The sequence below is a fragment of the Telluria sp. PB2R4 genome (assembly GCF_059685695.1).
Genome location: NZ_JCASIC010000022.1, coordinates 1 through 40,589, shown reverse-complemented (window position 1 = coordinate 40,589; position 40,589 = coordinate 1). Strand labels below are relative to the sequence as shown.

Here is a 40,589-nt window from a genome sequence, read left to right as displayed (position 1 = left end):
GTGGTGTTCTGCAGTCGACGACTAGGTGAGATCGACCTTCGGATGAAGCGGTAGAATGGCTTGGCATGTGTAACCTATGTCCCTAGACATGTGTAACCCATGTCCCTGTGCCATACAGACCCGCCCACCCTACGTTCTCGCGGCTCTTCTGGCGTGCAGCGCCGCATGCACCCGGTCCAGCAAATCCTGGTGCTGGTAGGGCTTGGCCAGCACCTCCAGCGACTTGTCGCGCACCCCGCGCGCCGGTAGTTCGTCCATGTAGCCGGTGGTCACCAGCACCGGCATCCCCGGCCGCGTGGCGTGCACCTGCTCGACCAGCTGCAGTCCGTTCATCCCGCCCGGCATGATCACGTCGGTGAACAGCAGATCCACCGGTTCCCGGGCCAGGAGCTCGAGCGCGCGCTCGCCGCTCGGCGCCGACAGCACGTCGTAGTCGGCTGCCGCCAGCATGGCCTCGGCCAGCTCGCGCACGTCCTCGTTGTCTTCCACCACCAGGATGCGGCACTTGCGGCCCGCCGCGCGCGCCTCGCTGTCGGCGTCGCTGCCGTCTTCGCCTTCCTGGTGCAGCGATTGCCGCGCCACCGGGAAAATCATCCGCACCTGCGTACCTTGTGCGGGTTCACTGTCGATGTCGAGCCGGCCCTGCGACTGCTGCACGAAGCCGTGCACCATGGCCAGGCCGAGGCCGGTGCCCATGCCCTTGGTGGTGAAGAAGGGTTCGGTGGCGCGCTTGAGCACCTCGGGCGGCATGCCGTCGCCCTCGTCCATGACGCAGATGGCCACGTACTCGCCCGGCGGCAGGCGGTTGGCCAGGCGCCGTGATTCGTCGACCACCGACGTGCCCACCGTGACGGTGCCGCCGCGCGGCATGGCGTCGCGCGCGTTGATGACGACGTTGAGCAGCGCCATTTCCAGGTAGGTCGGATCGATCGAGCAGGAAGGCAGTCCGGGCCGCAGGTCGAGCCGCAGCTCGACCTTGTCGCCGAGCGTGCGCACCAGCATGTCGGAAAACTCGACCACCAGCGCATTCAGGCTGACGCGCTTATGCTCGAGGCGCTGCTTGCGCGCAAAGCTGAGCAGTTGCTGGGTGAGCTTGCCGGCTTGCATGGTTGCGCGCTGGGCGCGGCGGATCGGCTCGGCCGCCGCCGGCGTCTTGCCGGCCGTCAGCAGGGCCAGTTCGAGGTTGCCGTTGATCACCTGCAGCAGGTTGTTGAAGTCGTGCGCCATCCCGGCCGACAGCTGCCCGATCGCCTCCATCTTCTGCGCCTGCAGGTTCGACTCGAGCATGCTGCGGCGCTGGGTGATGTCCATCTGCGACGCGAAGAAATACAGCAGCTTGCCATCCTGGTCGAAGATCGGGCCGATGAACAGCGCATTCCAGAACGCTTCGCCGTTGGCCTTGTAGTTGAGCAGGTCGACCGCTACCGCGCGCGCTTCTTGCAGGGCATGGCGCACCTCGGCGACGGTGGCGCGGTCGGTGTCGGGGCCCTGCAGGAAGCGGCAGTTGCGGCCCAGCACGTCATCCTCTGCATAACCGGTGAGGTCGAAGAAGGCGCCGTTGGCGAACACGATGGGATTGTCTTCGAGGTTGGGGTCGGTGACGACCATGGGCATGCGCGTCATTTCGACGGCGGCGAAGAAGATATTGCCGCGCTCGTCCAGGCCGCCGCGCGCGATATAGCTGGCCTGCCAATGGTTCACCCCGGGCCCGCCGGTGGGCGAGACGGCATTGCCCTCGACCTCGCCGACGGCCTGCACGCCCATGCTTTGTCCACCACCTTGAACATCCAGTGGTTTGCTCAGGCGATCTTCATTGTCCGATCCAGTTGCCATGGTATCCCGGTGCTGCAGTGCGGCAGTGCCATCGTTCACGCCGGTGCAGGAGTGCGCCCGGCTTTGGTTCACTGTAGCCGGGGTAGGGGCCGCCATTCCGTACGTGACTTCACACAGCCAGCCGGGACACGCGCAGGTTTGCGCCTGATCAACGAGCTGCCTGGACCGGGCGTGCGCCTGCGGCGCCGTCGGTGATGATGATCTCGCCGATGCCGATGCCGAGCTTGCGCGAATCGCCCGGGTAGCCGAGCTCTTCCGGCGAGACCGGCTGCGGCACCTCGATCACCAGTGAGCGGGCGGTGCCGTCGGTGTCGAAGTGCAGGCCGATTTCCTGCTGGTGCCAGCCGACCTTGAATTCCTTGGTCTGGCCGCCGACGTGGATCTTGAACGGCAGCGTGGCATTCACGTCGTAGGCGCGGGCGGCCAGCACCACGCCGGCGCGGAGCGGCAGGGGCTGGGCGAAATGGATCACCACGCGCTTCGCATCCGACCAGCGGCCCCATTGCTCGATAAACGACAGGCCTTCGATGCCGGTGACGACCCGTGGATCCGGCGGGGCCGACAGTTTCACGTGGCTGAGCGTGCGCTCGGGTTCCGGCAGGCGCACCACTGTATACCAGGGCGTGCGCAGCACGGTGGTGGCGATGTGGCCGGGCACTTCGTATTCGCCCAGCATCAGCATCCACTTCTTGTTCAGCGGCAGCTGGTATTCGGCGACCTTGCCGAACTCGAGCACCATCGTGCTCGTGTCCGGGTGGTCGATATGGAATTGCGCCCGGATCATCATGCTCAGGTCGACGCCCGCGATCACTACCTGGCTGCGGTCGGCCGGCGGGACATGCTGGTGGACGAAGCGGGCCGCGTCGTCGGTCTTGGTCGGCGGGCGCAGCGAGGCCAGGTGCTTGTACACGCCCTGGTTGCTGGCCGCGTAGGCCGCCGGCAGCGCGAGGCACAGGAACAGCAGCGGCGCGACGCGCACCCGTGCCGCCCAGGCCAGGAGCACCAGCAGCTGGAGGCCCACCACGATGGGAAAGGCCTTGCCCTGCAGGTTGATGCCGTAGATGTCGGGACCGTCGACCACATTCATGGTGTAGTCGGGCAGCCCCCGGAACGACAGCAGCAGGAACGCGCCCAGCACCAGCGCCGGTACCCAGCGCAGCCAGGGCGTCTCGCGCGTTCCGCGCTCCTGGTCGCGCTGTGGCGCCACCGCCGCCGCGGCCACCACGGCCAGCAGCGGGAACACGAAGCTGTAATAGCGCAGGTGCAGGCGCAGGCCTTCGCGGCTGCCCTCGACGTGCAGGCCGGCGGTGTAGACGATGGTCAGTCCGGCGGCAGCGCCCAGCATCAAGAGCACGTACAGGTGCAGCAGGGTGCGTTCCCGCGCCGCCGGTTCGGCGCGCGTCCATGCCTCGCGCCGGCACAGCGCCCAGACCAGGATGGCCAGCGGCAGGGCATACATCAGTGCCAGCGTCATCAGGTGGCCGCGCGCGCTGACCAGCGCCGCTCCCAGCAGCACGAGCTTGTCGCTTCCCACCCTGGTCGATTCGTAGAAGTAGCCGAACAGGCTCAGGCCCGCCTTGCCGGCGAATACCCAGCCGAGCCCGTACTTGATGGCGAAGGCGCACGCGGTCGCCGCGGCCGCCATGGCCAGGCCGCGCAGGAACCAGGCGCCGCCGCGCTGCCAGCTTGCCGCCAGCAGGAACGGGACCAGGGCCGGCAGCAGGAAGACCGCATGCACCTTGACCAGACTCATCAGGCCAAGGACTGCGCCGGTCGCCAGCGCCTGCGATGCCGGGCGCCAGTCGCTGCCCTTCAAGGCCACATAGCTCAGCACACAGAAACCGAAGTAGTAGGTCGACTCCGGCATGAAGTAGGCGGTGAAGCTGTTCAGCGGCGCCAGCGCGCTCAGCACCGCGACACCGCACGCCACCGGGCCGCTCGCGTAGCGGCGCGCGAGCAGGTAGACGAAGGGGGCGCCGGCCAGGAAGAAGGCCAGGTTGCCGATCCGGACGCACTCGAGGAAGCCGTCGCCGCAGGCGCTGCTGGCGCTGAACATCCACAGGTAGAGCCAGGACGGCAGCATCGAATCGGCCAGCGGCGTCAGGCGTGCCATCTTACTGTAATACCACTCGTCGGCGAAGACGCTGGGTTGCAGGCCGGCGTTGCGCCCGTACAGGAGCCAGGCGATGCAGGCGAGGACGATGGTCAGGGCCAGTGGCCAGATGGGACGGCTGGTCTTGCTAGTCGTTGCAATCATGTCTCGTCTTTATTGTAGGGTGGGCGGGTCTCCCGCCCACGCGGTCAAATCACGGTACTGAGGCCTGCTCGGCTGTTCCATTGCTGCTCGAACGCGTGGGCGGCGAAGCCGCCCACCCTACGGGCCGGCTCTTTCCTCGATCCGCAGCCGGGTCAGCGAAATCCCCAGCAGGCGGGTATCCGTCGAATTCCCTTGCTCGCTCGGCCGCTGCGGATGCGGCACCTCGATGACCAGGGTCTGCTGGCGGCCGTCGGTATCCAGGTCGAGCACCACTTCGCGCGCTTCCCAGGGCAGGCGGAACTCGGTACTGGCATCCCCCACGCGCAGTACGAAGGGGGCCCCGATGTTGGCGCCGAAGGCGCCGGCCTTCAGGATCACCGTCAGGCGCGCCGGCAACGGCTGCGCAAAACCCAGCTCGACGCGCGGGCCTTCCGACCAGCGCCCCCAGGCTTCCACACCCGCCAGGCCGGTGCCCGTCACCACCGGCTGGCCCGCACCCGGCGCCACGTTGAACGCGAATTCGCTGACCAGGCTGCGCTGCGAACGCGGCAGCTTGACGATCGTGAACGCCTCGTTGCTCACCGTCGGGACCAGCTCCGGCGGCAGCGGATGGCGGCCCACCGCAACCAGCCAGCGCGCCTGCGAAGGCAGGCGGTAGGCCTCGACCGGGGCGCCGTCCGGCAGGTCGAGGAACAGCATGTCGGGATGGTCGATGTGGAACTGGGTGCGGAACAGGTCGGCCCCGTTGGCGACGATCATGGTGGCGCCGCGCTCGGCGCGCGGAATCAGGTCGCGCGCGGCGATGCCGGCGCGGTCCGCCGGCGTCGGCTGTTCGAGGTGGACCAGGTAGCTGCGTACCTCGAGGTCGGTGGCGTACAGGGCCAGCGGCAGCGCCAGCAGCAGCGCGCCCCGGGCCGCGATGTGCCGGTAGCGCAGCCACAATGCCAGCAGCAGCGCCTGCACGACAAACAGGACGGTGGCCGCCTTGCCGTGCCTGACCAGTGTCGTGAATTCCGGGCTGTCCGTCACCCGCGGGTCGAAGCCAGGCAGCAGGAACCATGCCGCCGCCAGCAGGCCGGCCAGCGCCAGGGCGACCAATGCCGGCGCCATCGGGACACGACGGGCGCCGGCGCGTTCCGGGTCCTTGCGTGTTGCAGCGGCGGCAGCGACGACCAGCAGCAGGGGCAGCGCGAAACTGTAATAGCGCGAGTGCAGGCGCAGGCCTTCGAGCGGTCCCTCGTGGGCAATCGAGGCGGTATACAGGACGGCAAGGCCGAGCGCCGAGCCGAGCATGAGCACGGTGAAGGCAAGCAGTGGTCCGAGCGGATTGCCATCGCGCCAGGTATCGCGGCGCAAGAGGGCGTGCAGCAGCGCCGCCAGTGGAATCGCCAGCAGCGCCGCCAGCGCCATCGCATGGCCGCCCGCGCTGACCGAAGCGGGAGCGAGGCGCGCCAGCAGGCTGTGCTGCGAGGCCGAGCTGGCGCCGGCCCCGTAGAAGGCGCCGAACAGGGTCAGGCCGGCCTCGCCCGCCAGCAGCCAGCCGAGCAGCAGCTTGACCACGGCGGCGCTGACGGCGGCCAGTGCCGCGGCGCCCAGTCCGCGCGCCAGCCAGGCGCCACCCGAAGCGCCGCCGGCGGCACGCACATGGCTGGCGTACAGCAGATACAGGCACAGCGCCGGCAGCAGGAAGACCGCGTGCACTTTCACCAGGCTCATCAGGCCGAGGGTGGCGCCGGCGGCCAGCGCATGCGTCCACTCGCGCCACGCCAGCCCGGCCAGGGCCACCCAGGCCAGTACCGCGAAGCCGAAGAAGTACATCGACTCCGGCATGAAGAAGCTGGTGTACAGGTTCAGTGGCAGCAGCAGGGCCAGCAGCGCCACCGCGCAGGCCAGCGGCGCCGTCGTCACGCGCCGCGCGACCAGGTAAAGGAAAGGGGCGGCGCCGACGTGGAACACGACGTTGCCGATGCGGGCGCAATCGAGGAAGCCGGGGCCGCAGCTGCTGCTGGCGCCGAATACCAGCAGGTAGAGCCAGGACGGCAGCACCGCTTCCGACAGCGGGACCAGGCGCGCCAGTTTGCTGTAGTACCACTCGTCGGCGAAGACGCCGGGCCGCAGGCCTAGGCTGCGCTGGAGCAGGTACCAGCCGACCAGGGCCATGCCGAGCCCGAGGAGGAGGGCGGGAATGCGCCCCTTGGCAATGCGTGCGCCAGTGTTCACTTGAAGATCCAGTATTTACCGAGCAGGAAGCCGTTCACCGCCACCAGCGGCAGCGACAGGATCTTTCCGAGCAGGGGATTGCCGAGGGTGGACTGGGCCAGCGCCACGCAGCCCAGGGTGAGTGCATAGTTGAGGGCCACCAGGCACAGGTAGCGCGCGAAACTGGCGGGGTTGGCGGCCCTGTTGAAGGTGACGCCGCTGTGGAAAGCGAAGTTGACCAGCAGCCCGGCCGCGAAGCCGGCGCTGGCGGCCGCCGTGTGGTGGAACCCGGCCTCCAGCAGCAGCTGCATCAGGCCGATGTCGACCAGCGCGCACAGCAGGCCCCCGGCCACATAGACGGCGAACTGGCGCGAGGCGAGCTTGGAAGCAAGCTTGGCCGGGCTCATGGCTTGCTGCGGTACAGCGTCTTCTTGTGCAGTGGACGGCGCGGCACCGAGGCGACGTCGTGCGCCAGGAAGGCAAGGATCAGCTGCACCCCCATGATCACGGGCAGCGCGGCCAGCATCACGGTGCCGGCCGGGGTCTCGACCCCGGTGCGCGCCGAGGAGATCCAGTGCGACAGGCCGTAGACGGTGCCGAACAGGCTCAAGAGGATCCCCAGCGGCAGCTCGATCGAGGCCACCGACATGTTGCGCAGGTAGTAGTTATAGAAGATGCGCTTGCCGAAGTTGCGCAGGTGCTTGCCGAAGAATTCGGTGGCGACCTTCGAGATCTTGAGGTTGCTGACCTCGTCGCCGTAGACCGCGTCCATCGGCACGTCGGTCACCACCCCGCCCAGGATGTTCAGGCGGAACAGCATGTCCGACTCGAAGAAGTAGCGCTTGCTGATCTTCTCGAAAGGCAGGAAGCGCGCGCAGTCGGCGTGGATCGCGGTATAGCCGTTGGTCGGGTCGAACAGGTCCCAGTAGCCCGAGGACAGCTTGGTGATCAGGGACAGCACCGCATTGCCGAACAGGCGCATCGGCGGCATCGCGCCCAGGCGCTCCAGGTTGAAGAAGCGGTTGCCCTTGGTGTAGTCGGCTTCGCCGGCCAGGATTGGCGCCACGAAATTCGGGATCAGGGCGCCGTCCATCTGGCCGTCGCCGTCGATCTTGACCATCACCTTGGCGCCGTCCGCGATCGCGGCGCGGTAACCGGTCATGACGGCGCCGCCGACGCCCTGGTTCTCGGCGTGCTCGAGCACCACCACGCGCGGGTCGCTGCAGTGTTCGCGCACGAATGCGCCGCTGCCGTCCGGGCATTTGTCGTCGACCACGTAGATGCGCGCGACTTCGGGGCCGATGCCGGCGATCACACCCAGGATGTGGCGGGTGACCTTGTAGCTGGGGATCACGACCGCCACCGCGTCGGGCACGCCGATGGGCGAGGTGGCGAAAGGAAGATTCACGGTAGTGGCGTCTGGAGCGTTCATGGCTTGCTGGGGGATTGTCGTACGCTGATCTCGCGCAGGAAGAAGGCGAGAGGGCGCGGGTCGCCCGGACCGGGAGCGGTGGGCGAGGCGTGTTCGAATTCGATGTCGAGGGTGGCGGCGCGCGCTGCTTGCGACACCGGCGCAGGAAGCGCCAGCGGACCGGTCTGGTCGAGCGCATGCCAGCCGAGATCGATCCCGTTCACGAGGACGCGGGTCTGGCGGTTCGGCGCCAGGTAGTTGCCGGTGATGAGCAGGGCCTGGATCGCGCCGCCGTCCACCTTCACGCGCACGCGCGAACGTGCGCCGACTGACCAGGCGCCGTCCCATCCGGGACCGTTCGCTTCCAGATGGCTCCATCCCGATCCCAGGGTGACGGCCTGGCCGGCGCGCAGGGCGTCGAACCGGAAGCTGCGCTGCACGTGGCCGCCGGCGACGCAGCGCAGCGGCCCATCGATGTAGCGCCAGCCGCGTGCGCTCTGCACCGCCGGCAGGCTGGGGTCGAGGCTGGCGCCGCGGCCGCACAGCTGCTCGTCCAGGTGGGCGTTGGATGTATGGACAAGGGTTTTCAGTTCCTTGCCATCGGGGCCACGCAGGACGTAGTACTTGTCTGACTGGATGTAGTCGTCGTGGTGGCCGGCGCGCTCGGCGAAGATCTCGGGCTCCGGATGGTAGAACTGCGGTGCGCGCTCCAGCACCCACTCGGCGGCCGGACTGAAATGGACGTAGTTGTATTCGGATGCATGGTCCACGGCCGCTGCCTGGCTGGCCGCCAGCAGCACGACCGCCAGCTGAGGCCAGCGCGGCATGCCGCGCAGCCGCACCAGCAACGCGAACACCAGCGGCATCGCGGCCCAGAAGGCGTAGCGCATCGGGCCGGTCGCGCCGGAGTTCCAGTTCAGCACGGCTAGCGCGGGCAGGGCGAGCGCCAGCGTGAGCAGTGCGGACAGCAGCAGCACGCCGCGCGCGCGGACGTCCATGCGCGGCAGCAGCAGGAGCAGCACTAGCAGCAGGCCGGGCACGCCAACGATCATGCCCTGGTTCAGGTCGAAGTAGAACGAGGCCAGGCGCGTGGCGCCGATCAGGCCCGGGTCGGAGAACAGCTTGGCGATGATGTTCGGGACGCCGAACTGCCACAGGTTGAACAGCGGCGGCAGCGCGAACACTGCCACGCCGGCCGCCAGGCCGAGGATGGTGCGGCGGGTCAGCTGGGCGCGCAGGTTGGAAACAAAGCCTTGCTGGCGGTCGTAGTCGAGCCACACCTTGAACAGGGGCGCGAAGGCGAAGAAGAACACGATGGTCGGATTCTGCTGCCCGGCCAGGCCGGCCAGTACGCTGCCGGCGATCGGCGAGCCGCTGGTGTAGAACAGCAGGCCCGCCAGCAGCAGGGCGGCGCTGACGCATTCCGGGCTGCTCCAGTGCAGGTAGAGGGCGCCGCCGCACAGCATGAACAGCCCGAGGCCGAGCCAGGCCTTGGCCTCGGAGCCGAAGAAGCAGCGCAGCGCCAGCCCCAGCACGAACACGGCCGCCAGGTTGACCGCCTGGAAGGCCTTGAATGGCTGCATCCCGAGTGCCTCGAACAGCTTGAACGGCGCGGCGGCCAGCAGCGAATAACCGAAGTAGTGGACCGGGAACACGTCGCCCTCGCGCCCGCGCACGAAGGCCGCGTACAGCTGCTGCTCTCCCGCGCGCATGCCGCGCTCCAACAGGTCGTAGGGGCCTGCGAACATGCCGGGCAGCAGGGTGCGTACGCGCGCGATATCTTCCAGGCGGATGTCGGGCGAGCCGTGGTCGGCGATCGCCACGGTGGCCACCGTGTATTCGACCACGTCGCCGCCGAAATACGGCTCGTACATGGCCAGCAAGGCGCACAGCGCCAGCGCCACCAGCACCGGGAAGCGCCAGCGTTCAAGCACGGCCGTTATCCGTACCGGGAAGGCTGCGATACCACTGCTGGCGCACCAGGCCGTCGAGCACCTGCCGGGCGCTCCCGTCCCAGGTCAGCCATGGCATGCCGGTCGATTGCGGCGCCTTGCCTTCGCCCAGCAGGCCAAGCCAGGCGTGGATCGCATCGGCCAGGTCGGCCGGGGCCAGGCCGTCGAAGTAATAGGCGTGCTCGCCCGCCACTTCGCGGAACACCGGCAGGCTGCGCGCGATGATCGGAATGCCGTGCTGGGCCGCCTCGATCAGCGGCAGGCCGAAGCCTTCGCCTTCGGACGGCGACAGCAGGGCCGAGGAGGCGGCGTACAGCTTGAGCAGCATCTCGTCCGAGATGCCGTTCATCCAGAACAGGCGTTTCGATTTCTCCGGGTGGTTGGCCATGCGCTCGCACAGCTTTTCCATCATCCAGCCCTGCTTGCCGACCACGACCAGGTTGACGTCTTCGCCGCGTTCCCACAGCAGCTCGAAGGCGTCCAGGGTCTGGGTGTGGCCCTTGCGCGGCTCGACCGTGCCGACCATGATGAAGCTCGGGCGCTGCTTGAGGGCCGACAGAACATGGTCGGCGTCCGGCGGCAGGCCGAAGCTCGGCGCGCTGGCGTCGATGTCGGCGCCCAGGTGGAAGTGGCCGAGTTTCAAAGGCGCGCGCCGTTCCAGGCCCTGGGCCGCGATCCAGCCGGCCAGCTCGTCGGCCACCGCGCGCGAGATGCACAGCACGCCGTCCGACACCTTGTGCACGGTGCGCAGGAAGTCGCCGAAGTACTGTTCGGTCCCGAAGGGGAAGACGTCCGGGCGCAGCATCGGCAGGATGTCGAACACCACGAAGTAGATGCCGACGCCGCGGTCGCGCATCGATTGCAGCAGGTTTTCGTTTTGCGAGGTGCCGTTGGTGAACAGGTCGAGGCCGAAGAAGATGTCGCCCGGGCGCAGGTCGACCGGCGCGTCTTCCATGGTCAAGCCGGTCTCGCCCACCATGTTCAGGCCGAACTGGCGCGCGTACTGGTAGCTGCGGTTGCCGCCGTGCGAGTAAACCGGCTCGATCCGGAAGCCCGGCGGCGGGTCGGCGACCAGGGACAGCAGGATGCTGCGCACCACGCGCTGGATGCCGGTCTTCAGGTCGGACTGCACCACGGCGGACACGTCCACCAGCAGCTGGCGAGGCGCGGTGGCCGGGCGGTTGAAGGCGATCGCCGCCGCCAGCTGCGGCAGCTCGGCGTCGCTTGCCTGCGGCGCGGTGGCGCGCACCACCTTGCGGTAGGCGGCCTGTGGGCTGCGCGCGGCGTAGCCCTCGATGGCGTCGAAGTACAGCTTGCCGACATGGGCCGGCGCATGCTCGCGTTCCATGTGAGCGAGTGCTCGCTGCGACAGGCCGGCGCGCAGGCCGGCATCGCTGCGCAGGCGTTCCAGCGCATCGGCCAGCTCCGGCGTCGTGAAACCATCCCGCAGCTTCACCAGCAGCGCGTCGCTGATGGAGGCGGTCGAGCCGTGGGCGTTGACGACCGTCGGGATGCCGTACAGCAGGCAGTCGAGCACCGAGGCCGAGGTTTCGCCGCGGGTCGCCGCGCGCAGCTGCACCGCGCAATCGCTGGCGGCAAGATAGTCGGCATAGGTGGCGGCATCGACGAAGCCGGCGATGCGGATGCGGCCGGCGGCTGCGCTGGCGGCGATTTTCTTCAGCAGGCCGGCTCCGTACAGGCCGGGGTCGTTCTCGCCGACGAATACCAGGCGGCACTGGCTGTCCGCCGCCAGCGGCGAAGCCTGGTAGGCGTCGAGCAGTTCTTCATTGAGCTTGGTGCGGCCCAGCATGCCAAAGCTGGTGACGAGGAATTCGTCGTCGCCGATGTCCAGGCGCTTGCGGGCGGCCGCGCGCGCATCAGGCGTGGCCGAACCCTCGGGACGGCCGCGCAGCAGCGGGATGGTCTGCCAGCCATCGGCGGCGCCCGGTCCGTACCATTCGGTCGCCAGTTCCTTCGAGAAGTCGGCGTGGACGATTACACCGGCGGCATTGTCGAGTACACCCTTGTTGACCGGGTACTTCCAGATCGACGGATTGCGGCCTTCCTTGCGGTGGCTGAGCAGGCCGGTGTAGCCGTGCGATTCGTACAGCGCCTTCAGGAAGCCCTGCGGCAGGTATTCCTCGCGCTCGAGGTTGTCGAGCACGCCCGAGAAATAAAAATCGTGCAGCACCACGATGCCGGGCACCTCGCGGATCAGCGCGAACATGTGCTGGTGCGCGTGCGAATTGCCGACGTGGTAGACCACGCGTTCGAATTCGTGCGCATGGTGGCGCAGCCAGTCGGGGGCGCGCAGCGGCAGGCCGTCCAGGCGCGCGTCCTCGACGCGTTCCTGGTCCACGACCAGCGTGATGTCATAGAACTTCGCCAGCTCCGGCACCAGCTCGGCGCTGTAGTCGGCGATCCCGGATTTGACCGGCGGCAGCGGAGAGACGTAGGCCAGCTTCGGACGCGTGGCTTGCGGATGCGCGACGCGCTCGGCGGCGGTGGCATCCAGCTCGGCCAGCAGGGCGGCGGCGTCCTTGTCCAGGTCGTTTGGTGCCAGCACCACGTCGGGCGACAGGCTGGCCAGCGCGTGTTCGCGCAATGCCGGGTGCAGGCGCGGGTTGCCGGTCAAATCGACCGCGCGGACGCGGCCGGGGAAGGCAATGCGCAGGTCTTCCAGCAGGCTGGCGTTGGACAGGGGAGCAGCAATCCACAGTTCGCGGCTACCGGCGGCGGCCGCGAATGCCTTTGCACGATTCAGCGAGGGCGCGATGCCGTCCTGCGCGTGAAGAAAGTCGATGACGATACGCATTGTTAGTTTCCAGCCTGGCCGCCGCGGGCGCGCTGCAGGTCGCCCAGCACCGCGCGCACCGAGACCGGCAGGCCCTTGAGTTCTTCGGGAACCGCCACCGCGCCCGCATGCTCCACCGGGTCCGGCACGGCCTGCTTGATGGCGGCGAGCGAGCTGCTGACCTTGTTGCCCAGCGCGGGGTAGCGCAGCAGAACAGGGATCAGCAGGCGGCGCAGGCGCTCGTTGGAAGTGACACGGGTGACCAGGCGCCTGGCCAGGCCCGGCCGGCGCAGGACCCGCAGCACGCTGCCTGCGCCACGCAGCGGGCGCGTGATCCTCCACGAGGTGCTGGCATGCGTGGCGACCAGCTGTTGTTCGAGACCGCGCGCCCATTCGGTGAGATGGTGGCCGCTCGCCTGCGATGCGGCCAGAGCACCGCTCACCGCACCCAGCTCGTGCTGGGCCACGAGCAGCGATTTCTCGGCTTCCAGGCGGCCTTGCTCCGACTGCGCCAGCCCGAGTTCGGCGGTGCGGCGGTCGTGTTCGGCCTGGCGCCGCGCCAGATCGGCTTCGCGCCGCTCCTGCTCGGCCATGCGGCGCTCTTGTTCGGCAGCGTCGGCGCGCACCAGGGCGTAATCGAGTTCCCTGCGCAGCGTCTCTGCCTGGCGCGCCTTCTCGTTCACTGCGGCCGATAGTTCGGCCGCATGGCGTTCGGAGTCATCCAGCGCGCGGCCGAGCTTCCTGGTGGAGGCCCAGGCCTTGTCGAGGTGGTGCGAGATGTAGTCGTCGAACACGTTCGGCTGGATGCCGAAATGCGGCAGCAGCTCGGGGTGTTCGTCGGCCACGTAATAGCGGTTCAGGCCATCGAACCACACGAAGCGGTAGCGCTGGCCCGTGACCAGGGCGTCCCAGGCCTCGTGCCTGGTTTCCCGGCTGTTGGGCAGCGTCGCCTCGATCACCAGGATCCACGGGCGCCAGCGCGCGAAGTCCATCCCCTTGATTACTTCGCCTTCGAAGCCTTCGACGTCGATCTTCAGGAAGTGAATGTCGCCTTTCACGTGCTCCGCGCACACCGAGGCCAGGGTGCGCACCGGCACCTTCATCTCGACGACTTCATGGCCTTCGGAACGGTGCAGCTCGGCGACGGACTGCTCCGGCGAAGCCCAGCCGCGTACCTGCGGGGTGTCGTACAGCGTCAGTTCGCCATTGGTGGCGCCGGCGGCGATCGCCAGGTTGACGTCGCGCGGGCGCTGCTCGGTGAAGGCCTGGTGGAACGAGGGCAGCGGCTCGATGCTGATGCCGCGCCAGCCGGCGTCGTAGAAGGCCTTGGTGACCGAATGCTCTTCCGGGTCGTTGGCGCCGACGTCGATGTAGAAGCCGTTCCTGACGTGGCCGAGCGCGCGCCACAGCAGCACGTCTTCGGAGTTCTGCGAATAGGAGATAAATGTCATGAGCGTTGGATGTCGATGGCCGGGTCGAGCCAGGCCGAGCCCTCGAAATGGGGGCGGCGCATGTTCATCACGGTGAACACCAGCGCCAGGTCGCGCCATTCGTAGTTGTTCACCAGGTGGGTCTCGGTGCTGACGATCGCCGTCGCGACCGAATAGGTGCCGGGGCCGAGGTTCATCGGGAAGGCGAAGCGGTACACCACTTCCTCGCCGGCCGCGACGTTATCGAGCGGCAGCTGCTTCAGGTGGGTATTGGTGCCGTACATTGGCTGGCCCAGGCGGTCCTTGATCATGTAGCCGAGCACCATGCGCGGGATCGGCGCATTGACCTTCACCTTCACTTCCAGAGTGACGGCGGCGCCCACGTCGACCACTTCGGCGCGCTGGCCGGTTTCGTCGAGCAGGGCGATGTCGCTGACCTTGGCTTCGCCGGTGCCGGAGATGGTCTGCACCTTGCCGTCGTCGAGCGCGTTGATGCGCACCGTTTCATTTTCGCGTTCCGCGATCATGGCGTTGTAGTAGTCCATGATCTCTTCCGGCCTGCCTTCTTTCGCCAGGCGGCCGCCGTCGAGCAAAATCGCGCGGTCGCACACCGACTGGATCGCCTGCTTGTCGTGCGAGACCAGCAGCAGGGTGGTGCCCTCCTTGCGGAACTGGCGGATGCGGTCGAAACTCTTGTGCTGGAAGTAGGCGTCGCCCACCGACAGCGCTTCGTCGACGATCAGGATGTCCGGCCGGCGCGCGGTGGCGACCGAGAAGGCCACGCGCATCTGCATGCCGCTCGAGTACACGCGCACCGGCTGGTCCATGTATTCGCCGATGCCGGCGAAGTCTTCGATCTGCGGCATCAGGGCGCTGATCTCGTCCACCGTCATGCCCAGCAACTGGCCGGCCATGTAGACGTTCTGGCGTCCGGTGAAGTCCGGATGGAAACCCATGCCCAGCTCGAGCAGGGCGGCCACGCGCCCCTCCATCCAGACCGCGCCCGTGGTCGGCTGGGTGGTGCCGGTGATGAGTTTCAGCAGCGTGCTTTTACCGGCGCCATTGATGCCGATCAGGCCCACGGCCTCGCCCGGCGCGACCTGGAAGCTGATGTCAGTGAGCACCCACTTGAGCTTGTGGCGCGGCCCGCGCAGCGGCAGCAGCCACTCGCCCAGGCGCGACCAGCGCGTCGGATATTGTTTGTAGGCCTTGCCCAGCTTGGAAACGACAATGCTGCCCATCAGAGTTCATCCACCATTTCGCCGGAGCGCTTGCGGAACAGGCGCAGGCCCAGGATGCACAGCAGCAACGCCAGCAAGGTCGCCGGGATCAGCGAATTCCAGTCGGGCAGGCGGCCTTCGACCAGGATCGCCTGGTGCGCCCGCACCACGGCCGCCATCGGGTTGTAGTCGAGGATGGGACGCGCTTCGAGCGGCAGGATCGAGGCCGGATAGACGATCGGCGTCAGCCAGAACCAGAACTGCATCGCGATGGTCACGAACTGGCCGACATCGCGGAAGAACACATTCAGGATGCCGCTCACCATGCCCAGGCCGATGGCCAGCAGGATCTGCAGCAGCAGCACCGGGATAATGGCGACGAACACCGCGCCCGGGAAGTTGCCCGAGGCGACCAGGTACACCAGGAACAGGCCGAAGATGACGCCAAAGTTGACCAGTGCGTTCATCACGACGATGATCGGCAGGCAAATGCGCGGGAAACTGATCTTCTTGATCAGGTTGGCCTGCTCGAGAAACATGTTCTGGCCGCGGGCGACGATCTCGGCGAACAGGCCCCAGGTCAGGATGCCGGCGCACAGGTAGATCGAATAGGCGGCGCCCGAATCGTTGCCGGGCAGCTTGGCACGCATGACCTCGGAAAAGATCACGGTGTACACGAGGATCATGGCGAGCGGGCTGAGCACCGACCAGACGGCGCCCAGCATCGCGTTCACGTATTTCGACTGGAATTCGCGCTTGACGCTGCCCAGCACGAAACCGCGGTAGGCCCACAGGCCGCGCAGCATCAGTGGCGAGATCATGGGGCGGCCTGCGCTGGCAGCGTCCCGGTGGGGTACGTCAATGTGATATGCATAAGGATGGGCAAAGCCGGATGAGCCGAAAATTATACTTCATCCAACTGCCCATCCGTTGTTACAGATGTAACATCTTGTCGCGAATCAACGAGGAATTGTAAGCTCGCTGCTCAGCTGCCAATGTTGGTGAAGATCCCGACCGCCATCTCTGCCCAGCAATACAGGAAACCCAGGCCGATCAGGCCGGCGGCGAGCAGGCGGCTTCGCGTGGTGCGGAACTTGCGCAGGGCGAAGGTCAGGACCAGGCCGGTGAACGCCAGCAGGATGCCGGCGGCGACGAAGTCGCTGAAGGTCCAGTTGACTTCCGAAGTGAACTGCATGGCGACGAGCGGGATCATCAGGATGGCGGCCGTCACCAGCGCCACGATGCGCAGGCTCTTGCCCAGGCCGGGTTTGACATCCATGCCACCATTGCCGGTCATCGTGCTCATGTCGTCTCCTTGAACAAAAAGTGTCATGACATGAATGTAGCACGCGGCTCGTGGGGTGGGCGGCTCCACCCGGCAATATGATGCGCTGACATGCTCTTGCCGCCCGCGCGTTCAATCGGCGGATGAACAAGCGCACGGGCGGCATCGCCCGGGTTTGAACGCGTGGGCGGCGTTTGTGGAAGGCGGATCACATTGTGCGGTGGAGCCGCCCACCCTACGACCCCTGCACCAGCTTTTGCAGCGCTTCCGGCTTCACGATGATCAGGCGGTGCGCATCCTTCTGCACGATCCCCTGCTGCGCCAGCGCCGTCAGGGCGCGCGTCACGGTCTCGCGGCTGGTGTTGATCATGTTGGCGATGTCCTGGTGGGTCGGCAGGTTCTCGACCACGGCCGGGGCACCCGGTTCGCCCTCCTTGTTCTTCTGCATTAGCACCAGGTAGGTGTAGATGCGCTTGGCAGTATTGTTGATGCTCAGCAGCGAACGGAATTCCGAGTCGCGCTGGATCTTTTGCGCCAGGTGCTTGAGCATGTGGGTCGCCACCGAAGGCGCGTGCGCGAACAGGTGCATCGCGGTCGCCGCCGGCAGGAAGGCCACCAGCGCTTCCGACATCGCCACCACCGAAGCCGAGCGGGTCGAATTGTTGATCAGCGCGATTTCGCCGAAGAAGTCGCCCGGCGCCAGCATGCGCAGGCCGATCGCGCGGCCGTCTTCGGTCACGTCGATCACCTGCAACTGGCCCGACAGCAGGAACATCAGGCCGTCGCCATGGCCGCCTTTTTGCAGCACGATGTCGCGCTTGCCGTACTGCCGGATCCGCAGGTCCTGCTTGACCCGGATGATCTCCTCGTCCGACAGCTCCGCCAGCAGTGGAATCTTGCGCAGGTGAATTTGCAACTGACGCTCTTCCGGCGCCGGTGCGGCATCGTTCACGGCGGCAGCCCTGCGGGCGGTGGCGGTCTTGGCGGGGACGGTCATGGGCTTCAGAAGAAAGTCACGTAGAGTTGGGCGCCGACGGCCGCGAAGGCGATGCCGCCCGCATTGGCCGCAATGTCGCGCCAGCAGAAGCGTCGATCCGGTACCAGTGACTGCAGGCACTCGATCAGCCAGCCTGCAACCAGCAGGCCCAGCAGCCAAAGCAGCGCCTCGGTACGGCCCTGGGCGACGCGCAGCGCCAGCGCCGCCAGCACGGCAAAACTGGCAAAGTGAAGAAATTTGTCGTTTGGCAATGGCGGTAGCCAGCGGTTCGGTACCAGGCATCCAACGCAAACGGCGGTCGCGGCCGTGCCCAGCAATACCATGTCTCCCACCACGATCAAATGTCCATTCCAATATTTCTGACAGCCGTGATTGTATACGGTCGAGCCTGCCAGCGGTGCGTTTGGGAGCGCCGTGTCACTCCTCTGGGGCGCGCCTGCAACGGAGCGTGGTCAGGCTGGCAAGCATTTATTTTGGCGGGTTGTGACTCATACCAGGGCTTGCTTGATTTGTATCTACTCTGTAGATACTTGTTGTCCTTCGAATTGGCTTGGGTATACAATGTATCTACATTGGAGGCATTGATATGGAACTTGCAATTCAAAAATGGGGCAATAGTGCGGCTGTTCGATTACCGGCTGCCCTGCTGGCGCAACTTGGCGTTGCCCCTGGAAATAAGCTGAGCGCTGAAATGCAGGAGGGGGCATTGGTGCTGCGCCCCGCCCGCAAGCAGTATTCACTGGCGGACCTGATGGCGCAGTGCGATATGAACGCGCCCGCTCCCGCTGGAGCGGCCGAGTGGGAAGGTGCCAAAGCGGTTGGTCAAGAAGTATGGTGAGGCGCACGACCTTCAATCGTGGGGACATCGTTCGTGTCAACCTCAACCCGACTGCGGGCCGTGAGCAGCAAGGGGATTTCCGTCCTGCCCTGGTGCTTTCTCCAGCCGCATTCAATCTCATGGGGGTAGCGCTGGTAGCCCCGATTACCCAGGGTGGCGACTTCGCACGGTATGCAGGTTTTGCGGTGCCCCTCAGCGGGGCGGGCACGGAAACGCAAGGGGTCGCACTCGTGAACATGGTCCGCACCCTGGATCTGGTGGCCCGGGGCGCGAAAAAGGTCGAGACGGCTCCCGACTTCGTCGTCGAAGACGCTCTTGCGAGGCTGCGCGCTATTCTGGAGTGACAGCATGCGTCACGCCGCTGGCCTATTTATCTTGTAGTCTGCTCCGTCACCGCTTGCGGCTGACCAAGCGGACGCCGTAACCACTTGCGCGCAGCCCGCAGCGCAGGCTGCTCCACCAGGTGCCAGCTGAGCATGGCCAGCGGCAGCACCACGGCCAGCGTCGCCAGGCTCAAGCCCACTGGTCCCACCGGCGGCAAGACCTCGCGCAGCATGATGATGACCGGCCAGTGCCAGATATAGATGCCATACGAGTAGTCGTGGCGCTGCACGTGCGCCGCCCATGGCAGGGTGTGCGACCCGACGCACATGGCCAGCGTCACCGCCACCAGCGCGATGCCGAACCAGGTCAGCGGGCTCGGGGTGAGGGCGCTCGAGCGGGTCCAGTTGAGCAGCAGCAGGGCCAGCGCGCAGGCGACGTGGCGCCAGCCGATGCGCAGGTCGGGCGCCCAGGTCTGCAGCAGCATCCCGACCAGGAACAGCGACCACATCCGCACTTCCCACACGTAGCCGCTGGCCACCTGCGGGAACAGGTTGGCGCCCAGCAGCAGGAACAGCGCGGCGCCGCGCATCCAGCTGCGCAGGGGAGTAGCGGCGGCCAGGCCGACCAGCGCCACCATCACGTACATGCGGCCTTCCCAGTACAGGGTCCACAGGGGGCCGTTCAGGTCCTGGCCGCCGAGCACGCCGGCGATGCGCAGTTCCTCGGCCGGGATGTTGTACACCAGCCCGTGCAGCACGGTGTTGCCGAAGATGAAGCGCCATGGTGCGGGATCGAGCAGGCCGCGCCAGCCGGGAGCGGAGAAGAACACCACCGCAATCAAGGTAGAGAGCAGCAGGCAGGCGAACAGGCCGGGCACGATGCGCGCCACCCGGCGCAGGGCGAAGCGGCCCAGGTGCGGGTCGCCCATCCAGCTGCGCGCGATGAACATGCCGCTGATGACGAAGAACACGCCAACCGCGAGCGCCCCGAGGTCGGTGTTCGGCGCCAGCAGCCGGGTCAGGGGATCGGCGTGCGGCGCGGCCCGGTTCATCATCCAGGTGTGGTAAACCACCACCAGCAGGGCGCATACCAGGCGTACCAGGTTAAAACCGTTGTCGTGCGAGCCGATCGCCGCCTCGAGCGAGCGTTGTTGTTTTTGATAAGCCATGTGTTGCGGGTTCACGGCAGCTGCCATTGCCAGCTGAGCTGCAACTGGCGGTTGTTGTACTGGAAAATCGAGATGTTTTCGCGGTTGCGCACTGCGCGCGCTTCGAGCACCACCGAGTGGCGCTTGTTGACCGCATAGCTGACGCTGCCGCGCAGCACTTGGGTGGCCTGTTCGCGCACCTCGTCGATGACGCCGGGCGAATAGGCCTGCTTGTTGTTCCAGGTCTGGCGCGAGTAGCCCAGTTCCGTGCCGATGCCGTACCCCAGGTGGCGGCGCAGCAACAGGTTGGCGAACGAGCCCTTGCGGTCGCCGCCCGGACGCTGGGCCAGCGCGTGGTCGTTCAGGTAGCCGAGCGTGGCGCTGGCGTAGGTGTCTGCGCCGCGCCACGACAGGTGGCCGCGCAGCTCCTGCGTGGTCGACTCGAAATTGGTCAGCGCCGGGAAGCTGTTGCGGGTAATGGCGCCCACCAGGTTGAACTGCACGCCCTGGGGCAGGCGCAGCGGCGGCACCACGCGCGCCTGCAGCTGGGCCTGGCGCTGGTAGAGCTGCCCGCCCAGTGTCACCAGGCCGAGGGTGCCGGTGGCGCGCAGGCGCCAGCGTCCCCAGCGGTAGGGCGCTTCCAGGCCCGTGAACAGCGAGCTGGTGTTGTACTGGTGCAGGCTGTCGTTGTGGCGCAGCTGGTATTGCACGAAACCGAGCACGCCGTTGGGCGTGACTTCGCGCATGGTTTCGCCCGCGAGCTGGGTGTACCCGTCGCTGCGCGGCTTGAAGTCGCCCGACAGTTCGTATTCCACCTGGCCATCGGGGGCGTCCACCACGTAGCGCGTGGTGCGGGCGCCCTGGTTGACGTTCTGGTCGAAGCCGCGGCTGGCCGTCACTACCGTACTGGAAAACACGTCCCAGCGCGAGCAGCCCTGCTCGCGCGTCTGCGCGATCAGTTCCAGCAGCGCCGGCGACGGATTGAAGCGTGTCTCGATGATCGCGAACAGGCGCTCGGCCTCGTCCGAATTGCCGAGCGCGCAGTGGGTGAGTGCCAGCTCGAGCCAGGCGCCGGCGTGGCTGGGCGATTGCTCGATCGCGCGGCGCAGTTCAGCCGTCGCGTCGCTGCGGCGGCCTTCCGCGATCGACTGCAGCGCCTGCAGGTACAGGTCTTCGCCGGGCGTGGCCTGGGCGCCGGTTTGGTCGCCAGCATGCGCGGCCGTGGCCAGAAGCAGGAAGGAAAGCGCGCACCAGGCGCGCAGCGATGCCAGTGTCATGAACTGCCTTTGACTGCAACCGGGCTCGCCGCCGCGCCCATGGCGCTGCGCGAGCGCGGGATGTCCGCCGGCGTGAACAGCGCGGTCGGCTTGCCCTTGCCGCGCAGGCGCCGCTCGCCCAGCGCGATGAATTCGTGGCGCAGCGCGCGTTCGACGGTGCCGGCCCCGACGATCACGTCGTGCGGGAAGTCGCGCGCCGCCTGCTCCAGGCGCGAGGCCGTGTTCACGCTGTCGCCGACCGCGGTGTAGATGCTGCGGAAGGAGGTGCCGAAGTCGCCGGCCACCGCCGGGCCGCTTTCGATGCCGATGCGCACCCGCAGCGGCGGGTGCCCGAGCGCCTCGCGCAGGCGCGACAGCGCGTCGACGCGCTCGACGATGGCGCGGGCCGCATCCAGCGCCAGGTCGGCATGCTGCTCGATCGGCAGCGGCGCGCCCCAGAACGCCACCAGCCCGTCGCCGGTGTACTTGTCGAGGGTGCCGCCGCCATTGATCACCGGTTCGGTCAGGCAGTCGAGGAAGTCGCGCGTCAGGCGCGCCGATTCTTCCATCGACAGCGACTCGACCTGGGTGGTGTAGCCCTCCATGTCGGCGATCAGGGTGGTGACGTCGAGCAGGCGCGGCGCCAGCGGGTCGGCCAGGTCGCTGCGCAGCAGTTCGCGCACCACCGAGGGCGCCACGTACTGTTGCAGGGTCCCGAGCAGGTGGCGCGAGCGGCGCTGCGCCAGCTGCCACTGGTAGGGCACGGCCACCGCCAGCAGGAACAGGTTGGTGGCGAGCGGCGCGGTGGTCGAGAACAGCGGGTCGTGCGGCGCAATGGCATAGGCGGCGCCAAGCCACAGCAGCGACACCACGCCCAGCAGCGCCACGCAGGCCCAGGCCGGCAGGCGCGGGAAGGCGAAGGTCGCGAGCAGTGCCGACAGCAGGGCGAAGGCGCAGGCGGCAAGGCGGCCCGGCCACGGGGATGGCGTGCTGCCTTCCTGGCGGTCGAGCAGGGCGGACAGGATCTCGGCCTGGACGCCCAGGCCCGGGCGCTTCGCCGCATGCGGCGTGGTGACACGGTCGCCCAGCCCGAGCGAGGACGAGCCGACCAGCACCAGCCGGCCTTTCGCGCTGGCCGGGTCGATGACTTCGTCCAGGATGTCGGCGGCGCTCACCAGGGTGAAAGCGTTCCAGTCGCGCTTGAACGGAATCCGCATGTGGTCGGCGTCCGGCATCGCCGGCGCGCGGCCGCCGCTGCAGCAATTCACCAGCGCCAGGGCGAGGGCCGGATAATCGCGTCCATCGAAGCGGGTAATCAGCGGCACGTGGCGCAGCACGCCGTCCTTGCCGGGCACGAAGCCCATGTTGCCGACGTGGCGGGCGCCGGCAAAACCGGCGTGGTTGGCGATGTAGCCGTCGGCCTCGCGGGCGCGCGGCGCCAGTTGCGGCAGCGCGCCGGCCGGCACGCCTTCGTGCAGGGGCTGGGGACGTTTTTTTTCGTAGTCGAAGTCGAAGACCTGCCCCAGTACCAGCGGTCCATGGGTGGCCAGCGCCTCGAGCCGCAGGTCGCCTTCGGCATCGCCCGCCTTCTCACGCACGATATCGAGCGCCACGCCGCGGGCCTCATAGCGGCCGAGCAGGATTTCCACCAGGTCGGCAATGCGGCTGCTCGACCATGGCCAGGGGCCGACTGCCGACAGGCTGGCTTCATCGATATCGACCACCAGGATCCGCGGCTCCGGTGCGGTCGAGGCGCGCCAGCGGATGAACTGGTCGCGCAGGATCTCGCTTCCGAAAGAGACGTTGCCGAAATGCGACACCTCTTGCGAGGGACCCCATTGCACCAGCACGGTCAGCAGCACCGCCACCGTGGCGATGACCGCGCGTGCGAACGCTGCATGTCCGCGTGGCGCCAGCCTGCGGTTGCTCATGGTGGAGGGGGAGTCTGCCACGCCTTGACGAATAATATATTAATCGGGGGAAACGAACAGTATAGCGCTAACGAGTTGCCGCGAGGGCAAGTGATACAAATTGTAAGCAGGGCGAATAGCGCATGAGTTTGCTCTAAAATGTGACGGTCATCACGGTAGGGAAACGCGCGGCTCCGGATAATAGCGCGAAAAGGGGAAATCCCGGGAGAAACTATGTTGCGTCAAATACTCATCATCAGCTCGTTTGCATGCGCCGCCGCCGCACACGGCGCCGAAGCCGGCAAGGTCATTTTCGCCGCCGGCGCGGCCCAGGTCGCCGACAAGGCCGGCGCCGAGGGCACGCCGGTGCAGGAAGGCGAGCTCCTGGTGACGGGCAAGGACGGCTTCATGTATGTGAAAACGATCGACAACGGCCTGTTCATCCTGCGCCCGAACACGAAGGCGAAGATCGTCTCCTACCGCGTCGACCAGAAGAATCCGGCCAACACCCGCATCAAGCTCGAACTCATCAGCGGCGTTGCGCGCAGCAAGTCGGGCGACGCCGTCAAGCTGGCGCGTCAGAATTTCCGCTTTAATACCCCAGTGGCGGCGATCGGCGTGCGCGGCACCGACTTTACTGTCTACACGGACCAGGAAACCTCGCGCGTCGCCGTGCTGACCGGCGGCGTGGTGGTGAGCGGTTTTGCCGGCGGCTGCAGCCCGGACGGCGTCGGCCCTTGCGAAGGCGCCGCCAGCCGCGAACTGTTCGCCGGCCAGCGGGGCCAGTTGCTGCAGGTCAAGCGCGGCGATACCGCGCCCCAGCTGCTGCAGTCTGGCACGACGGGTCCGGACCAGGTCTCGCCGCCGCGTACGGACGAGCCGGTGGCGGTCAAAACCGGCGGCAGCAGCGGCAGTAGCGCTGCTGCGCCGATCCTCGATGCGCGCAGGAGCGATGCGATCGACAAGCTGGTGAGCCAGTTGCCTGCCCAGCAGCCGCAACAGCCGCAGCCCCAGAATCCGCAGCCGCAGCCGCAGCCGCCGGTCGATCCGATCACGACGCCGCCGTTGCCGCCGCCGGTGGTGATCGGTCCGCAGCCGGAGCCGCAGCCGATCGATCCGCCGGTGGTGGTGGTGGAGCCGCCGCCCCTGCCCGAGCGTGCAATCCATTGGGGGCGTTGGGTAGCACTGGCAGGACAGCCGGCCAGCATCAGCCTGTCGGTGCCAAATGGTGCGAATGTCCTGCAAGGCGGGGACTATGCAGTCGTCCGCACGCCAGGCCGCGAATACCTGACGCCGGAACGTGGCAGTGCCAGTTTCGTCCTGAAAGACGGAGCAGCAACCATTCGCAACGACAATCAGATCGACGTGGTAACGACGGCGGCACTCAAGAATGGTCTGCTGACGTTTGATTTTGGAAAAGCCAGTTTTACGACCAGTTTCGATGTGGTCAATGGCAGTGAGGTCTTCAATATGATGGCGGACGGGCTCGTCGCGCGTGATGGCCGTTTCGGAAACTCGTCGAGCGACCGCTTTACGCGTGCGCAGACGAACAACATGGTTGTCAATGGCGTCTTGGGGAGCGAGAACGGTGGCACCGCTGCGTATCTGTTCGAGCGCCGCCTGGACGAGCAGCGCACGGTCAATGGCGTGACATGGTGGGGCGCGGCAAATAAGTAACAGGCTGGTAAGCTGCCGGCCGCGTTCTGACAGGAAGAGCCTCGGTAATCCGAGGCTCTTTTTTTTATCGCGTCATTTTAACGACAGCAGATTGTTTCAAGATGTAAGGCGAGCGCGGCAGTAAAAATCCCTGCATCGAGTCACTCCGCTATGCGTTCTGCATGGAAACGAAGTGAACACTAATTGGTGATCCGTCCTTTCCAAGCATACGATTATCGCCCGTGCATACGAATCACAATACGATCTTGCGCAAGATGGGCGCTTCTCTGATAATGACCGGCCACCAAAAGCGCGTGAAAAGCTACAACTTTGGGACAAAATTGTTAGTTCGTGTGATGACCATCACATCGGCAGCAGCGTTCCCTCTGTCATCATTCGCCCCGTTGGATTGCAGAAGTCCATAGCGCGACTGCAAATTTAAACCTTGACCGAAACTTAGGAGCATTACATGGGTATCTATACCGAAGCAGTACAAAAGCTGTACGTCGCCTACTTCAGCCGTCCTGCCGATTTCGGTGGTCTCGACTACTGGGAAAAAATCGTCACCGCCGCTAATGGCAACACCGCTGCAGTGTCGGCCGCTTTTGCTGCCTCGCAAGAATACAAGGACACTTACGCAGGTAAGTCGGCCTTCCAGATCATCAACACGATTTACAACAACTTGTTCAGCCGCGACGCTGAGCCGGCAGCTCTGCTGTTCTGGGGCAACGCCCTGAACACCAACGCTGTCACCATCGACAACGCTGTCACCACCATCGCTGCTGCCGCTCAGAACGCTGACGCGACCGCATACAAGAACAAGGTTGCTGCCGCTACCGCCTTCAGCGCCTCGCTGGACACCACCCCGGAAATCCTGGGCTACACCGGCACCAAAGCAAACGACGCCGCCAAAGTCTGGCTGTCGGGCGTGAGCACCGATGCAAGCCTGGCTGCTGCTACCGCACCGGCTGCCCTGGCAACCACCGTCAGCGCCGTGTCGCAGACCGGCCTGGCTGAAACCGGCACCACCCAGAACCTGACCGTCGGTATCGATACCCTGACCGGCACCGCCGGCAACGACACCTTCGTCGGCCTGGTCAACAAGTCGCTGGTTCCAGGCGTCGCTGACCTGACCACCCTGACCTCGCTGGACACCGTCAACGGCGGCACCGGCGCTGACACCCTGGTCATCAACGCGCTGACCGAGATCACTTCGGCACCGACTGTCACCCTGAACAGCATCGAAGCCGTCACCATCCGCGCAGCCGGCGCCGTCAATGCCGACATCAGCTCGTGGGCCGGCGTCGAGCAATTCAGCGTCACCGAAGCCACTGGCAATGTGAGCCTGGGTGCGAGCGCAACCACCAGCATCAGCGCCAGCCTGAAGGCCAACGGCACCTCGACCACCACCATTAACGGCGGCAAGGACGTGGTCGTCAAGGCAACCGACGTCAACGCTGCTACTCAGACCATCAGCGTCGGCGCCACCACCGCTGCCAAGGGCACCGTGAGCGTGGAATCGACCGGTGTCGCAGCTGTTGCTGCTGCCCCGATCACCATGGGCAACATCAGCGTCAAGGGCGGCACCACCATCAACGTGACCCAGAACGCCACGAGCAGCGTCGCTGGCCTGACCGTGGGCACCACCACCCATACCCAGGGCAACATCGCCATCACCGGCGATGCATCGACCACCACCGTCAACGTCAAGCAAACCGCCGCTGCCACCGCAGTTGCCGGTGTCGCAACCGTTGCAGCCGTGACCGAAACCGCAAGCGTGAAGTTCGCCGCTCTGGCCGCTGGCCAATCGTTCACCGCCGCCGGCCTGACCTTCACCGCCGCCAAAGCACTGACGGCAGCGGAAGTCGCCACCGCATTCTCGAACCTGATCAATGGTGTCCTGCCAGTCGCTGGCGATACCCAGGGCGCGGGCGTTGCCGCCAACGGCATCTACACCGGCGTGTTCACCGGCTGGACCAGCGGCGCCGCTTCCGGCGACACCGTGGTGTTCACCTCGACCGGCGAAGGCAACGTCGCTGACCTGGCCTTTACCGCCGGCTTCGTTGCTCCGGCTACCGCCGTAGCGACCGCAGCACCGACCGTCACGACCACCAACGGCGTTGCCGAAGCTGGCAAAGCTGCCGTGGCAGGCGTGGTCGCTGGTGTTGTGACCGTGGCTGACGCTGCTAGCTCGATCAAGACCGTGACCGTCGACTCCTACGGCACCGGTTCGGCCATCACCGGCGCATCGACCGTGCTGGAAACCCTGAACCTGTCGAATTCGAACGGCAGCTTCACCGTGGCTGACAGCGCCGCTACCCTGGCACTGAACCTGAGCAAGGTCGGTACCTCGACCGCAGCCGCAGCAATCACGATCACCACCGCTCCGACGACCCTGAACGTGAAGAGCACCGGCGCTAACGTCACCACCCTGACCGCTAGCACCACCGAGACCCTGAACGTCTCGGGCACCGGCACCCTGAGCACTGGTTCGGCTGGCCTGGGCGGTCTGAAGACCATCGCTGTCACCGAAACCGCTGGCCTGAACACCGGCACCGGCGTGCTGGCTGCAGTGACCTCGGTCACCACCACCGGCACCACCGGCACCGTTACCGTCGCTATCGACGGCGACATCGCTAGCTACACCGGCGGCGCCGGCGTCGACAGCCTGACCATCGACAACACCGCAACCACCGCCATCAGCAAGGCGATCAGCCTCGGCGCCGGCAACGACCGCCTGAACCTGAGCGGTCTCGACGCAGCCAAGCTGGGCGCTACCGGTGAAGTCGTGATGCAAGGCGGCGAAGGTACCGACACCATCGTGCTGAACGCTGCTGCTGCTGCTACCGCATCGCTGACCGCCGCATTCGAAGGCAAGTTCGAAGGCTTCGATCGCGTGGAAATCGGTGCCCTGAGCGCCAATGCAACCGTCAACCTGGACAACCTGGACTCGATCAACTATGTGATCTCGAAGGGTTCGGTTGCAGGCGTCGGTGCAGCTCCTGGCGTGCCAGCTACCGTTGTCACTCAAGGTGCCGCAGCAACCGCAGGTACCCAGGAAGCCGCAGCATTCACCTTCGCTGATCTCGCCGACACCACCGGCCTCACCATCGCTGGCATCACCGTGACTGCTACCGGCGGCGTTGCAACCGCAGCCGACATCGCAGCTGCATTCCGTACCGGCGTGACCGTTGGTAACGCAGCAGTTACCGGTACCCTGAACGCAGCCTACACCACGAGCGGCACCGGCACCGGTGCGACCTTCACCAGCGTTGCCGTCGGTAACCCGGGTGACCTGTCGGCAGCCGCAGTCGGCGCCGCAGCTGTCCCAGCTCCGGTCGTGACCCAAGGTACCGCAGCGACTCCGGCAGTCACCGAGTCGGCAAGCGTGACCTTCGCGGCACTGACCGCTGGCCAGAGCGTCACCGTGGCTGGCCGCACCGTGACCGCAGGCGCAGCAGGCGCTACCGCTGCTGACGTTGCAACTGCTTTCGCTGGCGGCACCACCACCGGCGGCGCAACCGTGTCGGGCACCCTGGCTGGCTACACCGCAGCTGCCGGCGCTGGCACCGCAGTGACGTTCACGAGCGGCACCGCTGCTACCAACGTGGCTGACCTGGTCCCAACCGTTGCCGGCCCGGCAGTGGCAGGTACCAACGTCCTGACCCTGGACAAGATGCTTGCTAACGCCACCGTCCAGCTGGACGCAGCAGGCGACGTCATCGTCAAGCTGGCTGATGTCACCGGCACCGCCGATGTCGTCAACCTGGTTGCCAATGCAAGCAGCGGCGTGAGCATCGGCAAGGCCACCGTGGCCGGCGTCGAGACCATCAACGTTACCGCGAACGACACCATCTCGACCGCACCTGTGTCGACCAACTCGCTGGCCCTGGCTGCTGACGCTGCCAAGACCATCAACGTGACCGGTGCTGGTAACCTGAATCTGACCCTGGACGCAGTCACCAAGGTGGTTACCCTGGTGGACGGCAGCGCCGCGACCGGCAAACTGTCGATCGCATCGTCGACCGCTGCTGACGCAGTTGCTGTCACCATCAAGGGCGGCGCAGCTGCCGACATGCTGACCGCGTCGGGCAACAAAGCCGACGTGCTGGAAGGCGGCGCAGGCGGCGACACCCTGGTTGCAGGCTCGGGCCTGGCAACGCTGACCGGCGGCGCTGGTAACGATCTGTTCCAGATCGGTACCGCTTCGGGCAACGTCAACAGCTACGCGACCGTCACCGACTTCGCAGCTGGCGACCTGGTGCAGTTCGTGGGCGCCAATGCCTTCACCTCGGCTAAGGTTTCGCTGGGTGAAACCGCGGTGTTCCAGGATTACGCCAACGCAGCAGTCAACGCGCTGAACGCTGGCCAGATCGGCTGGTTCACCTTCGGCGGCAACACCTACGTCGTCGCCGACATGGGTGTGGACAGTGCTAGCGGCTTCATCAACGGCCAAGACTTCATCGTCAAGCTGACCGGTACCGTTGACCTGACCAACGCATCGTTCAACGCCACCTACGGCACCATTGGCCTGGTCTAATCAATCAGGTAAAAGCCCTGCCTTCGGGCAGGTGCTTTAATTGAGCACTCAGCATCATTGTTGGATAAGGGGCGGGCGCAAGCCTGTCCCCCTATCGCCACGTTGGCGAGCTCGTGTAAATACGAGTCATTCTGCAGCACTGTCGAAAGCGACCGATTGGTTGCAGAGTTTCAGCGCAAATGGAATCGCTTCGTTTACATCACCGTCACATCGACAATGTTTGCTAAAAAGGCCGGGCGGCAAGCCCGGCCTTTTCTTTTTGGGTGCGCCCAGCATGGACGCACTCCCGCTGTCGCAGTCCTTCCGCGAACCGACCTGATCAGCAAGCACTGCTGCGGGTGCTGCAATCGATCCTCGACCCACTTTCAGAGAACACTGCTGTGCTTTCCATCCAGATGGAAGCCTCTACAACATTCACGGACGACCTGCTAGGATGCTTCCCATCTATTTACGCGAGGAGAACGTATGTCGAACTGGACTGATGGCTACGTAGCCGATATTGCCTACACCCATGGCTATTACACGGAACTCAATCCGCAGCGCCTGAAGCTGGCCTTCCTCGCGGCCGGCCATGCCTTTCCTGAAAGCGGAAACGCCTGCGAACTGGGATTCGGCCAGGGCGTCAGCACCAACGTGCATGCTGCCGCCTCAGTTACGCAATGGTATGGCACCGATTTCAACCCCTCGCAAGCCAGCTATGCGCAGGAATTGGCGGCGGCATCCGGCGCCAACGCCCGGCTGTTCGACCAGTCATTCGAGGAGTTCTGCTGCCGCGCAGACCTGCCGGACTTCGATTTCATTGGCCTGCACGGCATCTGGAGCTGGATCTCGGACGCCAACCGCCAGGTCATCGCCGACTTTATCCGCCGCAAACTGAAAGTCGGCGGCGTCGTTTATATCAGCTATAACACCCAGCCGGGATGGGCCCCTATCGCGCCGCTGCGCGACCTGCTGACCGAGCATGCGCAGGTGATGGGAGCGCCGGGCGCGGGGATCGTGCCACGCATTGACGCGGCCTTGGATTTCGCAGATAAACTGGTCGGAACAGGGGCGAGGTACATGCGCGCCAATCCTCAGGTGGCCGAGCGACTGGCTGCGCTCAAGACGCAGAACCGCAGCTACCTGGCGCACGAATACTTCAACCAGGATTGGGTCCCGATGTCGTTCGCGAAATTGTGCTCCTGGCTCGGCGACGCGAAACTGAGTTTCGCAGGTTCGGCCAGCTACATTGATCACGTCCCCGTCGTTAACCTCACTTCCGAGCAACAGGCGCTGCTAAGCGAAGTGCCGGACCGGATGTTCCGCGAAACCGTGCGCGATTTCATGGTCAACCAGCAGTTCCGCAAGGACTACTGGGTGCGCGGCCCGCGCCCGCTCAGCAACATCGAGCAGGCCGAGCTGCTGCGCCGGCAGCGCTTCGTGCTGGTCACCCCGGCCGCCAAGGTGACCATGAAGGTCAACGGGGTGCTCGGCGAGGCAGCGATGCAGGAAGACGTCTACCAGCCTATCCTGAAACTACTGGCGGATCACCAGCCGCATTCTATCCAGGAGATGGAAGAAGTGCTGAAGGAGAGCGGCACCTTGCTCAGCGGCGTGGTGCAGGCGGTACTGATCCTGGTCGCCAAGTCGGCGCTCGAACCTGTACAGGACGACGCCGTCATCGAAGCTGCAGCCCCCGCAGTGTCGCGCCTGAACCGCCGGCTCTGCGAGGAAGCGCGTTACGCAAATGCAGTTACCGTACTCGCTTCGCCGGTGACCGGCGGCGCGATTGGCATCGGCCAGATTGAGAAGCTCTACTTGCTATCGCGCGCGCAACAGGGCGAGGGATCCGAGGCGGCGGCCCGCTTCATCCTCGACAGTTTGCGCCAGGCCGGTCAGCGCATTCTCAAGGATGGTAAGGAACTGGCGACGCCAGAAGCCGAATTCGACGAGGCGATGCATTTGGTGCATAAGATGGAAAGAGATCTGCTGCCGATGCTTGAAGCACTGCGCATGACGTGGTAAGCGCTCCGAGCGGTCTTCGCTGTCGCTCCGTACCTGATAACCGCGATTAGGTTTGCGCCCACTCAGAAGGGCCGGTATGGTCCTCTGTAGTTGCCACGCCACGCACCTGCCACCACAGGTGGGGGAAACGCTTGTCGAAGTGTTTAAAAATGTGACGTGCATCACATTTCCCGCAGGATTTGAGCGATAATGTGTTGCTCCCTCCTGTCGAGTTCGCTTGGCGTGCAGGGTGCTCCCCTTAGCGTTCTCACGGACCCAATGAATACCAAACTCTTCAACAAGAAAAACGAAATCGAGCAGGCGCTGCTCGCTTTCAAGAGCACGTTCTGGACCATTGGCACCTTCAGTGCCATCTCCAACCTGCTCATGCTCGTGCCGTCCTTGTACATGCTGCAGGTCTACGACCGCGTGCTGGCCAGCCGCAACGAGTTGACGCTGCTGATGCTGACCGTGCTGATGCTGGGCGCCTACCTGTTGATGGTCGGTCTCGAACTGGTGCGCTCCTACGTGCTGGTGCGCGTGGGCGCCAAGTTCGACATGAACATGAACAAGCGCGTGTATACCGCCGCCTTCGAGCAGAACCTGAAGTCGGCCGGCGGCAATGCCGGCCAGGCCCTGAGCGACCTGACCAACCTGCGCCAGTTCCTGACCGGTAACGCATTGTTTGCTTTCTTCGACGCGCCCTGGTTCCCGATCTACCTGATCGTGATCTTCTTCTTCTCGCCGGCGCTGGGCTGGTTCGCGCTGGGCGGTACGATCGTCCTGATCATTCTTGCACTGGTCAACGAGCGCGTGACCAAGGCGCCGCTGAGCGAGGCCAACGGCATGGCGATCGCTTCGACCACGATGGCGACCAATAACCTGCGCAATGCCGAAGTCATCGAGTCGATGGGCATGTTGCCGAACCTGATCCAGCGCTGGTACAAGACCCATGGGCGCTTCCTGCATCTGCAGGCGGAAGCGAGCGAGAAGGCCGCACAGATCGCATCGGCCACCAAGTTCGTGCAGGTCTCGCTGCAATCGCTGGTGCTCGGCTTCGGCGCGCTGCTGGTCCTGGAAAACAAGATGACGCCAGGGATGATGATCGCCGCGTCGATCCTGGTCGGCCGCGCCCTCGCACCGGTCCAGCAAGTGATCGCAGTGTGGAAATCCTGGGCCAGCACCCGCAGTGCTTTCGAACGCCTGAGCAAGCTGCTGGAAGCGAACCCGGCGCGCGAGGCAGGCATGCAGCTTCCCAAGCCACTGGGCGCGCTGACGGTGGAAGGCGTCACCGCCGGGCCTCCAGGAGCACGCAACCCGATCGTCAAGGGCCTGAGCTTCGGCATCAACCCGGGCGACGTGCTGGGCGTGATCGGACCGAGCGGTTCGGGCAAGTCGACCCTGGCGCGCCTGCTGGTCGGTGTCTGGCCGTCCGCCATGGGCAAGGTGCGCCTCGACGGCGCCGACATCTACCAATGGAACAAGGGCGAACTCGGTCCCTACGTCGGGTACCTGCCGCAGGACATCGAACTGTTCAGCGGCACCGTGAGCGAGAACATCGCACGCTTCGGCGAGATCGATTCGGACAAGGTGGTGCAGGCTGCCAAGCGCGCCGGCGTGCACGACATGATCCTGCACATGGCGGAAGGCTACGATACCAAGCTGGGCGACGGCGGAGCCGGCCTGTCCGGCGGCCAGAAACAGCGCATCGGACTGGCGCGCGCCATGTATGGCGATCCTTCCCTGATCGTGCTCGACGAGCCGAATTCGAACCTGGATGACATCGGCGAACAGGCGCTGGTGCAAGCCGTGCTGGACCTGCGCCAGCGCGGCAAGACCATTGTCCTGATCACCCACCGGACGACAGTGCTGGGCGTGACCAACAAGCTGCTCCTGTTGCGCGACGGCTCGGCCCAGGCATTCGGCCCGACCAATGAAGTGCTGGCAGCTTTGCAGGAAGCCAACAAGAAGGCAATGCTGGCGCAACAGCAGGCGGCGGCCCAGCAGCAGGCAGCCCAGCAGCAGGCCCGGGTGCAGCAGCAGGCTCCTGAGCAGCAGGCAACCGCCAGCGCGACGACCGGAGAAAACAACTGATGAAACTACTCAAGAGTCAAACCTCGGATGTCGTCACGCACGACGTCACCCCGGTGGAAGTGAATACCGACGCGCGCCGTTTCGCACGTATCGGCTGGATCGTGGTCATTGTGGGCTTCTGCGGCTTCCTGCTGTGGGCACTGACAGCGCCGCTCGACAAGGGTGTTCCGCTGTCGGGTACGGTAGCGAAGGAATCGAACCGTCAGACGGTGCAACACCAGGGCGGCGGTACGGTTGCGGACATCCTGGTCAAGGATGGCGACACGGTCAAGAAGGGGCAAGTGCTGGTGCGCATGAACCCGATCATGGCCAGGTCCGCGTTTGAGATGACCGAAGGCCAGTACCTGACTGCGCGCGCCACCGAGGCGCGCCTGGAAGCCGAGATGGCCAACCGCCGCAGTATCGATTTCCCGGCCGAGCTCAAGGAGCGCCGCGGCGAGCCGCGGGTGGCGGAAATGATGCGCCTGCAGGAGCAATTGCTGCTCTCGCGCCAGATGTCGCTGCAGAGCGAGCTGTCGAGCATCGACGAAAGCACCGCCGGCCTCAAGCTGCAGATCCGCGGCCTGGAAGAATCGCGCGACAGCAAGAAAGAACAACTCGTCTTCCTCAAGGAGCAGCTGGGCGGCATGCGCGACCTGGCCAAGGAAGGCTATGTCGCCCGCAACCGCCTGCTCGACCTGGAGCGCACCTATGCCCAGCTCGGCGGCGCAATTTCTGAAGATATCGGCAACATCGGCCGGTCCCAGCGCCAGGTACTCGAGCTGGGACTGCGCCGTTCGCAGCGCAGCGCCGACTACCAGAAGGAAGTGCGTACCATGCTGAACGATACCCAGAACGAAGCGGTAGCGCTGGCCGCGCGCCTGGACGCCCAGAAATTCGAGCTGCAGAGCGTGGACGTGAAGTCGCCGGCGGATGGCACCGTGGTCGGCCTGGCCGTCTTCACGAATGGTGGAGTGGTCCCGGCCGGCTTCAAGCTGATGGACATCGTGCCGAGCGACGATCCGCTGGTGGTCGAAGGCCAGCTTCCGGTCAACCTGGTCGACAAGGTGCATGCGGGCCTGCCGGTGGAGCTGATGTTCTCCGCGTTTAACGCCAACAAGACCCCGCACATCGAAGGCGAAGTGGTCACCGTGTCCGCCGACCGCTCGGTGGAAGAGCGTACCGGCATGCCGTACTACACGCTGCGCGTGAAAGTAACGCCGGAAGGCGCCAAGAAAGTGGCGCAACACAAGTTGAACATCATTCCCGGGATGCCGGTGGAACTGTTCGTCAAGACCGGCGAGCGCACGATGATGAATTACCTCCTCAAGCCGGTGTTCGACCGCGCCCAGTCATCGATGAGCGAGGACTAAGCGTGAACCACATGTTCAAACGCCCAATCGGAACTTTGCGCACCTGCGCGCTGGCGGTGGCTGCGGTGTTCGCCGCCGGCAACGCCGGCGCGGTCAGCCTGCAGCAAGCGTATGAAGCCGCCCTGAAGAACGATCCGACCTACCGCGTCGGTTTCTATGCGAACGAGGCGGCCAAGGAAAACCGTATCCTTGGCCGCTCCCAACTGCTGCCGACGGTCTCTGCCAGCTTCAACGGCAGCAAGAACGTGGTGGACCGCGAAATCACCCAGGATTTCATGGGCACGCCCCGCACCACGACGCAGCATCCGAAGTACATCAGCCGTTCGTCGGTCGTGCAGATGCGCCAGCCATTGTTCAACATGGACGCGATCCAGCGCTACCGCCAGGGCAAGGTGCAGACCGCCCAGGGCGCCGAGCAGTTCGAGGCCGATACCAACGAGGTCGCGTTGCGGGTGATCAGCGCCTATATGGACACGCTGTTTGCCGACGATCAGGTAGCGCTTGCCCGCGTGCAGCGCGACACCTATGCCGAGAACCAGAAGGTCAACCAGCGCCTGTTCGAGAAGGGCGAGGGTACCCGCACCGACATGCTCGAGACCCAGGCCCGGCTCGACCTGGCCGAGGCCATGCTGATCGAAGCCCAGGACAATGCCAAGGCCCAGCGCGAGGTGCTGGAAGGCGTGATCGGCGGGCCAGCCGGCACGCTCGACCGGCTCGATGAAGCTTTCCGTCCTTCGCCCCTGGCGCCGGCCTCGTTCGAGGAATGGCAAAAACTGGCGCTGGCGAACAACAACGAGCTGGCTGCAGCCCGTCTTGGCGTCGAGAACGCGCGCCTGGAGATTGGCCGAATCAAGGCCGGGCATCTGCCGCGCGTGGACTTCGTCGGCACCTACAGCAAGGGCAATAACGAGACCATCAACACACTGGGCGAAGAGAGCACCAATCGCGCCCTTGGCGTGCAGGTGAATATCCCGCTGTATCAGGGGGGCGCGATCAATGCACAGACGCGCCAGATGGCGGCCAACTACGAGCGCGCCCGAGCCGACCTGGACGCGCGCACCGACAAGGTGACGGTCGAGCTGCGCCGCGCCCACAGCCTGGCGCTGAGCAGCGTGCGTAAGATCGATGCGCTGATCAAGGCGACGGATTCGGCCAAGCTGCTCATGACCGCCACCGAGCAGAGCATCAAGGGCGGGGTGCGCATCAATCTCGACTTGCTCGACGCCCAGCAGCAGTTGTTCACCAGCCAGCGCGATCTGGCCCAGGCACGCTACGCCTATCTGGTCGCCATGCTGCGCCTGCGCGGACTGGCCGGCAACATTGGCAGCCAGGATATCCGCGAGATCGCGGCGCACTTCCGCTGATCCTGATCGCGGGCCGGTGCAATGCCGGTCCGCGTTGTTCCACTGTCACCACATCTTGCGCGTTTGGAATAAATCAAGCGTTCGGCGGTGGCCTCTCGTTTCTTTCAATTAAGCATTATTTTCCGCCGCGCCAGCGCTCTGGAACTGATGAGTTGGCAACGTGCGCGAGCCCGCATGGGCAGGTGGTTTCGACCTTTTTGACGCCCCTCGAAATGTGTCGGATACGCGAATAAAATCTATTCTCTAATGAAATAAATTTCTGTATGTAATTGATTTTCTTGAAGAAATTAGGTGCGCACGGATGAGTAATTTGCGCCCTTGTTCTTTTTATTACGGTATATTTTCTTCACCATTTTGATGAGGAGGCCGTGATGGCAACTGATTACATTAACGAAGTGCAGAAACTGTATGTGGCGTATTTCAGCCGTCCTGCGGACCCGGCCGGGCTGGCCTTCTGGGCCAACCAGCTGCAGACCGATCCCAACGGCTACCAAAACATTGCCCAGGCGTTTTCGACGTCAGCCGAATACCGGGCGACCTATGGGAACATGGACAACCGCGCCGTCGTGGCCGAGGTGTACGAAAACCTGTTCAGCCGTCCAGGTGAAACAGCAGGTATCGACTTCTGGACAAACGCGCTGAACAATGGCTCGCTGAATATCGGTAACGTGGTCACCGGTGTGGCTGCGGGCGCCCAGGGCGCCGACCGCACCGCCTTCAATGCGAAAGTGGGTGTCTCCACCAATTTCACCAACCGTATCGATACCGATGCCGAGAAAACGGCCTACACCGGCACGAAACTCCAGGTCGCTATCGATTACATCGCCAACGTCAAGAGCCTGGAGACCGGCGCGATGTATTCGGATCCGGGCCAGATCGATCTGGCGATTGCGAAAATCGTCGGGACGCCAACCGGCATGTTCTACGACGGCGAGATGTATGCCTGAAATAATATTTCAAATTCAGCTTGATTTTGAAATATTATGAAAGAACGACGGATCGTCTGGCGATGCCGTTGGTGGTAATGCAAGTAATGAAATGAAGCGATCTCGCGCAGGTAGCGCACGATCGCAATGACGGTAATTGGCTGACTATCTGCCGGCTGGATGCGCGGCCGGCAGAGCCAGCCACTGGTCGTTACAGCGCAGCCGGCTCTTGCCCGGCAACGGCCGCATCAATGCGGCCATCGTTTTTGGCGCAATGCGGACACGACACGCCCTGCACGTACTCGGGAGACAGCTGCTGGCGCGGCGTCACCACCGCGCGGCAGGCGAAGCACTGCTTTGTTTCGGTCGGCTCCAGTTTCGGATTGAGCGCGGTGCGGTAGTCGAACACGAAGCAGTCGCCCTGGTAGTGCTCACCGCCGACTTCCTCGAAATACTTCAGGATGCCGCCATCGAGCTGGTAAACGCGGTCGTAACCGATGTTCTTCATGTGGATCGCCGCTTTCTCGCAGCGGATGCCGCCGGTGCAGAAGGTCACGACCGTCTTGCCGGCCAGCGCATCCTTGTTTTGCGCGGCCACTTCGGGGAACTCGGTGAACTTCTCGATGCGGTAGTCCACCGTGTTTTCGAAGGTACCGACGTCCACCTCGAAGGCGTTGCGGGTTTCCATCATCACCACCGGCACGCCTTCGTCGTCATGGCCCTGGTCGAGCCAGCGCTTGAGCGTCTTTGGATCGACCGACGGCGCGCGGCCGAGTTCCGGCTTGATGAGCGGCATGCGCATGGTGATGATTTCCGACTTGATCTTCACCAGCATGCGCTTGTGCGACTGCTCGAGCGACAGGCTTTCTTTCCACTCCAGGTCCGCCAGGCGCGCATCGCTGCGCACCCAGGCCAGGTAGCTGTCGATGTGTTCGCGCGTCCCCGACAGGAACATGTTGATGCCTTCCGGCGTCAGCAGGATGGTGCCCCTCAGGCTCAGCTCGTTGCACAGCGCCTGGTACTGCGGGCGCAGTTCTTCGAGATTGTCGAGGGTGACGAACTTGTAGGCGGCGATATTGACGTACATGGCTGCAGGAGACATTGAAGGACAGGCTGGAAGACAGCCGGATATTATAAGTCAGCTGGCGCAGGAAGCGGCGATCGGCGGCGATTCCACAGGGCAGAGGGAAAGTTTCGCATTAGAATAGATGGATTAGAACAACAGGCATATCGCCAGGCCGGTCCTTTCCATGCATTCGCTGAACATCCAGTACAACCCCCGCATCGACCAGCTGCGCTGGCTTGCCGCCACCCTGGTTTTCCTGTTCCATTTCCACCTCGAATACGCCGGCAATGGCGGCGTGCGCCTCACGGGACCGTGGACCGCCCTGATCACGGAAGGGCATACCGGCGTCGGCCTGTTCTTCACGCTGTCGGGCTTCCTGTTCATGCAGATCGCCCTGCACCAGCACGGGGCCGGGCGCGAGATCGTCTACCGCGACTTCCTGCGCAACCGGGTGTTGCGCATCGTGCCGCTCTACCTGGTGATCTTCCTGGTGGCGACCTCGATCGGCCGCGACAAGTTCGCCCCCGCCGACCTGCTCTACCTGTTCGCCTCCAATCTCGGCCTGGCCCCGACTTCGGGCACCGTGGTCACCGGCGCCGCCTGGACCATTTCGCTGGAGTTCCTGTTCTACATGGTCTTCCCTTTCCTGGCGCGTTTCACCCTGGAACGCGGCATCGTCTACCTGGGCGGCTGGCTGGTGCTGATGGCCTTCTTCAAGGTGGCGGCCTATACCGTCAACGAGAACAGCACGCTGATGTACTTCAGCACCTGGGTCGGCCGCTTCGACCAGTTCCTGATCGGCATGGCGGCGGCCATGCTGTTCAAGCGCTGGCACCTGCAATTGGCGCGCTGGGCGCCGCTGCTGCTGGTGGCGAGCGTGGCGCTGGTGATGTGGGATACCGCCCTGATGCACCGCGTCGCCCCGTTCGGCGCCACGCCCAGGTCCGCGTTCTGGATCTTCTGGCCGGCCCTGGAAAGCATCGGTTGGGCCGCGCTGATCCTGGCCTGGGTGGCCTTCCAGCCGCGCTTGCCAGGCGTGATCGAGCGCGCGCTGAGCCAGGGCGGCAAGATCAGTTTCTCTTTCTACCTGTTGCACATGGGCCTGCTGCACATCTTCGCGGCCCGGGTCGGGGTGGTGGCGCCCACGGGCGTTGTGTGGGTGGACGCCGCCATCATGCTGGCGGTGGCCTACGGCGCGACCTGGGCGCTGTCGACGCTGAGCTACCACATCGTCGAGGAGCCTTTCCTGCGCATGCGCCGCACGTACGGGGCTGGCCGGTCGGCAACAGCGCCGGTTTCGTAGAGCCCGTTTTCGGCTATGATGTCCGCCATTACTGAACAAGCGGACGCAACGATGGAGTACCTGACACAAGCAGGCACGGGCATGCTCGACTATGGATGGCGTATCCTGTACGCCTCCATGATCCTGCTCGCGCTCGAGCTGGTCTTTGGCTGGAACAAGTATTCGATGGGCTCGCGCCTGCGCGGCGCCATGTTCTGGGTGGTCTACATCGTCATCACTGTGGCCTTCATGACGGCCTTCAACGCCTTGTGGAACAGGCTGGGCGTACAGCCGCTGGTCGTCGTCAGCCTGGGCGAGTATTTCGCTTCCGATAACAAGGTCCTGACCGTGCTCGGCTGGATCGTGACGCCGATCCTGGCCGTCCTCGCCAGCGATTTCTTCTATTACTGGTTCCACCGCGCCCAGCATACCTGGGCCTTCCTGTGGGCCTTCCACGCCGAGCATCACGCGATTCGCGAGATGAGCGCCTGGAACAGCAACCATCATTGGACCGAAGAGATCTTGCGCATTCCCTTCATCATCATCCCGATGAGCCTCCTGATCCGCGTCGATCCGGGCTTCGTGCCGCTGGTGGCATGGCTGCTGATCGGCGCGCAGGGACAGTACATCCATTCGCACACCAGGGTCTCGCTGGGACCGCTGCGCTTCATCGTGGCCGACAACCGCTTCCACCGCATCCACCATTCGGTCGAGCGCCCGCACTGGAACCGCAACTTCGGCTCCTTCTCCTCGGTCTGGGACACGCTGTTCCGCACCGCTTATTTTCCCAAGAAGAACGAGTGGCCGGACACCGGCCTCGACGAGCATGACGAGGCCCGCAACCTGGGCGAATTCCTGTTCCGGCCATTCCGGAAGCTGCGCGGGAAAGCCTGAGCCGCAGCGAGCGCGTCAGCCAGCTGCCCGGCCGCCGAGAATCGCGTGGTTGTGCGACAAGCGGTCGTGCAGCACTTTCCTCCACTCCTGGTCGAGCGGCTGCGCCGCAATCTCGAAGCTTGCCGAGATACGCGCAAGCAAAGCGTCGAGATAATCTGCCGCATCCACCGCGCTAGCGAATCCGAAGCGGTTTGCGTCAGCCAACACAGCGTCTCTGGAAATGTCGAAGCGTCCTAACGATAGCTGCATGTGAAGGCGCGTTGGGGTTTCGACCGGGTTGGGAACAACATCGAACGCCGGCGCGAGTCGCCAACGGCGCTCCTCGGAGCGATAGACAATCGCGTGATTGCGCACATGGTCGTCATCGTTGCCGCACACTGCATTGAACACCATGCGGCCGAACAGTTCGATACGGTCTTCTGAGGGCGAGCCCAGCAATTTTAGCTCTTCAGCCAGACGGGATTTTTACTGTTAGCCAGGAACCTTCTCACTCATTCCCAGTCTTACTCATATGAGTAAGTTCGTACCCATCACTACGGCGGCAAAAGCCCTGGGCGTTTCGGCAACCACCTTGCGCCG

30 protein-coding genes are annotated in these 40,589 nt (G+C 65.0%); 11 read left to right on the top strand and 19 right to left on the bottom strand.

The genetic code is table 11. The features are described 5' to 3' along the window. Nucleotides 1–129 precede the first annotated feature (129 nt). The 13 genes from AC56LU_RS23790 to AC56LU_RS23730 all read right to left on the bottom strand — a co-directional run bounded on the left by AC56LU_RS23790 (nucleotide 130) and on the right by AC56LU_RS23730 (nucleotide 17,701). Nucleotides 130–1,764: a response regulator gene (locus AC56LU_RS23790; protein WP_497178075.1), complete on the bottom strand. Its 1,635-nt coding sequence runs from the start codon at nucleotides 1,762–1,764 to the stop codon at nucleotides 130–132. A 217-nt stretch (nucleotides 1,765–1,981) separates the two neighbouring features. Then, nucleotides 1,982–4,090, bottom strand: a complete 2,109-nt coding sequence (locus AC56LU_RS23785; RefSeq protein ID WP_497178074.1) for an ArnT family glycosyltransferase — start codon at nucleotides 4,088–4,090, stop codon at nucleotides 1,982–1,984. A gap of 117 nt (nucleotides 4,091–4,207) precedes the next feature. Next, nucleotides 4,208–6,310, bottom strand: coding sequence for a DUF7024 domain-containing protein (locus AC56LU_RS23780; protein WP_497178073.1), 2,103 nt, complete (start codon nucleotides 6,308–6,310; stop codon nucleotides 4,208–4,210). Next, nucleotides 6,307–6,696: a GtrA family protein gene (locus AC56LU_RS23775; RefSeq protein ID WP_497178072.1), complete on the bottom strand. Its 390-nt coding sequence runs from the start codon at nucleotides 6,694–6,696 to the stop codon at nucleotides 6,307–6,309. The genes AC56LU_RS23780 and AC56LU_RS23775 overlap by 4 nt, the downstream gene beginning before the upstream one ends. Continuing rightward, nucleotides 6,693–7,721 (bottom strand): glycosyltransferase family 2 protein, encoded by a 1,029-nt coding sequence (locus tag AC56LU_RS23770; RefSeq protein ID WP_497178071.1) that lies wholly within the window; start codon nucleotides 7,719–7,721, stop codon nucleotides 6,693–6,695. Before AC56LU_RS23770 ends, AC56LU_RS23775 begins: the two co-directional genes overlap by 4 nt. After that, nucleotides 7,718–9,634: a hypothetical protein gene (locus tag AC56LU_RS23765; RefSeq protein ID WP_497178070.1), complete on the bottom strand. Its 1,917-nt coding sequence runs from the start codon at nucleotides 9,632–9,634 to the stop codon at nucleotides 7,718–7,720. The genes AC56LU_RS23770 and AC56LU_RS23765 overlap by 4 nt, the downstream gene beginning before the upstream one ends. Beyond that, on the bottom strand, nucleotides 9,627–12,467 hold the full coding sequence (locus tag AC56LU_RS23760; protein WP_497178069.1) for a glycosyltransferase: 2,841 nt from the start codon (nucleotides 12,465–12,467) through the stop codon (nucleotides 9,627–9,629). Before AC56LU_RS23760 ends, AC56LU_RS23765 begins: the two co-directional genes overlap by 8 nt. 2 nt (nucleotides 12,468–12,469) lie before the next feature. After that, nucleotides 12,470–13,897 (bottom strand): FkbM family methyltransferase, encoded by a 1,428-nt coding sequence (locus tag AC56LU_RS23755; protein WP_497178068.1) that lies wholly within the window; start codon nucleotides 13,895–13,897, stop codon nucleotides 12,470–12,472. After that, entirely contained in the window at nucleotides 13,894–15,117 is a 1,224-nt protein-coding gene (locus tag AC56LU_RS23750; protein WP_497178067.1) for an ABC transporter ATP-binding protein, read from the bottom strand. Before AC56LU_RS23750 ends, AC56LU_RS23755 begins: the two co-directional genes overlap by 4 nt. Then, entirely contained in the window at nucleotides 15,117–15,917 is an 801-nt protein-coding gene (locus AC56LU_RS23745) for an ABC transporter permease (protein WP_497178066.1), read from the bottom strand. The genes AC56LU_RS23750 and AC56LU_RS23745 overlap by 1 nt, the downstream gene beginning before the upstream one ends. A 164-nt stretch (nucleotides 15,918–16,081) precedes the next feature. Beyond that, nucleotides 16,082–16,402, bottom strand: coding sequence for a hypothetical protein (locus tag AC56LU_RS23740; protein WP_497178065.1), 321 nt, complete (start codon nucleotides 16,400–16,402; stop codon nucleotides 16,082–16,084). A 214-nt stretch (nucleotides 16,403–16,616) separates the two neighbouring features. Further along, nucleotides 16,617–17,378, bottom strand: coding sequence for a Crp/Fnr family transcriptional regulator (locus tag AC56LU_RS23735; RefSeq protein ID WP_497178064.1), 762 nt, complete (start codon nucleotides 17,376–17,378; stop codon nucleotides 16,617–16,619). Nucleotides 17,379–17,383: 5 nt separating this feature from the next. After that, entirely contained in the window at nucleotides 17,384–17,701 is a 318-nt protein-coding gene (locus tag AC56LU_RS23730) for a VanZ family protein (protein WP_497178063.1), read from the bottom strand. Nucleotides 17,702–17,964: 263 nt separating this feature from the next. Here AC56LU_RS23730 and AC56LU_RS23725 point away from each other — a divergent pair, with 263 nt between their 5' ends. Then, the gene (locus AC56LU_RS23725) at nucleotides 17,965–18,216 is read left to right on the top strand and encodes an AbrB/MazE/SpoVT family DNA-binding domain-containing protein (RefSeq protein WP_497178062.1); all 252 of its coding nucleotides are present in this window, start codon (nucleotides 17,965–17,967) and stop codon (nucleotides 18,214–18,216) included. After that, nucleotides 18,210–18,560: a type II toxin-antitoxin system ChpB family toxin gene (locus AC56LU_RS23720; protein ID WP_497178061.1), complete on the top strand. Its 351-nt coding sequence runs from the start codon at nucleotides 18,210–18,212 to the stop codon at nucleotides 18,558–18,560. The genes AC56LU_RS23725 and AC56LU_RS23720 overlap by 7 nt, the downstream gene beginning before the upstream one ends. A 26-nt stretch (nucleotides 18,561–18,586) precedes the next feature. On the opposite strand, the gene AC56LU_RS23715 is transcribed toward AC56LU_RS23720, so the two are convergent. The 3 genes from AC56LU_RS23715 to AC56LU_RS23705 are packed head-to-tail and all read right to left on the bottom strand — an operon-like array spanning nucleotide 18,587 to nucleotide 22,874. After that, a complete protein-coding gene (locus AC56LU_RS23715) occupies nucleotides 18,587–19,708 on the bottom strand; it encodes an acyltransferase family protein (RefSeq protein WP_497178060.1) in 1,122 nt (373 codons plus the stop codon). Nucleotides 19,709–19,719: 11 nt separating this feature from the next. Further along, nucleotides 19,720–20,964, bottom strand: coding sequence for a tetratricopeptide repeat protein (locus AC56LU_RS23710; protein ID WP_497178059.1), 1,245 nt, complete (start codon nucleotides 20,962–20,964; stop codon nucleotides 19,720–19,722). Then, nucleotides 20,961–22,874, bottom strand: a complete 1,914-nt coding sequence (locus AC56LU_RS23705) for a CHASE2 domain-containing protein (RefSeq protein ID WP_497178058.1) — start codon at nucleotides 22,872–22,874, stop codon at nucleotides 20,961–20,963. Before AC56LU_RS23705 ends, AC56LU_RS23710 begins: the two co-directional genes overlap by 4 nt. 213 nt (nucleotides 22,875–23,087) lie before the next feature. On the opposite strand from AC56LU_RS23705, the gene AC56LU_RS23700 reads away from it, so the two are divergent. Together AC56LU_RS23700 and AC56LU_RS23695 are read left to right on the top strand one after the other, a co-directional pair. Next, complete coding sequence (locus AC56LU_RS23700; protein WP_497178057.1) at nucleotides 23,088–24,530, top strand: FecR family protein; 1,443 nt, start codon at nucleotides 23,088–23,090, stop codon at nucleotides 24,528–24,530. 448 nt (nucleotides 24,531–24,978) lie between these two features. Beyond that, nucleotides 24,979–29,049, top strand: a complete 4,071-nt coding sequence (locus AC56LU_RS23695) for a beta strand repeat-containing protein (protein WP_497178056.1) — start codon at nucleotides 24,979–24,981, stop codon at nucleotides 29,047–29,049. 126 nt (nucleotides 29,050–29,175) lie between these two features. On the opposite strand, the gene AC56LU_RS23690 is transcribed toward AC56LU_RS23695, so the two are convergent. Further along, nucleotides 29,176–29,325, bottom strand: a complete 150-nt coding sequence (locus tag AC56LU_RS23690) for a hypothetical protein (RefSeq protein ID WP_497178055.1) — start codon at nucleotides 29,323–29,325, stop codon at nucleotides 29,176–29,178. A gap of 189 nt (nucleotides 29,326–29,514) precedes the next feature. Here AC56LU_RS23690 and AC56LU_RS23685 point away from each other — a divergent pair, with 189 nt between their 5' ends. The 5 genes from AC56LU_RS23685 (at nucleotide 29,515) to AC56LU_RS23665 (ending at nucleotide 36,789) form a co-directional block, all read left to right on the top strand. Beyond that, nucleotides 29,515–31,053, top strand: a complete 1,539-nt coding sequence (locus tag AC56LU_RS23685) for a class I SAM-dependent methyltransferase (RefSeq protein WP_497178054.1) — start codon at nucleotides 29,515–29,517, stop codon at nucleotides 31,051–31,053. A gap of 258 nt (nucleotides 31,054–31,311) precedes the next feature. Then, nucleotides 31,312–33,126: a type I secretion system permease/ATPase gene (locus AC56LU_RS23680; protein WP_497178053.1), complete on the top strand. Its 1,815-nt coding sequence runs from the start codon at nucleotides 31,312–31,314 to the stop codon at nucleotides 33,124–33,126. Next, entirely contained in the window at nucleotides 33,126–34,478 is a 1,353-nt protein-coding gene (locus AC56LU_RS23675) for an HlyD family type I secretion periplasmic adaptor subunit (RefSeq protein WP_497178052.1), read from the top strand. Before AC56LU_RS23680 ends, AC56LU_RS23675 begins: the two co-directional genes overlap by 1 nt. Nucleotides 34,479–34,489: 11 nt before the next feature. Continuing rightward, nucleotides 34,490–35,842 carry a TolC family outer membrane protein gene (locus AC56LU_RS23670; protein WP_497178051.1) on the top strand — a complete coding sequence of 451 codons (1,353 nt, stop codon included), beginning with the start codon at nucleotides 34,490–34,492 and terminating at the stop codon, nucleotides 35,840–35,842. Between the two features lie 371 nt (nucleotides 35,843–36,213). Continuing rightward, nucleotides 36,214–36,789, top strand: a complete 576-nt coding sequence (locus tag AC56LU_RS23665; RefSeq protein WP_497178050.1) for a DUF4214 domain-containing protein — start codon at nucleotides 36,214–36,216, stop codon at nucleotides 36,787–36,789. Nucleotides 36,790–36,979: 190 nt separating this feature from the next. On the opposite strand, the gene AC56LU_RS23660 is transcribed toward AC56LU_RS23665, so the two are convergent. Then, a complete protein-coding gene (locus AC56LU_RS23660; protein ID WP_497178049.1) occupies nucleotides 36,980–37,870 on the bottom strand; it encodes a sulfurtransferase in 891 nt (296 codons plus the stop codon). Nucleotides 37,871–38,018: 148 nt separating this feature from the next. Between AC56LU_RS23660 and AC56LU_RS23655 the strand changes: the two genes are divergently transcribed. Both AC56LU_RS23655 and AC56LU_RS23650 read left to right on the top strand, forming a co-directional pair. Then, nucleotides 38,019–39,137: an acyltransferase family protein gene (locus AC56LU_RS23655; RefSeq protein WP_497178048.1), complete on the top strand. Its 1,119-nt coding sequence runs from the start codon at nucleotides 38,019–38,021 to the stop codon at nucleotides 39,135–39,137. A 51-nt stretch (nucleotides 39,138–39,188) separates the two neighbouring features. Continuing rightward, a complete protein-coding gene (locus tag AC56LU_RS23650; RefSeq protein ID WP_497178047.1) occupies nucleotides 39,189–40,010 on the top strand; it encodes a sterol desaturase family protein in 822 nt (273 codons plus the stop codon). Nucleotides 40,011–40,025: 15 nt separating this feature from the next. Here AC56LU_RS23650 and AC56LU_RS23645 read toward each other — a convergent pair whose 3' ends face one another. After that, nucleotides 40,026–40,466 (bottom strand): HipA domain-containing protein, encoded by a 441-nt coding sequence (locus AC56LU_RS23645; RefSeq protein ID WP_497178076.1) that lies wholly within the window; start codon nucleotides 40,464–40,466, stop codon nucleotides 40,026–40,028. Between the last annotated feature and the right edge of the window lie 123 nt (nucleotides 40,467–40,589).

What these genes read in the sequence shown, in the direction of transcription:
- AC56LU_RS23790 (WP_497178075.1), bottom strand. Translation starts at nt 1,764, where the DNA reads ATGGGCGTGCAGGCCGTCGGCGAGGTCGAGGGCAATGCCGTCTCGCCC.
- AC56LU_RS23785 (WP_497178074.1), bottom strand. Translation starts at nt 4,090, where the DNA reads ATGATTGCAACGACTAGCAAGACCAGCCGTCCCATCTGGCCACTGGCC.
- AC56LU_RS23775 (WP_497178072.1), bottom strand. Translation starts at nt 6,696, where the DNA reads ATGAGCCCGGCCAAGCTTGCTTCCAAGCTCGCCTCGCGCCAGTTCGCC.
- AC56LU_RS23770 (WP_497178071.1), bottom strand. Translation starts at nt 7,721, where the DNA reads ATGAACGCTCCAGACGCCACTACCGTGAATCTTCCTTTCGCCACCTCG.
- AC56LU_RS23760 (WP_497178069.1), bottom strand. Translation starts at nt 12,467, where the DNA reads ATGCGTATCGTCATCGACTTTCTTCACGCGCAGGACGGCATCGCGCCC.
- AC56LU_RS23755 (WP_497178068.1), bottom strand. Translation starts at nt 13,897, where the DNA reads ATGACATTTATCTCCTATTCGCAGAACTCCGAAGACGTGCTGCTGTGG.
- AC56LU_RS23750 (WP_497178067.1), bottom strand. Translation starts at nt 15,117, where the DNA reads ATGGGCAGCATTGTCGTTTCCAAGCTGGGCAAGGCCTACAAACAATAT.
- AC56LU_RS23745 (WP_497178066.1), bottom strand. Translation starts at nt 15,917, where the DNA reads ATGATCTCGCCACTGATGCTGCGCGGCCTGTGGGCCTACCGCGGTTTC.
- AC56LU_RS23740 (WP_497178065.1), bottom strand. Translation starts at nt 16,402, where the DNA reads ATGAGCACGATGACCGGCAATGGTGGCATGGATGTCAAACCCGGCCTG.
- AC56LU_RS23735 (WP_497178064.1), bottom strand. Translation starts at nt 17,378, where the DNA reads ATGACCGTCCCCGCCAAGACCGCCACCGCCCGCAGGGCTGCCGCCGTG.
- AC56LU_RS23730 (WP_497178063.1), bottom strand. Translation starts at nt 17,701, where the DNA reads ATGGTATTGCTGGGCACGGCCGCGACCGCCGTTTGCGTTGGATGCCTG.
- AC56LU_RS23725 (WP_497178062.1), top strand. Translation starts at nt 17,965, where the DNA reads ATGGAACTTGCAATTCAAAAATGGGGCAATAGTGCGGCTGTTCGATTA.
- AC56LU_RS23720 (WP_497178061.1), top strand. Translation starts at nt 18,210, where the DNA reads ATGGTGAGGCGCACGACCTTCAATCGTGGGGACATCGTTCGTGTCAAC.
- AC56LU_RS23715 (WP_497178060.1), bottom strand. Translation starts at nt 19,708, where the DNA reads ATGGCTTATCAAAAACAACAACGCTCGCTCGAGGCGGCGATCGGCTCG.
- AC56LU_RS23710 (WP_497178059.1), bottom strand. Translation starts at nt 20,964, where the DNA reads ATGACACTGGCATCGCTGCGCGCCTGGTGCGCGCTTTCCTTCCTGCTT.
- AC56LU_RS23705 (WP_497178058.1), bottom strand. Translation starts at nt 22,874, where the DNA reads ATGAGCAACCGCAGGCTGGCGCCACGCGGACATGCAGCGTTCGCACGC.
- AC56LU_RS23700 (WP_497178057.1), top strand. Translation starts at nt 23,088, where the DNA reads ATGTTGCGTCAAATACTCATCATCAGCTCGTTTGCATGCGCCGCCGCC.
- AC56LU_RS23695 (WP_497178056.1), top strand. Translation starts at nt 24,979, where the DNA reads ATGGGTATCTATACCGAAGCAGTACAAAAGCTGTACGTCGCCTACTTC.
- AC56LU_RS23690 (WP_497178055.1), bottom strand. Translation starts at nt 29,325, where the DNA reads ATGCTGGGCGCACCCAAAAAGAAAAGGCCGGGCTTGCCGCCCGGCCTT.
- AC56LU_RS23685 (WP_497178054.1), top strand. Translation starts at nt 29,515, where the DNA reads ATGTCGAACTGGACTGATGGCTACGTAGCCGATATTGCCTACACCCAT.
- AC56LU_RS23680 (WP_497178053.1), top strand. Translation starts at nt 31,312, where the DNA reads ATGAATACCAAACTCTTCAACAAGAAAAACGAAATCGAGCAGGCGCTG.
- AC56LU_RS23675 (WP_497178052.1), top strand. Translation starts at nt 33,126, where the DNA reads ATGAAACTACTCAAGAGTCAAACCTCGGATGTCGTCACGCACGACGTC.
- AC56LU_RS23670 (WP_497178051.1), top strand. Translation starts at nt 34,490, where the DNA reads ATGTTCAAACGCCCAATCGGAACTTTGCGCACCTGCGCGCTGGCGGTG.
- AC56LU_RS23665 (WP_497178050.1), top strand. Translation starts at nt 36,214, where the DNA reads ATGGCAACTGATTACATTAACGAAGTGCAGAAACTGTATGTGGCGTAT.
- AC56LU_RS23660 (WP_497178049.1), bottom strand. Translation starts at nt 37,870, where the DNA reads ATGTCTCCTGCAGCCATGTACGTCAATATCGCCGCCTACAAGTTCGTC.
- AC56LU_RS23655 (WP_497178048.1), top strand. Translation starts at nt 38,019, where the DNA reads ATGCATTCGCTGAACATCCAGTACAACCCCCGCATCGACCAGCTGCGC.
- AC56LU_RS23650 (WP_497178047.1), top strand. Translation starts at nt 39,189, where the DNA reads ATGGAGTACCTGACACAAGCAGGCACGGGCATGCTCGACTATGGATGG.